This is a genomic window from Anaerosphaera multitolerans (assembly GCF_004006535.1).
Classification (GTDB): Bacteria; Bacillota; Clostridia; order Tissierellales; family Peptoniphilaceae; genus Anaerosphaera; species Anaerosphaera multitolerans.
Window position 1 is genome coordinate 56393 of sequence record NZ_RLIH01000005.1, and the last position, 57671, is coordinate 114063.

Genomic DNA, 57671 nt, shown 5'->3' on the forward strand with positions numbered 1-57671 from the left:
TGAACTGTTTTCAGTACTTGTGTCTAAGTTGTCCACGCCCAACATTAAAAAAGAAACATTTTTATCTCCGTTACTTACTTCAGAGAAAAAATCCTGTGGGTTTTCAATATGATTTTTTACTACAAAAAAACCTATTGACCCTACAAATAATAATATTATTACAAGAAAAGTTGTAAAAAAAGCTTTAAAAAATCTTCCCATCTTCCATCTCCAGTATAAAATTTCTTGCTTTAACTGTATCTAATACAATATAATCGTTAGATTTACACAAATGACTTAAAGTATTATTTAAACTAAAATATACTGCATTATCTAAATTTACCTTGGCCAATTCCCTAGCTCTCTCCACTCCGTTAAAATTTCTCATAGGTTCAATATAATCTGCAAGAAAAACAATTTTTTCTAAAAGTGTCATACTCTCTCTACCTGTAGTATGATACCTTATAGCATTTAATATCTCTTTATCTTTAACTCCATATTTCTTTTCAGCAATTATTGCACCCAAATAACTATGAATTATTTGAGGAGCAGCCTTCATTTCTTTTGTCAATTTTAAATCATATTTCCTGCATTCCTCAATAAGCTTATCATAATCTTTTATTTTAGCACAGTCATGATAATAGGCGGCAATCTTTGTTTTTTCTAAATCAGCACCATAGATTTGTGCTAATTCTTTTGCTGTATCAACTACTCTTAAAGTGTGTTTAAATCGTTTTTCGCCAATTCTATTAATAATGTCTTCTTCATATAAAAATTTCATTTTCAACCTCTATATAGATTATGCTCATTAATATAATTTATTACCTTATCAGGCAATAAATACTTAACTGATTTTTCATTTAAAATTCTATTTCTAATATAAGTTGAAGATAAATCACAAAGTGGTGGTTTTATTATATTTACCTTTGTTTCAAATTCCCTTCTTAAATAATCCATTTCCATATCAAAGACTTTATTTAAATTAAATTCAGGTCTAAGAGCACAGATAAACTCCACCTCTTTAGATAAAATACCTATTTCTTTCCAAGTTTTTAATTGAAATAAAATATCTGAACCTATAATAAAGTAAAATTTACCATCAAAGCTATCATTTAATGCACTTACTGTTTCCACACTATAACTATATCCGTCTTTTTTTGTTTCAATATCAGATAGTATAAAATTTTCATTAGCTTCAATAGCCAATTTTACCATTTCAAATCTCAGTTTTGCATCTGTATAATTTTCCTTATGAGGAGGGTTTCCAGTTGGAATAAATATAATTTTATCCAAACCAAATTCATCTATTGCATACTCTCCCACAATTAAATGAGCTATATGAATAGGATCAAAGGTACCTCCCATTATTCCATATCTCTTCATCACAATTCAATCTTCTTATTTTCTTTAGATTCTCTATATATAGTTAACTTATTTCCAATTTGTTGTACAAACTCTGAATTTGTACTATCTGTTATCTCTTCTGTTATATCCCTTGCAAACAAAGGAGAGTTTTTTAACACTGAAATTTTAACTATTTCATGAGCCTCTAACAATTCATCAATTTGTTTAATTAAACTATCTGTAATTCCATTTTTACCTACTTGTATAAGTGGTTTAGTATTATTAGCAATGGATTTCAGATAAGAACGTTGCTTTCCTGTAATCATAAATACCTCTATTCAAAAAATTCAAATTCATATTCTAGAATAAATACGGAATCTCCCTCATCTATTCCTAGTTCCTTTAACTTATCAATTACGTTATTTTTTCTTAAATTTTCTTGGAAATACCTTAATGAATCTATGTCTTCAAAATTTGTAGAATGCATTAACTTTTCAATATATGGTCCATCGACTTTGAACTTCCCATCTTCCATATATACTTGAATTCCCTCTTCTCTTTCATAGGTTTCAATATATTCTTCATCATAAGTTTCATATTCAAAATCATAATTTTGAAGTTCATTAAATACATATTTCATTAAATCTTGAAGATTTTCAGTTGTTGCAGCACTTCCTGAAAATATTTTATAATTTTCACCTAATTCATTTTTAAAAAGTTCCAAATTTTCTTCTGCTCCCGGAATATCCATTTTATTAGCAAAAATAATTTGAGGTTTTTCTGAAAGTTTTTCATTGTAATTTTTCAATTCCGCATTTATTTTATAAAAATCTTCTATGGGATTTCTTCCCTCAGAGCCGGATATATCTAGGACATGGATTAGCAACTTGGTTCTTTCAACATGTTTTAAAAATTCATCTCCAAGACCAAGTCCTTCACTTGCCCCCTCAATTAAACCCGGAATATCGGCAATTACAAAACTCATTTCCGGTCCTAAGTTTACAACACCTAAATTGGGTTTAAGTGTTGTAAAATGATAGTTGGCAACTTTAGGTTTTGCCGCTGAAACTACAGACAACAAAGTAGATTTTCCAACGTTTGGAAAACCTATTAAACCAACATCTGCAAGTAACTTCAATTCTAAAATTACTTCTCTTTCCACTCCTTTTGAACCAGCCTGTGCAAAAGAAGGCGCCTGTCTAGTTGAGGTTGTAAATCTTGCGTTTCCCTTACCACCCCTACCGCCTTTAGCAATGATAAATTCTTGATTTTTTTCTTTTAAATCTACTATTACGCCACCGGTTTTTTTATCCTTTACTAAAGTTCCAACAGGTACTTTTAAAATAATATCTTCTCCGTCTTTACCAAATTGTTTTTTACTTCTACCATTTTCTCCATTTTGAGCTTTATATTCTCTTTTATATCTAAAGTCCATTAGGGTGTGTATACCTTCATCGGTTTTAAAGATGACATTACCGCCATCTCCACCGTCTCCTCCGGCAGGGCCGCCTGCAGGTTCATACTTTTCTCTACGCCAAGCTACTGCACCGTCTCCGCCCTTGCCTGCTTTTAATTTTATTGTTGCAACATCTATAAACATAAATTCACCTTTAATTATAATTTATAATATTATATCACTTATAATTTAAAATTACTTTTACATTCTACTTAAAATATCAAGGATATATCTAAGTTTACATAAAATAAAGTCGTAGCAAGCTACGACTTTTTTCCTATGCTAATTCTTCTGTGTAAACACTGACTACTTTTTTATTGCCTCTTCCCTTAGTTTCAAACTTAACACGTCCGTCAGCAACTGCAAAAAGTGTGTCATCTCCACCACGCATTACATTTTCGCCTGGATGGATTTTAGTACCCCTTTGTCTTACAAGAATATTACCAGCTATTACAAATTGTCCGTCACCTTTTTTAACTCCCAATCTCTTAGATTGAGAATCTCTTCCGTTTTTAGAAGAACCTGCTCCCTTTTTGGAAGAAAAAAGTTGTAAATCAAATTTAATCATCATTGCACCTCCACTATCTCTAATTTTATATATTTAGAAAACTGTGCTTCCAATAATTCCAAACCTTTTATAACAAAATCAAAATTAGTTTGGACCTTTATATCATTTTCTTTATTATCTTTTAAAATTATCTTTAAATAACCTTTATCTTGTTTTGAATCTATATACTTATTTTCAACTATAGAATTATCAACTAAATTGAAATAAAATGTCTGTGTTAAAATTGATACAGCTGCACATACAATATCATATTCGCCATTCCCAAAATCCGCATGTCCCTTTGATTCAAATCCAAAATAATTATTATTTCTCTTATATAACTTAACTTCAATCATTAGTTAATATTTTCTATTTCCACTAATGTAAAAGGTTGTCTATGACCTTTTTTCTTTCTTTCATTCTTTTTAGCTTTATATTTGTAAACAATAATCTTTTTATCTTTAGCTTGAAGAAGAATTTTCGCTTCTACCTTAGCTCCTTCTACGTATGGTTTTCCAACTTTTAAGTCATCTCCACCAACTAAAAGTACTTTATCAAAAGTTACTTTTTCACCTTCTTCACCGTTTAGTTTTTCAATTTTTACTTTATCTCCAACTTTTACAGTGTATTGTTTACCGCCTGTTTCTATAACTGCGTACATTTGTAGCACCCCCTTAAATTATAAGACTCGCCATTGTAGGTAATTACTTTTAAACCATACTCTGTGCGGTTACATTTAATTATACTAACACATTCTAAGGTAATATGCAACGAAATTATTGAAATTTCTTCATATATAAAGGTGGTACTAGACCACCTTTCAACTATTCTACAATTTTTTTAGAATCAATTTCTTCTTTTAACATTTTAATAAAGTCTTCTACTCTAATATCTTTTAATTCTTCTCCGTTTCTCTTTCTGATAGAAAGATTTTTAGAGTTTACTTCCTGTTCTCCAATTACTAACATATAGTTTATCTTCTTTAATTGAGCTTCTCTAATTTTATATCCGACTTTTTCAGCTCTTGCATCTAGGTGAACTCTAATTCCAGCTTCTTTTAAAGCATTCAAAACTTCTTCAGAATACTCCCTAAATTTTTCAGAAACCGGGATAATTTCTACTTGAACTGGTGATAGCCACAATGGGAATTTCCCTGCAAAATGTTCAATTAATATACCCATAAATCTTTCTATAGAACCAAAAAGCGCTCTGTGTAACATTGCCGGTCTTGCTTTTTCGCCCTTTTCATTAATATAAGTCAAATCAAAGTTTACAGGCATTTGGAAATCTAATTGAATAGTACCGCATTGCCAAGTTCTTCCTATGGCATCTTCAAGGTGGAAATCTATTTTAGGACCGTAAAAAGCGCCATCACCCTCGTTTATTATATATTCCATATTTCTTTTTTCAAGAGCGTCCTTTAAACTTTTTTCAGCTATATTCCAAGTTTCAATATCTCCCATAAAATCCTCAGGTCTTGTTGATAACTCTACACTGTATTTAAAACCAAAAGTTGAATAAAGGTAATCTGCCAAGTCTATCATTTTAAAAACTTCATCTTCAATTTGTTCCGGAAGACAGTATACGTGAGCATCATCTTGAGTAAAAGCCCTAACTCTAAATAGCCCATGAAGTGCCCCTGATAGCTCATGGCGATGAACCTGACCGTATTCAGAAAGTCTAATCGGAAGTTCCTTATAAGAGTGAGGTGATGAAGCATAGACAATAGTTGATCCCGGACAGTTCATAGGTTTAATTGCATAATCTTCGCCATCTATTTTTGTAAAGTACATATTTTCTTTATAATGGTCCCAGTGTCCAGATCTATGCCATAAATCTTCATTTAAAATAATAGGTGTTAATATTTCACCGTATCCATTTTCAATTAATACATTCCTCCACCAATTTAAAAGTTCATTTCTAACAGTCATTCCATTTGGATGGAAGAAAGGAAATCCCGGACCTTCTTCATGAAGTGAAAATAAATCCAATTCTCTTCCAAGTTTTCTATGGTCTCTTTTTTCAGCCTCTTCAAGTCTTTCCAAATATTCATCAAGTTGTTTTTTCTTTTCAAAGGAAATTCCATAAATTCTTTGGAGCATTTTATTTTTTTCATCGCCTCTCCAATAAGCTCCAGCTATTGAGAGTAGTTTTACAGCTTTTATATTCTTTACACTTTCAAGGTGTGGTCCCTTACATAGGTCATAAAAATCACCTATTTTATATACTCCAACTTCATCATCTTCAATTTCAGAAATTAATTCCAATTTATAATCTTGATTGGATTCTTTGAAAAATTCCAAAGCTTCTTTCTTAGTCATAGAAAGTTTTTCAACCTCATAACCTTCTTTTATAATACTTTTCATTTCAGCTTCTATTTTTTCCAAATCATCAGGAGTAAATCTGTGTTCAATATCTATATCATAATAAAATCCATTTTCTATAGACGGACCTATGGCAAATTTTGCATCTTTAAACAAATTTTGAATAGCATAGGCCATTACATGGGAAGTAGTGTGCCAAAAAATTTGTTTTCCCTCTTTATCTTCAAATTTAACAACTTTAAACTCTGCGTCCTTGGTTACTAAATCTTTCATTCCCAAAATTTCTCCATTTACTACTGCTCCTAAAGCAACTCTTGCTAATCCTTGAGAAATATCCATAGTAATTTCTTTTACAGTTTTGCTTTCATCATATATTTTCTCTGAACCATCTGGTAATTTAATAATCATATTTCATCCTCCTAAATAAAAAAAGCCCATCATCCAAAGGACGATAGACCGTGGTTCCACCTTAATTATACTCAAAGGTCTTATCGCGACCTGACGCTTTGTATTACCAAAGTACTCCGGGTTAGTTTTCAAATAGTTTTACTTAAAGAATTTTCAGCCTAGATTCTTCTTTCTAAAAAGATATTATCTATTCTACTCTTCCCATCACCGTAAAAAGTAAGAACATAATAGCATATTTTTTCAAAAAACACAACTACTAATATACTTCAAATATACTTCCAAAATCTTCAATTTCATTATAACTTAAAAACGAATACTTTTCATCATTGATATCTAAAAATTTGATAATCTTCTCATAAGAACTATGACTTTTTAAACTACCTGTAAATACCAGTTCTCCATTTATAAAGCCGGAAGCTCCACCAATAAATCCATAGTTGAAGTTTTTAAGTTTTATTTGTTTATGATCTATTAAAAGTATACTTACATATTTCTTTAACTTTTCATATATTATTCTATCTGATGTAATCAATGAATTTTTACCAACTGCCACATTGCATTTAGTATATCCTTGGGTGACATCAATAAGAGTATACCCCTTATTTTTATAATAATTCAAAATATTTCCATCTGTAGCACTTAATTTATGAATAAATAAATTTTTAAAAACAAGATAATTTAAGGCAATATCCTCTGGATAGTTTCTCTTTAAATTATTTAAAGTGGGAATTAAATTATATTCTTTTAAAAAAGCTCTATAGTATGAAATATTATCCCTATCACAAATGAAGTCATTACTTGATAGTTGACGTATTAACATATCAGGATGAGAATTAAAGGGATAAAGTATATCTTTATTTGGTTTAGTATAAATTAAAGTATAACCTTTGGTTTCAAGATTATACTTAATTTCCTCATTTATTCTACAATCAACAATTAGCTTTTTCATCTCTGTTCATCTCATACATTATTATTGAACTTGCAACATTTACATTTAACGAATCAATACCATCATTCATTGGTATATAAATTTTTTCCTGAGAATAACTTAACATTTCATCACTAATACCCTTTGCCTCATTTCCCATTACAATAACAAGATTTCCATTAAACTTATATTTATAAGATGAAGCTGCATTTCCTATACTTGTACTTACTATTTTAAAATCATTATCCTTTAAAGAAGCTATATCCGCTTTTTCTTCCAATATATATATATCCACTCTGAAAATAGACGCCATAGTTGACCTAATAAGTTTAGGATTATATAAATCAACACATTCCTTTGTTAGAATAACTCCATCTATGGAAAAAGCATCAGCTGATCTTATAATTCCACCTGCATTTCCGGGATCTTTAACATCATCTAATAATATATATCTACCGGTTTTAATTTGCTTTAAATTAGTTTTGTGTAGCTGTTTATAATAACCAATAATTCCCTGACTATTTTCAGTACTGCTAAGTTTGTTAAAAATAGTTTCAGTAAAGATATAGGTACTACAAAGCGAGGAAATTTTTGTAACTAATTCCTTGTTTTTATTATCAGAATAGAAAGTTTCCGACATTGCAACATACTCAGGTCTAGTATACGTTAAAGATTCTAAAATAACTTTTTTACCCTCTACTAAAAATAAATTTTCTATATTCCTATTTTTTTTACTTAACAAAGATTTAAAAAATTTAAAAAATTTATTGCTACTGCTTTTTATCACCAAATTAAATCACTCTTTACAATGTCCTTTTTATATTTTTCATAACTTTTTCTATAAACTCAGAATTCTTTTCTGTTTTTAACATATTCTCTAATATATATTCCGTTATATCTTGAGTAGAATCACTACTCATTACTTTCCTAATTTCTCTGGCAAATTCTAATTCTCTATCATTTAACAGAAACTCTTCTTTTCTAGTACCACTTTTATAAATGTCAATGGCAGGAAAAATTCTACGTTCTGACAGTTTTCTATCTAAATGTACTTCCATATTACCGGTGCCCTTAAACTCTTCAAATATGATATCATCCATTTTTGAACCTGTTTCTATTAAGGCAGTAGCTAGAATTGTCAAACTTCCACCCTCTTCTATATTTCTTGCTGCACCAAAAAATCTTTTAGGTTTATGCAGAGATAGTGGATCCAATCCTCCGGAAAGTGTTTTTCCGCTTGCAGGAGTAACAAGGTTATAGGCTCTTGCCAATCTTGTTAGAGAATCCAAAAGTACTACAACATCCTTTTTTTGTTCCACAAGCCTCTTTGCTCTTTCTATTACCATTTCAGCTATTTTAGTATGATTCCTCGGTAATTCGTCAAATGTTGAATATACAACCTCTCCCTTTACCGATCTCTTCATATCCGTTACTTCTTCAGGTCTCTCATCTATTAATAATACTATTAGATGCACTTCAGGATAATTTTTAGATATGGACGTTGCAATTTTCTTAAGCAAAGTGGTCTTTCCGCTTTTAGGTTGTGAAACTATAAGCCCCCTTTGTCCCTTACCTATTGGAGATATTAAATCAATTATCCTATTTGCAATATCATTTTTATCATTTTCCAATATTAATTTCTGTCTTGGATAAATGGGTGTTAAGTTGTCAAAATAAGGTCTATTAATACATTGGTTCGGATCTTCCGAATTTACACTTTTAATATATATCAAAGCATTATAGTTTTCACCTGGTTTGGAAGGTCTAATTACACCCTCCACTTCATCTCCGACCTTTAACCTAAATCTCCTAATTTGAGAAGGTGATACATAAATATCTCCTTCACCGGGAAGGTAGTTATTTACTCTTAAAAAACCATATCCATCTTGATGAAGTTCCAAAATTCCGCTAACATAATTAATATCTTTCATTTCTTCAATTATTTCTGTAGCATTGTCTGAAAGATCATCAACATTTATTACTTCTTCAATCTTCTCTTCATTTTCTTCATAATCATCAAAAAACGTATCTTCATTTACACTTTGTACGTTTAAAATTTCATCTATTAATTCACTTTTTTTATAGTTTTGAGATTTTTCAATATTTAAATTGTCTGCTATTTCTCTAAGTTTTGATAAGGTCATATTATTTAACTTGTTAATGAAATGATCCTTTTGTTCTTGATTTGACTGTGCTTCTAAAATATAATCTACTAATTCTTCTTTTTTAAGTTTATATGACTGAGATACTCCCAAATCACTGGCAATTTCTCTTAACTCTGTAACTTTATAATCTTCAAGTTCATCTCTTTTATAATCTACCACTATTGGCTTCTCTCCATTTACAATATAATTATAATAATCTCCTCTATTTAAAGAACTGTGGTCTTTCAATCCCATAGATATAGCTATATTACGCAAATCATCAATGGACTTATTTAAAAGTACGTCTCCATTCTCTTCACTAGAGCTTTCTGTTGTTTTTATATCTTTCAAAATTTCCTCCATTATTAACATTAATGGTCAGACTCAAAGGAGTCTGACACCTTATTTTGCATAATCCGGTTTTTGAGAAAGTTTATGGTTTGACTTTATAAACCTTACAGTCCCACTTGGAAGTCTAAGTACTAAAGTTTCTGTTTTAGCTCCATCTTTTCCATAATACTTTACTCCGTCTAAAATCTCACCCTTTGATACTCCAGTAGCTGAAAAAATCACATCGTCACCCTTAACTAAATCATCAATATAGTATATTTTTTCTAAGTCACTGTGAAACTCGCTACATCTCTTTTTCTGAGCATCATCAGTTGGATTTAATCTGCCTTGAAAATCTCCTCCCAAGCACTTTAAAGCTGCCGCAGCTATAACGCCCTCAGGAGCTCCACCTGTTCCAATCATCATGTCAACTCCCGAATCATCAAAACAGGTCTCAATTGCAGTTAAAATATCTCCATCAGAAACTTTTTTAATCCTGGCTCCAATTGATCTAATTTCACTAATGATTTTATCATGACGCGGCCTATCTAATATTGCAACAGTTATATCTTCCACATTTTTATTAAGTGCATCTGCAACTCTTTTAATATTATTTACAGGAGAATCATCTAAACTTATCATTCCTTTAGCTTTAGGACCGCAAGCAATTTTATCCATATATACATCAGGAGCATTTAATAAACATCCTTTAGGCGCAACTGCAACTACTGCTATTGCATTATTCATACCGTTAGCTATAGATGTAGTTCCATCAAGAGGATCTACAGCAATATCAACTTTATCAAATTCATCGCCTTCTTGACCGATATGCTCGCCAATATATAGCATCGGTGCTTCATCTATTTCTCCCTCGCCTATTACTACTACTCCATCTATTTCCACAGTATCAAACATTCTTCTCATTGCATCTACTGCTGCTTTATCAGCAGCATTTTTGTCTCCCTTTCCCAAAAACTTACCTGAAGAAAGAGCTGCCGCTTCAGTAACTCTTGCAATATTTAAAGCTAAATTTCTATTCATTTAAAAATCTCCTTTTGTTTCTACCTTTTCAAAATCCTTTAAAAAATTTTCCAATCCAGTATTAGTAAGTGGATGTTTAACCATTTGTTTAAAAACACCATAAGGAACAGTTGCAATATCAGCTCCATTTAAAGCACACTCTCTAACATGGACAGTATTTCTAATACTTGCAGCTATAATTTTAGTTTGTACATTGTATAGATTAAAAATTTCTTTTAATTCAGAAATTAAAAGCATTCCATCTTGCCCAATATCATCTAATCTTCCTATAAACGGACTGACATAAGTTGCTCCTGCACTGGCAGCCAGTAGAGCTTGATTAACAGAAAAAACCAACGTAACATTTGTTTTAATATTTTCCTTAGATAATAACTTTACGGCTTTAAGTCCCTCTTCCGTCATTGGAATCTTAATAATAATATTTTTATGAATTTTCGAAAGTTCTCTGCCTTGTTTTACCATTAAATCGCTTTCTGTAGCAGTTACCTCCGCAGATATAGGACCATCTACTATTTCAGTTATTTCCTTTACCACATCTTCAAAAATTCTACCTTCTTTTGAAATTAAACTTGGATTTGTTGTAACTCCCGATAAAATTCCCCAAGAATTAATTTCCTTAATTTCATCAATATTTGCCGTATCTATAAAAAATTCCAAATTTTCAACCTCTTTTCTTTAATATTACTACTGCCTCTGCAGATATTCCCTCTTCCCTACCTACAAAGCCTAACTTTTCTGTTGTAGTAGCTTTAATAGATATGTTTTCTACATCTGTTACTAAGATATCTGAAATTATATTTTTCATACTTTCTATATAACCCTTAAACTTAGGTCTTTCTGCTGCAATAACCGAATCTAAATTTCCTATTTCATAACCTTCATCTACCATAATTTCATATATTTTCCCTAAAAGAATTTTTGAATCAATATCTTTATAAGCTTCATCAGTATCAGGAAAGAGCTTGCCAATATCGCCTAGATTTAATGCTCCTAAAATTGAATCCATTATAGCATGGATTAAAACATCAGCATCTGAGTGCCCTAAAAGTCCTTTTTCATGTTTGATTTCTACGCCCCCAACTATTAATTTTCTACCTTCTACAAGCTTATGAACATCATAGCCAATGCCTATTCTCATATATCCTCCTCTATATTGTATTCTCTACATATTGCTTCAGCAATAATTAAATCCTCAGGAGTAGTAATTTTTATATTATTATAATCATTTAAAATTAAAGTAACTTTTTTTCCTGTTTTTTCCACTAGAGAACAATCATCTGTTCCATAATACCCCTCTTCAAAAGCCTGTTCATAGGCTCTTTTAATAATTGGTTTTAAAAAAACCTGCGGAGTTTGAATTGCCCACAACCTATCTCTATTAGGTGTATAATCTACAATTTTCCCATTTGTAGAAACTTTAATAGTATCTTTAGCAGGATTAGCTAAAGTACAGGAACCTGTTTCAAAAACCTTCTCTATGGCGCTATTAATTTTATTTACACTTACAAAAGGTCTTGCTCCATCATGAGTAAGCACAATATCGGTTTCTGCAGGCATATTTAACAAACCGTTATAAATGGTGTCTTGACGCTCTTCTCCTCCATAAACTATTTTATAAGGTTTATTGATTTTATATTTATTTAAAATTTCACTTACATAGTAAATATCCGATTGTTTAATTAACAGTAAAATAAAATCCACATACTTAGAAGCTTCAATTTTTTTTATTGTATAGGATAAAACCGGTGAACCATTAATTGATAAGAACTGTTTATTAATTGGGTTTTTCATCCTTTTACCCATTCCTGCAGCAGCTATAATGGCAGTTACATAATTATCTTTATACATAGCTACCTCCTATTTATTTAACTGCTTTAAAGAATAATCTATTAGTTCTCCACCTAGAGGTGCAGCAACTTCTCCGGCCAATTTATCAACATCTTTTACTACTATCGCCACACATACTTGAGGATTATCTGCAGGTGCAAAACCAACGAACCAAGTAGTATTCATTGTACTGGAACTTTGAGAAGTTCCCGTCTTTCCTGCCACCTGAGTTCCTCTAACAGAAGCTGCTTTAGCAGATCCCTTATTTACTGCAGATATCATCATATTCTTAATTATCTCGGCATTTTCAGGACTTACCGCTTCTGACAAAACTTCAGGTTCAACTTTTATTACGCTACTTCCATCAGTAGAGATAACATCAGATACCAAGTATGGTTTCATCATATTGCCTCCATTGGCAATTGCTGATGCCATCATGCACATATGAAGCGGAGTAGTAGTTTGATTTTCTCCAATTGCAGCTTCAGCTAAAGAACGGTTCTCAGCTTCTTGATAGTTAAACTTCGACGGTTTTACATTTAAATCAAAGGAAATGTCCTTATTAAACATAAACTTCTCTGATACCTCTCCCAGCTTTTCATTACCCATTTCTACAGCCTTGTTGGCAAAATAGGTATTTACCGAATAGGTAAAAGCTGAATTTAAATTTATATAACCGTAAGCCTTTTGTTGAGCATTTCTAATAGGTAATCCCCCACCAAAACTTTCTTCTCCAGTATCGTGATAGTTTTGATCCACACCTGATTCTAAAATAGCAGCAGATGTAATTATTTTAAATATTGAACCCGGAGCAAAAGAGGATTGAGTAGCTCTATTGAAAAAACTTCCTTTGTTTTGTTCTCTTAAAGCATCAAAATCGGCATCAATATTTTGCAAATTAAAGTCCGGATAAGATACTAAAGAAATTACTTCTCCCGTTTTTGGATTCATAACTACAATAGCACCTTCCCCACCAAAGTCATCGAGAATATCCCTTGACTTTTGAGTAATATTTGTATCAGTAGTCATTTTTACACTGTCTCCGACGTTAGGATCTATATCTTTGTTGAAAAAAGCCTTAATAGCTTTAATAGTTTTATTACCTTCTCTTCCTGAAAGGTATTTATCAAATCTTGATTCAATTCCGGATTTACCATGGACTCTACTATAATATCCCAAAGAATGAGTATATATAGTTGGATAAGAATAATGTCTTTGATAATTACCTTTTTCTCCTTCAGAATATGCAATTACCTCATTATTTCTATCATAAATTGTTCCTCGTCTTATAGATTGCTCTTGTAGTATACCTCTTCTATTAGCAGAATGATCCACAATTGCAGAAGCTTTAAAAATGGTAAAATAACTTAAATAAACCACTAAAGACATAAATAAAACTATTAAAAAAACTAAAAGTATTAATATTTTTTTATTTTCTTTTAATTTCATTTCATACCTCATTCATATTTATAGGATAGATCTTCACTGGCTACTTGAAGTACAGCCAAGGCAATAAAACTTGAAATCATAGAAGAGCCCCCTGCAGAAATAAATGGAAGTGTTAAACCTGTCATTGGAATTAACTTAACAACTCCCCCTATGTTTAAAAAAGTTTGAATTGCAAATAATATTGAAACCCCAATGGCCAATATCCTATAAAACTTATACTCTTGATTCATTGCAATTTTTATGCCTCTATAAGTCAATAGCATAAATAGCATTATAATACCTATCCCGGTAAAAATACCCATTTCTTCGCAAATCACCGGAAATATAAAGTCAGATTCCGAAACCGGAATTAATTTTGGATATCCCAGTCCAATTCCGGTTCCAAAAAAACCACCTTCCGCTATTGCAAAAAGAGATTGCACCAATTGACTTCCGGTACCATAAATTCTGTCTTCAGTCCATGGATTTAGCCATATTGTAACTCTTGACCTAACATGGCCAAATAAAAAATATCCCAAAAAAGCACCGACAACCATTAAAATAATGTTTGCCAAAATCGCCTTTCTTTCTTTCTCATAGATAAATTGAATTCCTGTAAAAATAGCTAGAAAAATAACTGCAGTACCTAAATCTTTCTGCAAAAATAACAAACCTATTAAAAAATAAACAATACCCATTAACAAATAGGGTTTAAGCTTAAATTTATCATCAATTCTATATTGGAAAGTTGTATAATATGAGGCAATTAAAAAAATCAATACAAGTTTTGTAATTTCTGTGGGCTGGATTGAAACAGTTGAACCGATATAAATCCAGTTCTTTGCCCCTCCCTTTTCAGTACCGAAAACCGCAGTAATTAAAAAAAGGAATATTGAAATACCCAGATATATTAACGTTAACTTTTCCAGTTTCCTCAAAGCTCTTAAGGCAAAATACGATATATAAAAAACCGTAATTCCTATAAGGGCCCAAACTAGCTGTCTAATTCCCGAATCCGGATTTATTCTATAAATTGTTACTATTCCAATTGTCATAAGCATGGAAACAATTAAAAAGAGATAGTTATCCCCTGTGGATACCTTACCTAAAATAAAATTTGAAATATAAATTATTAATATTATTCCTAAAAATAACATTATAATGTATTTGTCAATATGTTTATTATTAAATAGAAAAAGCAAAAAGACTACTAATAATTCAAACATTAAAAGCAAATCTCTTGGGCGTCTTGTCCTTAATACTAAATCTAACATTTTACCCCCTATTATCTACAAAGATAAATTGAATTAATCCGATTCCCAACCTATCTCCATTTTTCAATTCAATTATATCTTCAACCTTTTCTCCATTTAAGAAAGTTCCATTTGCAGAATCTAAATCTTCTAGAAAAAAAGAGTTTTTGCTTTCAGTAATAACTGCATGGTTCTTACTTACAAAGTTATCTCTAATGGATATACTAGCTCTTGATGACCTTCCAATAGTAACTTTTCCCTTTAAAATGTAGTATTCTTGCATTTTAAAATCCAAAGTATCTAATCTGTTTACAACTTTTAAATAAGCTGCATCAATGGAAGAACTCTTTTTATTCATAGTTTTAATATCTAGATACATAAGCCTTAGAATACTTATAATAAAAAGATATATAATTAAAATAAATATATATTTAAAAATTTGTGAAATTAATTCAAACACAGTCACACCTCATATTATTAATCATCAATATAATAACATAAAAATCTTTTAATTAAAACATTTAGCTTGGAATATGATAAAATACTCTTGGTGATTAAGATGTATATTACTAAAATATCATATGATAGAAAAGAAAAAGTTTATATTATTAATACTGATGAAGACACTTATTTTCAGCTAATACAAGATACTTTTGTGAAATTTAATTTATATAAAGGTAAAGAAATCAACAAAACAGATATTATAGAGATGTTGGAAACAAATGAACAATATTTTGCAATTAATCTAGCTTTAAAGTATATTAGAAATCGTAAAACGGAAAAAGAAGTCTTTAACTACCTTAAAAGTAAAGAAATCAAAGAAAATATAATAAACTACTCCATTAATTATTTAAAAAGTTTTAATTTAATAGATGATGTTCAGTACGCTTCTGACTTCTGCAATGATAAGATTAAAATTAATAAGTACGGTCAAGAAAAAATTAAAAATTTATTGTTATTAAAGGGAATAGATTTAGAAATAATAGAAGATTGCCTCTGTGAAATATCAGATAATATAATTTATGACAACTTGATAAAAGCCTGTCAAAAAAAAATGGATTCATTAGGAAATGATGAGAAGTCCTATGAAAAATTAGTTAGACATTTAATATCCAAAGGATATAATTATGATCAAATAAAAAAAGCAATAAAGGAATGTACTGTAAATTGAAATACTTTGTATATATTGTCCAATGTTCCGATGGAACTCTCTACACCGGATATACTAATAATTTAGAAAAGAGAATACAAACTCACAACGAAAAAAAAGGAGCTAAGTATACAAAATCCAGGACACCTGTAAAGTTAAAATACTTTGAATCCTTTGAAGATAAATCTAAAGCAATGAAGCGGGAATATGAAATTAAAAAGTTAAAGAGAGAAGAAAAACTTACTTTAATAAAAACAGCATGTGAATAACTATACGTTATCCCATGCTGTTTTTATTCTTTACCACTTTGTATAATTCCGATTATCAATGCAAATAAAAGTGAAATAATACCTGAAGCAGATCCTATTACAAATATGGCCAAGTTGCTTAAATTATCAGGATTAAATAAATCATTGATAACTGTTAAAAAGGAAAACATACCTATACATATCAAGGCCATCCCAGGTAAATATTTAGCAAATTTTAAATTTTTAGCTACAAAGTTAACTATAAAAGTAACTACTAAAGATAAAATTATCACATAAATTGCAATTGTCATATACTGACCATGGCCAGATATTAAATCAAAAATTTTTGACATACAACACCTCAAATATAACACTTAAAATTATTACATTATATTACATTATAAACCTTAAGCGAAGTTTTTTCCACTTATGATAATTTCACAGTATAATCTAATCTTTAATATTATTTAAATAATCGTCAAACTCCTTCTCTGAAATCATATTAGAAACTCTGGTAATTTGTAAAAACACATCTTCTAATATAACGTAAGAAATTTCCTCTGATACTTTTAAAATTTTATAAAGTGATTTTTCATCTCTTAGAATTTCAATTACATATAGATAATCCGTATCTAAGTTTAACTTCTCAGGTTTAATCTCAAAGTTTTCTCTTAGATAATCAACACTTCTAACTCTCTTGGCTTTATAGCTTACATTTTCATAGTATGTTTCTCCAATTATTAGTCCTTTTGGAGCAAATACAACCTCTTCATTTATTAAATCCTTATATTTGAAACTGCTTTCTTTTGAATCATCTTTTAAAATAGATTTTGTAACTAACCATTTACCATCAAGTGGCGTCTTTTTTAATGTTGGAGATTTTACAATATCAACTTCAGAATTTATAAACGAACAGCTTGGAAGAAATAAAAGAATTAAAAAACAAATTAAAAGTAATTTTCTATTCATTTGTATCCTCCTTCTTTTCTACTTCCGGAATAGGTATTGATACCTTTACAGTAGTTCCTATATTCAGTTCGGAAAATATTTCCAGCTTCCCGTTGTGCAATTTGGTGATTTCATCTGCAATGGAGAGCCCCAAACCACTATGACTCTTTGAATGCTTGCCTTTATAAAACTTTTCCTTTACGTGAGCTAATTCCTCTTTGGAAATTCCAACTCCGTTATCCGATATTAACATTACATAATTATTTTCTTCTCTTCTGGCTTGAAACTTTACCCAGCCTTTTTCAGAGGTAAATTTTATGGCATTGTCAATTAAATTTATAAGTAGTTGTCTTATTCTATTTTCATCACCAATTATAAGTACTTTTTCATCTTCAATTTCATTTATAAATTCAACTTTATTGGACTCCACTCTCGGTTTCATTTGTTTTGCAACATCTCTACAAGTATCGGTAATATTAAATGTGTCTTTTTCCAATTGGATTCGACCAGAAATAAATCTAGAGAAGTCTAAAAGCTCCTCTACCATTTTAGACAACCTGTCACTTTCATTTTCTATTATAGTCAATCCATCCTCTAAAAGTTCTCGTTCTTCAGGTTTAGCCCCTTTTAAAACTACGGCCCATCCCTTAATTGAAGTTAAGGGAGTCCTCAATTCATGCGAAATAGAGGAAATGAAATCATTTTTTATTTGATCTCTCTTTAATATCTCCTCAGCCATCATATTTAAAGTTTTAGATAATTGTCCCAATTCATCATTGGTCTTTACACTTGATCTGACTTTATATTGTCCATCAACCATTTTTTCAGCAACTGAAGTTAGCTCCTTAATTGGTTTAACTATGGAGTTGGCAAGTAAGTAACTCATAAACATAGTTATTAAAACTACAACAAGTCCAAACATTCCAGTTGTAATTGAGGACTTTAATATTGCAAAATTAGCCTCCTGCATTGAAGAAATAAGTCTTATGTAGCCTATTATTTCTCCGTCATCATTGGTTAATGCTCCTGCTACTGACATTATAACTTCATTAGTATAATTACTGCTTCCAACGTATATATTGCTTTCTCCTCTTTTAGCACTTTTTATATCCACTGTATCTACCGGACTACTTGGTAGAACTCCAATTGTATCAAAAACCACATAACCTTCTGAATCCAATAATTGTACCTCTGAATTAATATGTGACCACATTAAATTATTATTTTCTTTTATCAGATCTTCAAGATTTTTTTCACTATAAAATTTATTATAATAATCTAAAGAAACTGAAAGCTTACTTTCAAGTTCTGTTTCAACATTTTTATAATAAAAGTCTTTAAAGCCTACAACTAAAAATATCTCAATAGTAAGTACGGCTAAAACAATGATAAGTAAAAAACTTCTAACAAGTCTTTTTCCTATGCTCCTATTCAATCACTACACCTCAATATGCCACCTATATCCAAGCCCCCATACAGTTTCAATAAACCTCGGTCTTGCAGGATTTTCCTCAATTTTTGAACGCAGTCTCCTAATATTTACATCTACAATTTTTGAATCCCCGACAAAATCTTCACCCCATACTAATTTTAAGATTTCATCTCTATTTAAAGCCTTTCCCGGATTTTCCATAAAATTTTTCATTATTTGATATTCAGTAGGAGTAAGTTCCAATTCAATATCATCTTTGTAAAACTTTCTTGCATAGGTATCTAATTTAAAAGGAGGATGAATGATTAATTCCTTCTTTACATTTTCATCAGGTTCAATCCGTCTTTCAAGAGACTTTATTCTCAAAGTTAATTCAGTAGGATTAAAGGGTTTTGATAAATAATCATCTGCCCCACTTTGTAATCCCATTATCTTGTCATAATCCTCTGCTTTTGCAGTCAACATAATAATCCCTAGATTGGGAAACTTTTCCCTTAATATTCTACAAACTTCAAAACCATCAATACCGGGAAGCATTACATCAAGAACTACTATGTCAGGATGCTCAGCATTTGCTATTTCAACTCCTTCCTCTCCTGTAGGAGCTTCATAAACCAAGTATCCTTCTCTCTCTAAATTTATCTTAACAAACTTTCTAATAGCATCTTCATCTTCTACTAAAAGTATTTTTGTGTTCATAATATAACCCCTTTTTTAATTTATATGTTAATTATAATTAACTTTAAATCAAAATACAAATAAAGTATCTTAAAACACTAAAACTATACACAAAATGCGTATAGTCTTAGTACTTTATTATACTTGTTTATTTACTTAAATAATTTGGAGATTCTCTTGTAATAGTTATATTGTGAGGATGATTTTCCTGTAGTGTAGCCGGAGTAATTTTCATATACTTAGTATTAACTTGCAACTCTTCAATAGTATGTGCACCTGCATAACCCATACCCGAACGTAAACCGCCCATAAGTTGATACACTACATCTCCTACTCTTCCTTTAAAAGGTACTCTTCCCTCTACGCCTTCCGGAACATATTTTTTAGTTTCAGTTTGAAAATATCTGTCACTTGAACCTGAATTCATAGCACCTAATGAACCCATTCCTCTATAGGATTTATATCTTCTACCTTCAACATATATATCTTCACCAGGGGATTCATCAGTTCCCGCGAAAAGTGAGCCAATCATTATAACATCTGCTCCGGCAGCAATTGCCTTAGTAATGTCACCGGAATATTTAATTCCACCGTCTGCTATTATAGGAACTCCTAATTCTTCAGCTGCTCTACGTGCTTCTAGTACAGCTGTTATTTGCGGTACTCCTATACCTGTAACTACTCTTGTAGTACAAATAGAACCAGGTCCTATACCTACCTTTACCGCATCTGCTCCCGCCTTTATCAAATCATAAGTTCCTTCATAAGTTGCAACATTTCCGGCTATTAATTCTATATCAGGAAATTTACTTTTAAGTTCTTTTATTGTCATTAAAACAGATTCTGACTGACCATGTGCAGTATCTATAACCAACACATCAACTTTAGACTTTATTAAAGCTTCAACTCTTTCCATTATGTCACTTGTAACTCCAATAGCAGCTCCAGCAAGAAGTCTTCCGCTATTATCTCTAGCTGAGTTTGGGTATTGAACTTGTTTCTCTATATCTTTAATAGTTATTAAGCCCTTTAGCTTATAATCTTCATCTACTAAGGGCAGTTTTTCAATTTTATACTTTCTTAAAACTTCCAAAGCCTCATCAAGGCTAATACCTTCATGCCCTGTAATTATATTTTCGCTGGTCATAACCTCTTCAATTTTTCTTGCTAAATTAACTTCAAATCTAATATCCCTATTTGTGATTATTCCTTCTAAAACACCATTTCCATCAATAATCGGCACGCCGCTTATCTTATATTTTGCCATCAATTCACTGGCATCTCCTATTGTATGATCCTTAGAAAGATAAAATGGATCAGTAATTACTCCATGTTCCGCTCTTTTTACTTTATCCACTTCTTGAGCTTGTCTTTCAATAGACATGTTTTTGTGTATTATTCCTATTCCGCCTTCTCTGGCCATGGCAATTGCCATACCGGACTCTGTAACAGTGTCCATTCCCGCACTCATTAAAGGTATGTTCAAAGTGATGTTATTAGTTAATTTAGTCTTTAAAACTGTTTTATTTGGTAATACATCTGATTTGCCCGGTAAAATTAAAATATCATCAAATGTTAACCCTTCTCCAACATATTGCAAAATATCTCCTCCTAAATATTCTTATTTAATCTATTATAGAACCAACAATATTATTTATCAAATACTTATTTCAAAACAATCTCTTTTTAACAACATTTACTTTTACCATCTCAGGATCAATTTTTATAACTTTGAATTTTTCAGGTAAGTTTACATTGACTTTCAACTGTTGTTCTCCCGCTTTTAAATTTGCAAAGTCCAAACTGGCTGTTACATCTTCAACATTTACAATTTCTTCTGAAATCGGATCCTTGGGAACAATAGTTATATTAATCTCTTCAACCCTATCCAATCCTTGAACATCTAACTTATCATCTAAATTTAAAATTTTTATATTATCTGAATTGATTTTTATATTTTGTTCATTTAATATTATTTGAGTGCCGCTGGCAACAAATTTAATATCACTATCAACTAAGGAAACTCCATTTGGCAAATCTATATCAATAGGTATCTGTCCACTCATTAATTCATCTACTGTTACAGGAACTGTAGTTATTTCATCTATTTTATTTATAACTGCAGTATTACCCTTAATTGACACATAATCAGGAAACACAGAGAATTCTCTACTGTCTACTCCCTCAGGTATTTCGCCAATTACATTTAACTTAACCGGCACAACTTCAGTTTTTAAAATAGGTATTTCAAAATCTACATTCTCAGGTTCAATAGTTATATTTTCTACTATATTTTCTTCCTTATCGTAAGCCACGATTGGAATAGACATTACAGAGCTTTCCTTTTTATTTGAAACATCTGCAATTGCAACTATACTATCTATTGAATCCACATAGGTCTTAGCTCCTGAAACAGTAACATATTCATTTTGCTTTATATTACCCAAAACATAATTATTTGACGGTTTACCTTTTATTTTCAAATCAACCTGCAATTCTTTAGATACATTTTCATCAACTTTAAGAGAAATATATTCCGGATTTTTTAAATCTATAAATACATTAGTTGAATCAACTTGAACTTTTATGGGAGCTTTTTGTTCTCCAATTGGAAGATCTGCTAAATCTACACTGGCTCTTACATTTTCTCTCTTTAAATTAGATATATTAGAGTGTTTTCCTCTTATAGTTACATCAACAGTCGGATTTTCAGATGATATTAAAGATAAATTTCTATCTTTTAAATTTGATAGGTTCTCAAATTTTATATCAATATCTTTATAAACTACAGTCCTCTCAATATCATCTGCTCCTCTGACATAGGACCAAAGTAAAATAGCAAATACTATTGAAATAAGTTTAAGCATCGTGTCTCTGCTATTTTTCACCTTTATTTTTTTCATTAAAAATCCCCCACTTGCTCAAAAAAGATTCCGTATGATCTATTACAGGTTTGTAAATATCATTTAATATACTTTCCAAAGTTGGAATATCTAAATATCTTGAAATAGATCCCTTTTCAGCTATGGAAATAGATCCTGTTTCCTCCGAAACCATTATACTTAAACTATCGGACCTTTCCGTTATACCTATTCCGGCTCTATGTCTAGTGCCTAACTCCTTCGATAAAAACTCACTATCAGAAAGAGGTAAAAAACAAGCAGCTGCAAGAATTCTATCGCCATCAATTATAACTGCTCCATCATGTAGAGGAGTATTGGGTATGAAAATATTAATTAACAAACCGCTTGATACTATTCCATCTATCTTAGTGCCCGTCTCCACAATCTCATTTAGTCCGGTCTGTCTTTCTATTACAATTAAAGCTCCGATTTTCTGTCTGGATAATGAAGCTACGGCCTCAGTAATTTCTTTTACAATAGTTGGAGTATCCGATTTATTTAAATTGGACCTAATGGTACTGGTCCTTCCCAAAAACTCCAAACCTCTTCGAAGCTCTGGTTGAAAAACAACCAAGACAGCAACTATTCCCCATGTCATCAGTTTATTTAACAACCAATTTAATGTGTAAAGTTTAAACCATTCACTTACCTTTGTAAAAATTAAAATAACCAAGATACCCTTTGCCAGCTGTTCTGCTCTGGTCCCCTTTAATAAAGTAAGAGCACTATAAGTAATAATAGCAATAATAGCTATATCTACAATATCTCTAAGTCCTATAAAATTATAAATATCTTGTATAATGCTCATATCTTTCTCCTTGAAATTAATACTATTGCTAAAATCAACCCAAGAGTTATTACAATATCTCCTAAACTTATTACTTTTGGAAATATGTAGGGAGGTTTTAAGGGAAGTATATCAGATAAAAAATAGGCCTTTGGCTCCATAAATATTCCATGACTTAAACTTCTTCCACTACTAATTATATCTATTAATCTAAAATTTCCAACTTCTGCTAATGCTTTAGCTGATACTGGCATTTTACCATTTAAAATAATGGGAATTAAATTTAAAAACAACCCTGCTGCAATGGTAACTATGCCTAAATTTTTATAATTAAACAAAAGTCCTGCAATTATAAACAGTAAAGAAAATATATGAAAAAATACATAATAATCTATAGCTATTTTAGTTAAATAACCTAAATCTATACTTGTAAATAAGTAGAGAAATAAACTTATAAAAACTCCTAATATTAAAAGCTTAATACCCTTTAATTTAAAGTCCAGTATATTCTCATATTTCCCACCCAGTATTTTACTTAGTATCAGTCCTATTATAATTGCTTCAATAATCACTCTATCACCTAAAGATATAATATCATATTTATATACTATTAAAAATTATTACTCAACAAGTAATAAAAAACCGCTTAAATTTTAAGCGGTAAATTATTATTCCTCAATGTTTATATTGAATAAGTCCCCTATAGTAGTATTAAATTCTTCTTTCGTATCTTCTACTTTGTCCTCTTTAATTTCCTCTACTTTTTCAACTTCAGCAGCTACTTCTTTTTGCTCTTCTTCAACTGCTGCTTCCTTAGGTTCTTCTATAAGAGCCTTTATTGAAAGAGAAACTTTTTTATTTTCTTCATCAATATCTGTAACTTTTACTGTGATTTCATCACCAATACTTAACTTGTCTGAAGGTTTTTCAACATGTTCTTTTGCAATTTGAGAAACGTGTAATAGACCATCCACTCCAGACTCCAATCTTACAAAGGCTCCAAAATCTAAAAGGTTAACTACTTTACCTTCAACTGAATCTCCAACTTTTACTGTACTTATAAATACATCCCAAGGTTTTTCAGTGGTTTGCTTTAAACCTAAGGCAATTCTATTTTTTTCTTCATCTACAGCTAAAACTTGAACCTTTACAGTTTGTCCTGAAGCAACTACATCGGAAGGGTGTTTAACTCTGTTCCATGAAAGTTCTGAAATATGAATTAAACCATCTACTCCGCCTAAGTCTACAAAGGCTCCAAAATTAGTAAGTCTTTGAACTATACCCTCAACTATATCACCTTCAGAAATTGATTCATAAACAGCTTTTTTCTTTAATTCAAGCTCTTCAGCTTCAACAGTTTTTCTTGAAAGCACAATTTTTCTCTTACTTTTATCAAAATCTATAATATCACATAATAATTCTTGACCAACATATTTGGATAAATCACTTTGGAATCTAATAGAAACATGAGATGCCGGAATAAAGGCATTTAAACCATTTAAATCAGCTGTTAAGCCACCCTTAACAACAGATTTCACTTTTACAGTTACTCTTTCTTTATTGTTGAACTTTTCTTCAATTTCATCCCATACTTTTATATTTTCCACTCTTCTATGAGAAAGAACAACGTTGCCATCTCCATCGTCCATCTTCATGATAAAAACTTGGATTTTATCTCCTGGTTTAAATAAATCTGATGGATTAACGTCAGGATTATTTGTTAACTCTTCTTTTGAAATAATTCCATCAGCTCTATAGCCAATGTTCACCATTACTTCATTTTCATTTACAAATAATACTTCTCCCTCAACTACTTCTCCTCTTCTAACTCTCTTAAAAGAGCTTTCAATAGCTTCCATCATCTCATTATTACCAAAATTTTCCATACTACTAACAGCCTCCTTGATTACTGAATCCGGCGTAGAAGCACCGGCAGTAATACCTATTTTATTAAATTTTTTTAAAATATTATAATCAAAGTCCTTAATTGACTCTATTAAATATACATTTTTACAGTTTAATTTTGAAACTTCAAAAAGTTTTTTTGTATTGGAGCTTTTCTTACCTCCTAGGACAATCATAACATCTACTTCTTTTGAAAGTTCCAAGGCACTGTTTTGCCTATTTTTAGTTGCACTACAAATAGTATTATAAACTAAAACTTCATCTTTTGAAATATCTTTTATAAGATTTATTAGTTTTTTAAAATTTTCTTCATTATTTGTAGTTTGTGAAACGACGATAAGTTTTCCCTCTGGTAAGTTTTCCAGATCTTTTGCATCTTCAACGATTAATGCACTGTCGTTACAATAAGAATTTATACCTATGACTTCAGGATGATCTTTATTACCTATAATAATAACATTATAACCCTTTTTATAGTTTTCTGCTACAATATCATATATAATTGATACTTTTTTACAAACACAATCAATTATTTCATTATTATTTTCTTTTATTTTATCTCTTATGCTTTTGTGAACTCCATGAGATCTGATAATAACCTTAGAATCTTTAATTCCTTCAATGGATTCGACTACCTTAACCCCTTTTGATTTTAATTCATTAACTACAAAATCATTATGGACTAAGTCTCCGAGACAACAAACGCCATAACCTGCATTTTCATTAGCAAGTTTAACTGCTCTTTTAACTCCTCCACAAAATCCGGCATTTTTAGCTAGTACAACTTTAATTTTTTTCAACTCCTGAATAAATAGACTTTAAAATATCTACTGCAATTTTTTCATACTGCTCCGGTGTTTGCTTGGGAAATTCTCTAATATCTATGGGTTCCTTTATAAGTAATTTCATTTTTTTAAAAGGAAAGTAATTTCCTTGAATATAAACCGGAACTATTAAAGCGGAACCTCTATGTGCTATTACAGCAGCTCCCGCCTTAGCATTTGAATAATTTACTTCCTTAACCCTGGTACCTTCCATAAAAATACCTATCGCTTTATTTTCTTTGAGCAGACGCATAGATGTTTTAATAGCTTTAATATCTACTGCATCTCTATCAACAGCAAAGGCACCAAGTGCGGATATTAAATTTCCAAGTAATGGAACTTCCCACAATTCTTTTTTTGCCATCCAATGAATTTGAAATTTAATAAGCGCTGAAACAAAAATAGGATCCCAATTACTTTTATGGTTAGGACATATAACTAAGGGAACTCCCATAGGTATTTTCTCATAGTCAACTATTTCAAATCTGTATAATATTTTAAAAATGATAAATCCTATAGTTCTGATAAATTTATATAACACTAATTTCCCCTTATTACCTTTAACATAAAATTTAAATTATCTTCTAAATTCATATTGCTATTGTCTAGAAATATGGCATCATCAGCTTTTATTAAAGGCGAATTTTCTCTATTTTCGTCATTATAATCCCTTTTAGCTATCTCTTCTTTTATGGATTTTAAATCTGTATCTATTCCATTATCTAAAAGTTGTTTATATCTTCTTTTAGCTCTTGCTTCAATTGAAGCGGTTAAGAAAAATTTATAGTCGGCATCTTTTAATACCACTGTACCTATATCTCTTCCTTCCATTACTACAGATTTCCTCAAAGCAATATTTCTTTGAATATCCACTAATTTTTTTCTTACTATGTCTATTTTTGATATATCTGAGGCTAGTTTTGAAATTTCCTCAGTTCTAATTAAATCTGAAACATCTTCATTATCTAAATAAATTTTCCCATTTATAAAATCAATAGTTGTATCACTAAGCATACTTCTAATTTCATTATAAGTTCTTTTATTTAAATTAATACTCTTTAAGGCTATAGCTCTATACATAGCACCTGTATCAATGTATTCAATATTTAATTCTTCTGCGAGAAGTTTTGCAAGTGTGCTTTTACCGCTTCCAGCAGGTCCATCTATTGCTATAGATAACATTATTCCTCCAAAAAAAATCACTGAACCCAGTGATCTTAAAACTTAATCTATATAGTAAAATTCCACCTAAGAAACACTCCCTATAATAGAATTATTATAACTTATTAACGTCTAAATAACAAGAATAATTCCAAGCTGTTCCTAATTAAACGCTGTTTCCGGCTAAATATCCTGTAGAATTGGCTATTTGAATATTAAAGCCTCCCGTCAAAGCATCAACGTCTAAAACCTCGCCGCAGAAATACAAATTCGGTACTTTTTTAGACTCTAAAGTAGAAGGATTTAATTCCCTTATTGATATTCCCCCGCTAGTTACAATAGCCGCATTGATATTTAGTAACCCCTTAAAAGTTAATGGCATATTTTTTATTGAATTTACCAATCTGTGTCTTTCTTCTTTTGTTATTTCATTTACAAATTTATTACTCTTAACTTTAGAAATATCTAATATTATGGGAATAAATTTTTTAGGCAACAAATCTATCAAAGAATTTTTTATTTCCTTATTAATATTTTTTTCGAAATCTCTTAATAACCTATTCTCTAATTTTTCAAAATTCAAAGCAGGCTTTAAATCCAAAAAAAGCTTAAAATCCTCTAGTCTATTAATATAACTTGATGTTCTAAGAACTATAGGTCCTGTAATTCCAAAGTGAGCAAACAGCAAATCTCCAAACTCTTCATGTAGAATTTTTTTATTTCTCACAGTCTTTAAAGTGACATTTTTTAAAGTAATTCCCTGTAATTCCTCTAAAAAATCATCTTTAAGCTCAATTGGTACTAATCCCGGATACAAGTCTTCCACCTTTAATCCTAAATCTCTAGCAAACTTATATCCATCTCCTGTTGAACCTGTAGCAGCATAAGATATGCCACCAGTTGCAATAATTACAGCGTCAAAATTTTTTCTAGTATTATTATAATCTAAAATAAAACCGATTTTACTATTCAATATGGAATCGACTTTTGTATTTAACTTTATTTCTACATCTACATCCTTAAGCATTTTTTCGTATGTTTTTATAACGTCTGAGGACTTATCACTGTTGGGAAAGACTCTATTTCCTCTTTCAATTTTATATTTTAGCCCGTATTTTTCAAAAAGTTCTAGCGTATCATAATTTGACATTGAATATAAAGCAGAATATAAAAACTTCCCATTTCTTACAATTTCATCAAAATATTCCGATATATCTCTATAATTAGTAAGGTTACATCTTCCCTTTCCGGTTATAAACAATTTTTTTCCTAACTTTTCATTTTTTTCAAATAAGGTTACGTCATTATTCTTAGCAGCACAATAGGCTGCCATCATTCCAGAAGGTCCTCCTCCTATAACAGCTACTTTTTTCATCTATCTTCTCCCAATTAAATATACTATTGGCGGATTATTTTTTTGATTAAAAAATTCTCTCTTCTCCACTAAAAATAATTTCTGATTTAGATTTTTTAAATATTCCTCTACTCCATTTCTTTCTTCAAGAGAATTTTCATGTCCTAAATAGGAAACTATTATTAAAACTCCGCTTTTAGATAGAAGATTAAGAGATTTCTCTATTGCCTTCACAGTACTTTCTCTCAGTGTTGTTATTTTTTTATCAGATTTAGGCAAGTAACCCAAATTAAATATTATAAGTTCCAGTTGTGAAGTTATATCTTCTTCAAGTTCACTGTGACATTTATTAAATAATTTAAAATTGTCATAACCATTGTCCAACAAGAGTTTTTTAGTATCTCGAATTGCCTCTTCTTGTATGTCATATCCATATAGAGTACCCTTTTCCCCTAACTTTGATATGATTTTTAAACTATCATGACCTCTCCCGACAGTGGCATCTAAACAACACTTATTTTTTAAATCCATATTTTCTATTACTTCATCTACAATTTCTCTATAATTAAATTTAACTATTCTCATTTTTATTTTAATTTTTTTAAATACTTAACTTCTTCCTCATTTAAATACCTATAATTCCCTACTTCCAAGTCGCCAAGTTCCAAATCTCCAATAGAAATTCGCTTTAGTTTTTTCACCGGATGATTTATTTTTTCAAACATCAACTTCACTTGGTGGTTCTTACCTTCATGGATTACAACTTCAATTATACTATCTTTTTCAAAAGCTTTAAGAATTTTAACTTTAGCCGGTGCATACTTTTCTCTTCCAACCATAACACCTTTTCTCAAAATATTAAGCTCATTTTTATTAGGTCTGCCTTCCACCGTTGCAATATACTTTTTCTCAATTATATTTTTAGGATGAGTTAATTTATTTGTAACTTCCCCATCATCTGTTAGTAAAATTAAACCTGTAGTATCAATATCCAATCTTCCTACTGGATATAATCTACTGTCATTTTCCACTAAATCTATAACTGTTCTCCTACCCTTTTCATCACTTGCAGTTGAAACCACACCTAAAGGTTTATTAAGTAGGATATAAGTATGTTTTTTAATAATTTTTAATCTTTTACCGTCAAGATAAACTCTATCTTTTTCAGGGTCTACAATATAGCCCAGTTCTTTAACTATTTCATCATTTACTTTAACTCTGCCCTCTAAAATATACTCTTCTGACTTTCTCCTAGAAGCAGCACCGCTGTGAGCCATGTATTTTTGTAATCTCATTATTCCTCCAAAAAACTCATTTTTATTTGACTTTCGTCTTCTATTGAAGGCAAATCATCTAGTGACCTTAGACCAAATTTTTTTAAAAACTCTTCAGTAGTCTCATAGATGTTTGGCTTCCCAATTCTATCAAGTTGGCCTGTAACTTCTATAAGCCCAAAATCAACTAGGGATTTAATACTTGAATCACACTTTACTCCTCTAATTTCTTCCACTTCTATCTTAGTTACAGGTTGTTTATAAGCTATAATTGAAAGGGTCTCAAGTGAAGCATTTGAAAGATTTTTTTTGTTTTTAGTACTGACAAACTCACTTATAAAATCATAGTTTTCAGGCTTTGTACTAAGTTGAAAACTATCATTTATTTGAGAAAGTCTAAGTCCTCTACTTTCATTTTCACAATCATTTTGCAAATCAAGTAATAAATCTCTCGTTTTTTGTGGAGATAATTTTAGAACCTTAGCTAAGTCCAATACTTCTACAGGTTCAGCCCACGCAAATAAAATACCTTCAATTATTGATTTAAGCTTTTCATCCTTCAACTGATTCTCTCCTTAACACTTCTATATCATCAAAATAATCTGTTTGTCTAACTATTATTTCTCCCACCCTTACAAGTTCTAAAATAGCTAAAAAATATGATATGATTTCATCTACAAAAGCATAATCTCCAATTAAATCTGAAAATAAAAATTTCCTATCTCTTTGAAGTTTTTTTACAATTATTTCATTGGCTTTTTCTAAAGGAAAATCATCACTATAAATTTCAGAAACCTGAACTTTTCTGCTACTTCTCTCTATAATTTTTTTCATAGTTTTAAATAAACTATCTACATTACAGTTTTTAAGAAAATCCAATTCATCTATTGTCGAGAAATCATCTTGAAGCTTATAGAAGGCCTTTAACTCATAAATTTCAGACTCCCTAAGTTTTTCGGAAACTTCCTTATATCTCTCATACTCTAAAATCTTCTGAACCAATTCAAATCTTGGGTCTTCCTCTTCATCCTCATCTTCTTCGATTTTTACTTTTGGCAATAACATTTTTGATTTAATTTCCAATAGCGTACTTGCCATAACAATAAAGTCGCTTGTTAAGTCCATATTAATTTTATTAGCATCGGAAATATACTCTAAAAATTGACTTGTAATGAGGTGAATTGGAATATCGTAAATATCAACTTCATTCTTTTTAATTAAATCTATTAAAAGATCCATAGGACCTTCATAGATTTTTAAATTAACCTTATATTCCATATAATTTAAATCCTAAAGAAACTATAAGCTCTATAATTTTAAATATAATAGGCGCTATAACTCTATTTACAACTCCAGAAAATAAAAGTATTATTAAAACAAAATAAAAATATTTTTCATATTTATAAAAATAAAATTCTAATTTTTCAGGCAATAAACTTGCCACTACCTTAGAACCATCTAAAGGAGGTAGTGGAACTAAATTAAACACTCCAAGCATTACATTATACCACAATATTTCACTAAACAAAGGAGTTATAGCCCAATTGTTCATATATGAAAATATAAAAGCTATCCCAAAAATTAAGGCCATTAAAAAATTCGCACAAACTCCCGCTATTGATACAAGTATTGTAGATGCTTTTCTATTTCCTTTAAATTTATAAGGATTTATAGGTACTGCCTTTGCCCATCCAATCTTTAAAACTACCATTGAAAGAAGACCTACTGGGTCTAAATGGTTTAACGGATTTAAAGATAATCTTCCTTCAGATTTTGCGGTATCATCACCCAATAGGTAAGCTGCATAACCGTGAGCTACTTCATGAGGAATAATAGCCACTAAAAGTGAAATAATCCTATAAATTAAACTTGTTAAATTCATATTAACCTCATTCTATTTCTTTTATAATAAGTTTATAAGGGTCCTTGTTTTTTTCTCCGATTTCAAAAGATTTTAAAACATCATTTGAAATTTCATTGATTATATTCTCTTTCTCAGTATATATAGTCGCCAATAAATCTCCTGATTTTACATATTCATCTATTTTTTTATTTAACAATATCCCGGCACCTAAATCTATTTGAGATTCTTTAGTTTCTCTTCCCGCTCCCAAATTTTTAGAAGCTTCTCCTATTTCCAAGGCATTAATAGATTTTATGTACCCATCTTTATTAGCAAATATATCTTTTTTAATCTTAGATATTTTAAATTTACTGGTATCTTCAATATAAGTTACGTCTCCACCTTGAGCTATTACTAATTCCTTGAATTTCTCCAAAGCAGCTCCATTTTTCAAATTTTCTTCCACTAATTTACGAGCATCAATCTCCCTTGTGACCTTTCCCGCTAAAAGTAAAAGTTTTGAACTGATACTTAGACATAATTCTGTTAAATCCTTTGGACCTTTACCAGATAAAGTATTTACAGCTTCAATCACTTCAAGTGAATTTCCAACAGCATAACCTAAAGGTTCATTCATATTTGTAATAACTGCCATTGTGTTTCTATTAAATTTCTTACCTAAACTCACCATCATATTTGAAAGTTTTTCAGCATCTTCAACAGTTTTCATAAAAGCTCCTGAGCCTACTTTTACGTCTAAAATTAATGCATCAGCGCCTACGGCAATTTTTTTACTTAGTATTGAGCTTGAAATTAAACTTAGATTATCTACTGTAGCAGTGGCATCTCTTAAAGCATATAGTTTTTTATCTGCAGGAGTAACTTCTCCAGTTTGACCACAGATTGAGATTTTTATTTTATTAGTGTTTTCAATAAATTCTTCTATTGAAAGTTCTACATTAAAACCTTTAATTGATTCCAGTTTATCTAAAGTACCACCAGTATGACCTAAGCCCCTACCGCTCATTTTAGCAAAGGGTACACCGCAACTGGCAACTAATGGACCTACCACTAATGTCGTAGTATCACCAACACCTCCTGTAGAGTGTTTGTCTACTTTAATTCCATTAATTTTACTTAAATCAATTACATCTCCGGAATTAATCATGGCTTCAGTTAAATAATAGGTTTCTTCTAAACTTAATCCGTTGAAGTAAATAGCCATTAACAATGCTGAAACTTGATAATCTTTAATTTCATCCTTTGTATAACCATTGACAAAATAATAAATCTCTTCTTTTGTCAACGGAATATCCAATTTCTTTTTTTCAATTATTTCATACATATTCATAGAGCACCTACTACGCCTAAATCGCCTTAATTATTTCAGAAATAAATTCTGTAAATACATTCTTAATTCTACTAGACACTTCAATAACCTCTTCATGATTAAGAGGTTGATCTAAAATTCCCGCAGCCATATTAGTTAAACAGGATATCCCCAAAACTTCAAGTCCTCTATGTCTTGCTATTATAACTTCCGGAACTGTACTCATTCCCACAGCATCGGCGCCTAGAATTTCAGCCATTTTTATTTCTGCAGGAGTTTCATAACAAGGTCCTGTAAACCACATATATACACCTTCTTTTACATCTAAATCAATGGATTTTGCTATCTCCTTAGCTGTATTTCTTAATTTTTCAGAATAGGTGTATGTCATATCTAAAAATCTAGGTCCTTTATCATCTTCATTTTTCCCAATTAAAGGATTTACTCCAGTAAAGTTTATATGATCCTTTATTAGCATAATATCTCCAGGTTTAAAGGACTTATTCACTGCGCCACAGGCATTAGTTACAATTAAATTTTTAATACCAAATTCACATAAAACTTTTGTCGGATAAACTACTTTTTCTATACCTAATCCTTCATAATAGTGAATTCTTCCCTTCATTGCAACTATTTTTTTACCCGATAATTCACCAAAAATCAATTCTCCACTGTGCCCTGCTACAGTTGCAGTAGGAAATCCCGGTATTTCTTCGTAAGAAATTGTAAGTTTATTCTCTAGTGTGTCGACAAAATCCCCCAGTCCGGAACCTAAAATAATTCCTATTTCAGGTTTAAATTTTGCTTTTTCTTTTATATATTCTACTGAGTTTTTCAAATTCATTTTTTTCTCCTAATTTCATTATAAGTCAGTATTGCAGAAATGGTTTTACCATCTACTATTTCGCCTAATTCAATCATTTTTAACACTTTATCAAAGGGTACTATTTCACAATCAATAAATTCATCTTCATCTAAATCTTTTTCACTTTTCTCCAGCCCTCTAGCTAAAAATACATAAATTTTTTCCGTACAAAATCCAGGCGATGGATAAAATTCTATTATATACTCAATATCTTTTGCAATAAATCCTGTTTCTTCTCTTAATTCTCGAACTGCACATTCTTTTGGACTTTCGTTTTTTTCTAAAATTCCTGCAGGGATTTCATATAATATTTTATCAACTGCTTTTCTATATTGTTTTATTAAAATCACATCATCATTTTCCATTAAAGCAACTATAGCCGAAGCTGGATCATGTTCTACTATTTCTCTTTTAGAATACATTCTATCAGGCAACTCAACAGTTTCAACTTTAAGAGACACTATCCTGCCCTCATATATTTTTTCTGACTTCATTGTTCTCTCTGTTTTTTCCATTTTATTCTCCTTATACACTACTGCTCCAACATCTCCTCAGCCACTTTCATTGCAGTTTCAGTAATATCTGCTCCGCCTATTAGTCTAGCAAGTTCAAGTATTCTATCTTCTTTATTTAACTTTACAATATTAGAAGTAGTAGTATTTTCCTTTTCTTCTTTTTTTATTAAAAAATGGGCATTGCCTAAGGATACAATTTGAGGTAAATGTGATATTGCAATAATTTGAATTTCTTTTGAAAGTTTCTTTATTTTTGCACCTACAATTTGTGCCGTTTCTCCGCTTATTCCAGTATCTATTTCATCAAATATTAAAGTTTCTATATTGTCTTTTTGAGCAATTATACTTTTAAATCCCAACATTATTCTACTCATTTCCCCTCCTGATGCAGTCTTGGAGAAACTTTTGTAGTCCTCTCCTACATTAGTGGAAATCATAAATTCAATATTGTCAAAACCATCCTTTGAAATTTCTTTTTCAGTAAAATCAATTCTAAATTTAGCATTTTTAATATTTAATTCTCGTAATTCTTTTTCTATGTTATCTTCTAAAAACAACGCTGCTTCTTTACGATTTTTTGATATTATTTTTGCCATTTCAAGAGATTGTAGTTTTAATTTATCTATTTTTTCTTTTTCCTGAGCAATTTTTATTTCAAAATGTTCTAGAAAATCCACTCTTTTTGAAATTTCATCTAAATAATTGTAAACATCCTCAATATTGTTTCCATACTTCTTTTTAATATCATTAATAGTGTTAAGTCTATCTTCTAAATAACGTAAATTTTCTTCACTATAATCAACATTATTTAAATAAGATTCAAAAAAATGTATTGAATCTTTAATTCTATACCTAATGTCCTCCAATTCATCTACTAACTCTTTCAGCTTTTCATCATATTTTAAGATATTAATTGAATTGTTAACTATTTTGTCCAATAAATCTTCAATATTTACATTATTGTAGTCACTTTTTAAAATCTCAATATTTTCCTTTATTAAATTAGAAATTTGAGAAATGTTACTTATTTTATCATATTCTCTTTCTATTTTTTTATCTTCTTCTTCAATTAAATTAGCATCTTCTATTTCCTTAATTTGAAATTTTAATAAGTCTAATTCTCTATCTTTGTTTATTTCAGAATTTAAATTTTCGTCATATTCTCTTTCCAAAATAGATATTTCTTCAATAAGCCTACTTAAGTCATTTAACATTTTTTTATGTGCATCATCGCAGAAAAAATCTATTAACTTTTTTTGATTCTGAGTGTTCATCAATGAAATATTTTCATTTTGTGCAAATATATCAATTAGTTTGGAGGTGATTTTAGAAAGCATTCTACTAGTAACTGTGTAACCGTTAACTTTAGTAATACTCGGCCTATTGAGTTTTATCTCTTTAGAAATTACTATTATTTCAGACCTTTCCATATTGTTACGTTCCAAAATATCGCTTACAATATTGTGTTCATCTGAAAAAACAGCTTCAATAAAGGCATAATCCCTACCTGTTCTAATTGTATCCTTGCTTGCTCTTTGACCTAAAACTATTGAAAGTGCATCTATAATAATGGATTTCCCTGAACCGGTTTCTCCCGTTATAACATTAAGGCCATTTTCAAATTCAATTCTTAAATCTTCAATTATCGCAAAGTTTTTTATATTTAATTCAAGTAACATAGTCCACCTATTTATCTACAGATTCTTCAATTACACTATCTATATTAACTTCCACATTACTTAAGTTTGATTTTTCAAGGAGAATTAAAAATTCCTTATTTCCAGTCATTCCTGTAATTGGTGAAATCGTTAAACCCAAAACTCTCAATTCCAACTTTTTGGAAAGTAAAAGTATTTTTTCTATAACTTCCCTATGAACTGACTTATCTCTCACAATTCCCTTTTTCCCAACTTTTTCTCTTCCTGCCTCAAATTGAGGTTTAATTAGAGCTACTATTTTTCCGCCCTTTTTTAATAGTTCCGCCGCTTTTGGAATCACTAGTTCCAAAGAAATAAAACTAACATCTATTGATATAAAATCTATTAAATCAGATATTCTTGAAGTATCAAAAGTTCTAATATTGGTTTTTTCCATTGAAACTACTCTTTCATCAATTCTAAGACTGTAGTCTAATTGGTTATAACCAACATCAATTGCATATACCTTTTTAGCTCCGTTCATAAGCATGCATTGTGTAAAACCTCCGGTTGAAGCTCCAATATCTACACATATGGCGTCTTTTAAATCAATTTCGTATAATTCTATTGCTTTTTCAAGTTTATATCCGCCTCTGCTCACATACTTTAACGAATTGCTTTTTATAGTAATATCCTCTTCAACATCAATTAGCTGTCCGGGTTTTTCAACTCTTTGGGTTCCTATAAAAACTTCTCCGCTCATAATTAATCTTTTAGCTTTTTCTCTAGAATTTGCAAGTTCTTTATTAACTAATAATACATCTGCTCGCTCCTTAGCCATTTTAAATTCCTCTATTCATTAAAAAATCAGAGAATATTTTCAATTCCTCAGCATCATGTTCCAAGGATTCTAGCTCATTATTAGCTCTTTCAGTTAATTGTTGTATTTTTTCTAATATTTCTTCTTTAGATGAAAATTGAAGTATAGTATTCTTTTCTTTCTCTTTATCAATTTCACTGTCTAAAATATCATCTTTCATTTGATAGGCAATTCCAATACAATTTGAAAATTCTTCTAAAGTTGCTATTTCCTCTTCAGTGGCACCGGCAATTATAGCTCCGCTTACTACAGACGCTCTAATTAGAGCTGCAGTTTTTAATTTATACATACTTTCGCAAATATCGTAATTCATTTCATCATTATACTCTACATCTATAACTTGACCGCCAATCATATCGTGAACTCCTGATGCAGTAAAAATATACTTCATTGCTTTAATCGCTCTTTTAATTTTTTCCAAATCTTCATAAGAGTCCATCTCTTTTGCCAATACTTCCGCAGCCATATTAAGTAAACCATCTCCTGCTAAAATAGCTATTGCTTCAGAATATACTTTATGATTTGTAGGTTTTCCTCTTCTAAAATCATCATCATCCATAGCCGGTAAATCATCATGAATTAAAGAATAGGTATGGATTAATTCAATTGCTACAGCAAAAGGTAAAACTTCCTCATATTCATCAGAGTTTTTTATTGTCTTATATGCCAAAATTGATAAAATCGGTCTTATTCTCTTTCCACCAGAAAATAAAGAATAGGTCATAGATTCATATACTTTCTTTTGATATTCATCTACAGCTGTAAAGTTCTTATAAATATAATTGTCTATTGATTCAATTAAATCACTATAATAACTCATAATATTATCCATGTAAGTCACCATTATCAAAATCTTCTTCTACGATGCCATTTTCTTTTTCCATTAAGATTTTAACCTTTCCTTCATATTCATTTAAAATTTTATTACAATATTTGTATAGTTCCAATCCCTTTTCATACTTTTCAATTGCCGACTCTAATGATATATCATCAGATTCCAAATCCTTAACTATATCTTCCAATTCAGCATACGTACTTTCATAACTTCTACTCAAGTTCATCACTCCTTAAGGAAATATTTTCAACTCTTGCCCTTGCTTTTCCATCTATAAAATAAATATCAATTATTTCATCAACATCTATATCTCTAGCACTTTTTAAAATGCCACCATCAATATTTTTTAAATAAACTCCACTTTTAATACTTGTTACTAACTTTGTTTTTTCTTCAATAAGATTATACTTTTTCCGCTTAAGTATATTTAAAATTAAAAAATCTAAATCACTTTTTTGTTTATCTAATTTCTCCATGGAATTCTTAATTATTTTTTCCAACTTAATATTATCTAATATCCTTTTGGAGTTTTCCAATTTTAATTTTAAAACATTCAAATTTTGTTTAGGAGAGTTTAAAATCAATTTTTCCCGCAGCGCACTTAATTTTAATTTTCCCATCTCCACATTCCTAAAAACATTTTTATTTATAGTCTCATAATTTTTCTTTAACGTCAGCTTTTCAGTTTCAATTTTATAATCTAATTTTCTATACATTCTATTTAAGAGAAGTTCTAATGAATTGTTTAAGTCCTCTTTACTCATTGATACCAGCTCCGCTGCTGCAGAAGGTGTGGGCGCTCTTAAATCACTGACAAAATCAGTTATTACATAATCCACCTCATGGCCTACTGCTGATATTACAGGTATCTTCATATTATATATTCTTCTTGCTAGTTCTTCATTGTTAAAAGAGAATAGCTCTTCCAAACTTCCTCCGCCTCTACCTATTATTATAACATCAACAGGGTTTTCATCAAAATAATTTAAAGCTTTTATCAATTGAGCTACTGCTAAATCTCCTTGAACATTAGCTGGATATAAAATAATATCTACAGTATTATTCCTTCTTGTCAGTACATTTATTATATCTCTAATAGCTGCTCCTGTAGGAGACGTTATAACACCTACCCTTCTTGGAAAATAGGGGATCTTTTTTTTATCTTCTTCATTAAATAAACCCTCATTAAATAGTTTATCTTTAAGCTTTAAATACTCCTCATATAAATTTCCAATACCGTTTAAGTTAATAGTTTTGGCATATAGATTTAAAGCACCTTCTCTTTCATAAACAGATACAGATCCTTTTACTATAACACTATCACCATCTTTAGGTGAGTATTCTAAGTTCATCCTATCATTGGAATACATAACAGAATTAATTTTTGCATATTCATCTTTTAGGGTAAAATAAATATTACCATTGGAATGTAGTGTAAAGTTAGATATCTCGCCCTCAACTTCTATATCTGACAAAATATAATCCATTGCTATATATTTTTTAATATATTTATTTAATTCCTTTACTTTTATTGCGCTCATAATTCCTCACAAACAAGAACCGAGAGCAGGATTAAATTTCCATAGCTCTCGTCATCTATTCAACCATATTTCTATATATACTACCTAATATTCCGTTAATAAATTTAAATGAATCTTTTCCACCATATTCCTTAGATATTTCAATAGCCTCATTTATAGAAACTTCTTTTGGAATATCTTCTCTAAATAAAAATTCATAAACAGCAACTCTCAATATTTCTTTATCTACTTTAGCCAATCTATTAATACTCCAGCCCTCTAGATGTTTACTAATTATTTCATCTATAGTTTCCATGTTAGAAATAATTTGAGGTAAGGTTTTTTTAATATATATAATTTCATCATCTGCAAAATCAAAATTCTCAAGAAAAACAGCCAAATGTTCTAAGGAATAATCTTTCGTTATATCCATTTGATACAGTATTTGCATCTGACCAATTCTCGCTTTTTTTCTACTCATTTAATTATGCCTTTGCCTTTTCTTTATCCGCCATAGCTATTCCGCTAATATGAACATTTACTTCAACAACATCTAAACCTGTCATATTTTCAACAGCCTCTTTAACGTTTTTCTGAACTTCCTTGCCTAATTCTATAATATTTTTACCATATTCTACAGTAATAAAGGCATCAATAACAGCTTCATTTTCACCTATACTAACCTTAACGCCTTTTGAAAGGTTTTTAACACCTAGCATATCAGTGACACTTGTTTTAAGTGAAGACTGCATCTCCACTACTCCTTCAATTTCCTCTATTGCAACAACGGCTATTGTAGCTATGACCTCTTCTGAAATCTTCACATCTCCATTGTTAACACCATCAATTAAATAATTGTCAGACATGTTACACCTCCAAATTTGAATACATTATATCAAATTCTTACAGAGTATTCAATTTTATAAAAATAGCCCTTACATTTCTGTAAAGGCTATAGATTTAATTTTTAATTGTTTTCTTCTTCGTTACAATGACCACAGTCACAATTTTCTTCTAATTCATCATCTAAATCTTCTTCAAAATAGAAGTCGTCATCAAAGTCAAAATCATCATAAGAATCATAATCTTCATCAAAATCATCATAAACGTACTCTTCTAAACTTGAAAGATCTTCTTCAATAATGTCCACATATTCTTCCATCTCATCTTGGTAGATTTTTACTTCTTCTGCCATTTCAGCTATTATATCAATTAATTCATAAATCAATCTACCTTCTTTTGATTCGTCATCAATTTCATAGCCTTCTGCTAATCCTTCTAAATATGCAATTCTATTGATAATATTTTCCATTTAATATCCTCCTATGCTCTAGACATATACTCGCCTGTTCTAGTATCAATTCTTATTATATCGCCCATATTTATAAATAGTGGAACGTTTAAAGTAAAACCGGTTTCTACAGTTGCCGGCTTTGTTCCTCCTGAAGAAGTATCACCCTTTACTCCAGGTTCCGTTGCTGTTACTTCCAATTCCACAAAATTTGCAGGTGAAACTTTAAATGCTTTGCCATCATAGAAATTAATAATAGCAGTATCATTTTCTCTCATAAAATCAAGAGCATCTTCTACCATGGATTTTTCCAAAGGAATTTGTTCATATGTGTCATTATCCATAAAGTAAAATAGTTCTCCATCTCCGTATAAATATTGCATTTCCTTAGTTTCTATAACCGCTTTTTCAAATCTTTCACTTGGATTAAAAGTTGTGTCCTTAGTTGCTCCAGTAAGTACAGATTTAATTTTTGCTCTAACGAAAGCAGCTCCTTTACCAGGCTTAACATGTTGAAAATCTATAACTTCATAGACTTCTCCATCCATCTCAAAATTTAAGCCTTTCCTAAAATCACCTGCTGAAATCATAATTTACCTCCTAAATATATCTCTAATGATAATTATATCAATATAGACTTTAGCTATCAAGATAAATGTTATATCTTCACTTTACTCTTCTGGATTGCTCTAACTTTTATATCAAAAAATCCAGGTATATAATTACTATGTTTTTTAAGAATATCAAAATTATAAAATGTTTCTATGTTATTTTCATTAATCCCTTTTAAATTTATTAAAATTCCACTTACTTTTAAAAGCTTTTTTACATCAATATATTCAACGTCTCCATTTATTATAACCGCACCATTAACGCTTAAATTCTCATGTAAGAATACTTTATCAAAATTAAATACACCATTTAACTCCATTTCATCTTCTATAACTATATTTCCTTCTTCTTGATTTATAAAAATCGTATTAACAATTAGAGATTCATATACAATATTTTTAATTATTTCTCCATTTCCATCAAAGCTTTCACTATATATATAAAGTTTATCATCTTGCTTTTCCATATAATATGTTTCAAAATCAAGTTCTATTACATTAATTGTATTATTATAGTAACTCTTTAAATTTTCTAACTCATCTTCCAGTTTCTCCATTTCTGTTTTATTAATAGTCTCACTATTTAAAACATTTGCTCCTCTGCTATATATTGAATTTACTATCGTTCCCTTACCATAACAACTACTTTTAACACCTTTATAATCTAAATTACATTGTAGGAGAAATCCGTCCTCCTCATAACTGTCGTCTAACTTTAAGCTAAGATCCAAGTCACTGATTTCCTCTAAATTATATAAATTTTCATTTAATGTAACAATTACATTGTTTTTATTATAAATTTTTTTACAAAAGTCATAAAGCTTCTCTCTATCTGATAAGATAATATTTATGACAGATTCCGCATATAGCTCTGACTGGATTAAGTTTGCTTCATTTCTATAAATATCTATTTCATTTTCAAGACTGGAAAAGATATAACTTATAGAAATCATTATAATAGATGTGATGATGAGAAATATAATATAAATATAGCCCTTTGCTTTCAAAAGATCATCTCCAATGAACTTAAAATGTTCTTATTGCAATTATCTTTTCAAATTCTCTTTCATAATTCCCGCTAAAAACTACTATATTTAGCTTTATAAGATTTTCTTTAATTGTACAGCTTACATTCTTTACGTTATTAATTAACGTATTAGTTCCAAATGTTCCTACTGAATCAACATTAATATCAAATTTACGATCTATATTTACTGCTTTTCTCGCTATGCGCTTACCATCAAATACATAATAAACATACCTATATCCCTTTTCATTTTTACAATTTACAATTGCAAAACCGAGACTATTACGTTTACAATCTTCCACTATATAGTCAGCACTATTAATTTCATCTGCAATATAATTAAAAGTAAAGTATGTATCATTGAATATTAAATCATTACGATTAGAAGTATTAAGAGTTTTTAAAGACATTCCAAGTAAAGAGTAGAGCAGAGGAAATATTAAAACTGAAATTCCAAGAACTATAATTAACTCAATTAACGTAAAACCCCTCAGTCGATAAAATTTTTTTAAGTATAACCTCACCCTTACCATCCTTTTCTTTAATATGTAAAGTTATTTCTCTAAGGTTTTCTCCAATTTCTTTACTTTCAACCTTTGAATAAAATTTTTCTTGGACATAACTGTCAATGTATAAATTTCCACTATATATTTCAGATGTTATATTTTCCATTTGATTTCTTGCCTCCAAGTACATTTCCTGTTTTACTTTCAAATTATTTTGATTTTGTAAAACTCCATTTATTGAAGGCAGCAAATAAGATGCTAAAATACTTAGAAGCATAACAGTAAAAATAATTTCAATAAGAGTAAATCCCTTTTTCATCTTTTAAATTCACCTTGCCTGTTACTGGTTCAATAGTAATTTCATATATCTTTTTAGGTGTTGATAATTCTATAGTTCCGGAACTTCCATAAGCACTTACACCTCTCTTGGTAAATTCTACTGTTCTTGTTGTTTCGATATTTCCATCTTTTCTCTTAAATTTTATTTTGATTTTTTCTGAATACTCTCTATTTTCACTAATGTCTCCACAAATAATAGTATAGCTATTTTCATTATTAAATTTAACTTTGGAGTTATCTTTTTTAGATATAGCTAAGTTCCTTGCATTTTTTAAATCTCTATGTATTAATTTAACATCTTCTCTTATTTTAAAATCCTCTACCATTGCACTGCTAAAAACTCCTATACTTAGTAAAATTAATAGTATAGATATTACAATAATTATTTCTATAAGAGTAAAAGCCTTCTTCATAGTTCCACCCAAAAATCACCTATGGAAAATACACCCTTCTCTTCTATGTAATCGGGTATTTTATAGTATATTCCCCTTAGATTTTTAATATTTTCAAACTCTAAAATATTTAACTCATCTTCTACTATTTTTAAGCTATATGGAATTTTTTCAGAACACATTATGCCAAACTCACCATTTAATTCTTGAGGTGAAAATAATGTAAATTTCAATTTTTTAAAGTCTTTAACCTCATTAAAATATAAATATATGTTTTTATTTTCAAATTTATCATTTAAATTATAATGTATAAAAAGCAGATCTTCATTTTCAGGTTTAAATAAAGTCACATCCTCTCCACTATCACAAAATAAATGTAAATCTTCATAATCAATATTGTATTTAATGAGTTTGTTTTCTAAAATTATATCTCTATCTGTGTAATCTAAATTTAAATTTTCGGATTTTTCTTTAAAGGAATTTAAAACTCCAATATTTTCTTGCTTTTCTATGTCCTTTTCTTTTTTATAGGCTTCCTTCTTTACTTCCTCCTTCCCTTTTAAATTATTCTTTACTTCTTTTAAGTTTTTCTCTTTGCTAGATTTTTCTATTCTATTTTTAAAATATAATTTTTCCAATTCAATATTCTCATTTAAATTTGTCTTCTCCGAACTTTCACTAGTTGAATTTTGCTCATTGGATTCTTTAAACAACTCTATAGTTCCATAATAACCTTCTTCCCCTAAATTTATATGTACTTTATCTGGAATTAGATGTTTTGAAATTTCAGTTATTTTATTAATTTTAGATTTGGGTAAATTAAACTCATATTTTGATATGGTATTGTCTTTTGTATTTGTTTCCAAGATATATGGAAATTGTAATGTGAAGTTTTTAAGATTTTCAGGATTTTGCAATTTGTTAATATGTGTAGTTTCATTATTTATTATATTATCTTTTTCAATCAAATTATTATGTTTTTTATACTCTTCATTCTGTAACTTTATAGACTTTTTTAAACTTTCATTTTCAATGTTATATGCCGATACTAAGTTAATTTTATCCTTATACACAAGTCCATATATTACAAACTCAACAATTAAAATAAATAGAATTAAGAATAATTTAATTTCTCTTTTTGAAAGTAATTTAATATCTGAGAATTTTTTTATTTTATACACAAAAATCACCTATAACTCTCATTAATTCTTTTCTCATTAAATTATGCGTCTCTTTTGTAGGATGTATGCCATCAAAAAACAAATTGTCATAATTTTCTACTTTATTTAATAAATTATAGTAGTCAATAAAATAATAATTATCCTTAAAAGCAATTCCTTTTAAAATTAAATTAAAATTCTTTAGTTTATGATTTGCAGAAATAAAAGTGCTACTATTACACCAACCTTCTGTAGCATCGCCAGAAATCCTATGCGGTGAACATAAAATTATTTTCTTACCTTTTTTCTTAACACAATCAGTAATTTTTACAATATTTTCAATTGTTTTGTTCAAACTATAGTTTAATAGAAAATCATTTATTCCCACATAAATTAATACTAAATCCCCATCAATATAGGCAAGCTGCCTTAAACACTCTTGAGAGGTTGCGCCGTTTTCTCCTAAGTTTAGTGTTTTTAAATTGTTCTTTTTAAAATATACAAAAGAGTTTTCCTCTCCAACTCCAAATCCCTTGACTATGGAATCGCCTATTGCACTTAAAAGCAAACTTTAATCACCTATTTTCTTTTTCAATTCTTTTCCCGAGTTTTTTCTGCTTATTTCAACGAGCCCTAAATTAGTAAAACCAAAAACTTTAGTTTGCGAGTAATCTTCATTAAAGTATGTCTTTAACGCACTTAAAAGTTTCCTTTTATGTTCTTCTTTCTTCATACTTATAAAATCCACCACTATAATACCTGAAATATTTCTTAATATAATTTGTTTGGCCACTTCTTTCGCTGCCCTTAAATTAACTTGAAGTATTCCATCTTCAAAATCAAGGTTTCCTTTGTAACTAGCAGAATTAACGTCAATTACACATAGAGCCTCTGTCCTCTCTATTATTATGTTAGTACCGTTTTCAAGCTCAATTTTTTTCTGAAACAAGCTTTTATACTTATTAAATAAAATCGGATTATAGGAGATTTTAAATCCTTGTTTATAAACTGTGTTGTATTTTTCGCTATAAAGAGAATATAATTTAGGACTATTTATTATAACTTTATCTCCTTCTCTATAGTTCGCATTTAAAAACTCCGATAACTTATCCTTAGTATATAGTAACTTAGGTGTAGGTCTTAAATTAATTTCCCTTAAAACAGCCTCTGCATTAGTCTTTAAATTAATATATTCCTCCACTAGATCAGAACCTAAAAAAGATTTGGCACCGCTTCTAAAAAGCACTCCCTCCATTTTATTCTCTTGGGCAATTTTTAATAGCAATTTTCTTTCAGATTCTTCTAATTTTCTAGAAAACTTCAAAAACTTCCTTTGAGGAAAAAAAACAATTTGTTGGCCTGAAAAAGAAATTTCCATAGTTAATTTTACAGCCTTGTCTCCCTCCGGAATTTTCTTTACCTGAACTAATATTTCGTCTGTCTCCTTAATATCACCTATAGAATCATTAAGTTCAAGATAACCATACTTGTCCAGACCAATATCTACAAAAGCGCAATTCATAGATTTAGATATCTTATGAACTCTTCCCCTATAAATCGAATACAGATTAGAATCATCAAAATCTATAATTCTTTTAATATCATCTTCATATTTAATTGCTACTTTTAAGAAATCGTCTATATAAAAAATTGTCATAAAAACCTCAAATTAAATTGTTTTCTAAAAAACTGTAATAAGTATTATCTCCAATGATAATGTGATCAATAACGGGAATTTGTATAATTTCTCCAGCTTTCTTAATATTGTCTGTAAGAATTAAATCATCCTTTGAAGGTGTAGGATCTCCGGAAGGATGGTTGTGTAGTAATATTATAGTATGGGCTAATTCATTAATAGCTGCGACAAAAACTTCTCTAGGGTGTACTAATGTTGAATTGATTATACCTGTAGAAATGCTCTTTATTGATTCAATTTCTTTTTTTGTATTTAATATTGCAATTTTAAAAGTTTCTTGCTTTAAAAATCTCATTTCACTCATAACGTAATCCACAATATCTTTAGGACAATTTACTTTTTTCCTGCTATGTACGCTTATTTTATTTATTCTCTTTCCTAAAGTTACTGCCGCTAATATCATAGAAGCTTTATTTATGCCTACTCCTTTTATTTTCATTAAGTCTTTAATAGTTATGTCATTTATGGCATAAATGCCTGTTTCCTCTTTAACACCTTCCCGTTGTAGTGAATTTATAATTTCCTGTGATAATTGAACAGAAGTTTTTGTCTTTGTACCCGTTCTGATAATAAGTGCAATTAACTCTGCATTAGATAAAGTATCCGCTCCATACTTAATAAGTTTTTCTTGAGGTCTATCTTCAGCGGGCAAATCTTTTAATTTATAATTCATCTCCACTTTTTTCATTTTTTAAAACCTCTTTCAATAAAGAAATTCCAAATAATTTTTTTAAATCATCTGCTATTTTAGAAATCGGAAGACCTACTATGTTTTCAAAACTACCTTGCATAGAATCTATTAGCAAACTTCCATAACCTTGAATTGCATACGATCCGGACTTCCCCCAAAATTCCTCAGTATTTAAATAATCCTCAACCTCTTCTTCAGTTAAATCCTTAAAAAACACATAAGATACTACGTAATCCGTATACTTAATATTTTTCTCTAATTTAAAAATGGAGTATCCTGTGATTACTTTATGTTTTTTTCCAGAAAGTCGCTGCAACATATTTTTTGCATCTTCTCTATTCTGAGGCTTTCCCAAAATCTCACCGTTAAAATCAATAACAGTATCAGCAGATATAACTATATTACTTGGATTTTCCAAAGCTACTGCAATACCCTTTTCAAAAGACAGTGCCATTACTAATTGAATCGGATTATCATAATAGTCATTATTCTCATCAATATCAGAGCTAACAATTGAAATATCTGTAAACCTGCTTAAAATTTCCTGTCTCCTTGGTGAATTTGATGCAAGAATTATCATTCTAAATTCTCCTTTATGGTTTTCTTTAAATTAGTAACTACCATCTCACTGGTTATTCCTACAAAATAACCTGTAAATAGGCCTAGTATTAACAATACAGGCAAGTAAGAAAAAATCATTATGTTATTTAAAATAAATGAAGCAACTAAAACCTGTCCGAAATTATGAAAAAAAGCACCTATTAAGCTTACTCCAATTAAGGATAAATACTTATTTAAATATTTGTCTGCTAAAATCATAGAAATAGAACTTAAAACAGCTCCAATAAAAGAAAAGATAAAAGCTGAAAAAGAGCCTGTTACTAAAACTAAAATTATAGATTTTAAAACAGATACTACTAGCCCCTCTCTATATCCAAAAGTAATAATAGTAACTAACACCACTATATTTGAAAGCCCCAATTTAGCTCCCGGTATAGGAACCGGAACAGGTATTATACTTTCAAATAAACCTAGGACTATACCCACTGAAGTTAAAAGTGACAAATAAATCATTTTTTTTGTCTTCATTGTAAAATCACATCCACTTCATCTTCTAAGTACTGATCTACTTCTATGGAAACCATTAATCTATTTGGAAGACATACTAAAGATTGTCCAATTTCACTGATTTTTCCCATTTTTATACAGGTTTTATCTTTACAGGTTGAATCTTTTATATAGATATGATTATTCTCAATTACTAAAATATTTTTCCCAAACTTGCTATTTACAATTATTTCTTTATCCTTTAAATTTTTGTCTAGTTTATATTTGTCCACTATTTCTCCATTTATATTTATTACAAGATATTTTTCCGAAGAAGTATTTAATCTTGATGCTGAATAGGAAAAAATAGAAAAAGCTATTAAAATAATTAATAGCGTTACAATGTAGTCACCTTTTTTCATAATATACCTCTAATGAATTATATCAACTTTCAGTCCAGCAATGCAAGTTAAAAAGCACTGAATTATCAGTGCTTTTACTTTATTTAGTAGATTCCATATCCTTTTCAGCTTTTGCTTTTAAAAGTTCTTGTTTTTTCTTTTCTGCAGCTTCTTTTTGCTTTTGTTTCATCTTTTCCACTCTTTCAGGATATTCTGAGAATATAGCTCCTGTAGGACATTTAGAAACACAGATGCCACAGTTTATACATTTTTCATAATCTATTTTTGCCAGATTGTTCTCTACATGAATAGCATCTTTAGGACAACTTTTTTCACAAATTTTACATGAAATACAACCAACAGAACAATTTACTCTGACTACTTTTCCAACATCGTTGGAATTACATTTAACCACTGTCTTACTTTTATATGGAACTAAGTCTATTAAATGTTTAGGACAAATTTCAATACATTTTTTACAGGCAACGCATTTTTCTTTGTCAACTACTGCTACGCCATCAATGATATGAATCGCATCAAATTCACAAACGCTCACACAAGTTCCGCCGCCTAAACAACCGTAGTTACAAGCTTTTGAACCCTTTTGAAAGTCTGATATCAATCTACAATCTACAAGACCATTATAGTTATATTTATCTTTTGCTTTTTCACAAGTTCCTTGACACATTACGCAAGCAACTTCTTTTTCAACATCTCCGGCATTAACTCCCATAATATCTGCGATTTTATCTGCAGCTTCTTTACCTCCAATGGAACAAGCTGTTACAGGAGCCGCTCCATCAGCTATAGCTTGAGCTAATCCATCACAACCGGGAAATCCACAAGCTCCGCAATTTGCTCCCGGAAGAGCATCTCTAATCATTTCAACTTTAACATCAGTTTCAACGGCGAATACACGTGAAGCTATTGAAAGCACAACTCCAAAAATCGCCCCTATTACTCCTAAAATTCCAATTGGAAGTACAATCATATCTACCATATTCATTACCTCCTATACCAATCCTGAAAAACCGGAAAATGCCAAAGCCATTAATCCCGCACTAATTAAAGCTATAGGAACTCCTTCAAGAGCTTTAGGAACATTTCCAAGAGCAAGTCTTTCACGCAATGTACTCATTAAAACCAATGCTAAGGTAAAACCTAAAGAAGCACCAAGTCCACTGAATATTGTTTCAATTAAATTATATCCATTTTGAACATTAAGTACTGTAACCCCTAATACAACACAGTTAGTAGTAATTAAAGGTAAATAAACTCCCATTGCCGTATAAAGAGCAGGAGATGTTTTTTTAATAACCATCTCAACAAATTGCACCAAGGAAGCAATTACTAGAATAAATACTATTGTCTGTAAATATTCAAGTCCAAATTTATTTAGAATAAATACCTGTAGACACCAAGTGATAGCCGAAGCTATTACAACAACAAAAGTTACTGCCACTCCCATACCAAGAGCTGTTTCGGTTTTTGATGACACTCCTAAAAAAGGACAAATTCCCAAAAACTGAGCAAAGATATAGTTGTTAACCAATATAGTCGATATAAGTATTGTTATTATATTACTCATCATAATTATTCACCCCTACTTGAAAGTAATCTTTTAAAACCGGCAATTAAAAAGCCAAGTAATATAAAAGCTCCTGCCGGTGCACCCATTAATCCAATGCCAGGGTAAGACTCAGGAAGAATTTGAAAATCTAAAAGTGTACCATAACCTAAAAATTCTCTTATTAAACCCATGGAAACGACAGCTAAAGTATAACCGCATCCAGTTCCCAAACCGTCAACAATGGAAGGAATAAATTTATTTTTATAGGCAAAACCTTCCGCCTCCCCTAAAATACAACAGTTTACAACTATTAGAGGTAAGAATATACCCAAAGCACTGTAGATACCAGGCGAATAAGCATGAAGTATCATTTCAACCAAAGTTACAAAAGTTGCAATTACAACTATAAAACAAGGTATTCTGATTTTATCAGGTATTACATTTCTCAGTAAAGAAACTACACCGTTACTCATTATTAAAACAAAAGTTACTGCTATTCCCATTGCAATTGAATTTTGCAGAGTATTTGTAATGGCAAGTACTGAACACAACCCTATTAACTGCATAAATATGGGGTTGTTTTTTATCATTCCGTTAATAAAAACTTTTTTTAAATTCATGTTAACCCCCTACTTATCATTTTTTAAAAAGTCATTGTAAACTTTTATTACTATATTGTCTCCGCCAAGTACAGCCTTTGAGGTAACTGTAGCTCCACTAATTAATAGAACTTCATCATCAGCTGCAGGCTCCTTACTCATTTTTAACTCACCGGAAGCACTTTTACCGGTATAAGAAGAATAATAATCTTCTTCCTCTATTAACGTACCAAAGCCTTTCGTCTCAGCATTTGAAATATTTCTAAATCCCGCTATAATATCTCCGTCAAGGGAAATACCTATGGCATTAGTCATAGCACCACCGAATCCGTTTATAGAAACGTTAATTCCGTATCCTACTTTATTGCCATTATTTAAAGCTACAAAAATACTTTTAATCTCAGGATGTGCTTCTTGAATAGTTGCAAGTTTAGCACTGTCATACTCTTCAAAACTATTAGCTTCATCTCCAAAAATTACCTCATAGGAATTAAGAGTACTTTGTAATTCGGCTTCTGCTATTTTCGGTGCAGTAAAATTATTTACAAAAGCTAAAAGACCAGCGGAGAACGCACAGAAAACTAATAAAATAATTCCAAATTTTACAGGTTCTTTCATCTATTTCGCCTCCCCATACACCTTAGTTCTTGTTAACTTATCTATCAAAGGTGTTGCAACGTTCATTAACGCTATAGAATAAGAAACACCTTCAGGCAAAGAGCCCTTAACTCTTATAATAGCTGTTATAATACCACATCCAAGAGCAAATATAATCTTTCCTCTATTATTCATAGGTGTAGTTGTATAATCTGTTGCCATAAAAAATGCACCTAAGAAAAGTCCTCCACCTAAGATTTCATAAGGAATAATATCCATTGGTATTCCTAATATTAATAAAAATACAGCTGTTGTAAGAATATAAATAACAGGTATTCTAAAGTTGATAACACCCCTAACTATTAAGTAAATGCCACCAATAGCTAGTAAAATTGCCGATGTCTCACCTATTACCCCGGAAATATTACCAATGGCCATATCTTTAAGTAAGGGTAGACTTGTATAAGAACCTTCTTTAATTAATTGTAACGGCGTTGCTGAACTTACTCCGTCAACTAAAGCCATTGTTTTTGGTCCTGTATAATCAGTCATTAATTTAGCCCATGAAGCCATTAAAACAATACGAGCAGCTATGGCCGGATTCATAAAGTTACATCCTATTCCACCAAAACATTCTTTTACAATTAATATTGCAAAAATAGAGCCAAAAGCAGCCATCCACCAAGGTGTAGTTGCAGGTAAGTTAAAAGCAATTAAAATTCCAGTTACAACTGCAGATAAGTCCCAAATTTGTATTTCCTTATGCATTAACTTTTGAAAAACATATTCCGTTCCCACACAGGAAATTATACATATTGCTATTAACATTGCTGCATTCATTCCAAAAAAATAAATACTCCCAATTAATGCAGGTGTCAAAGCAATAATAACATCTAACATTATTTTTTGTACTGAATCATTAGATCTAATATGAGGTGCGAGAGATACATAAAACTCATTACCTTTTAAAGAATTAGAATCTTTGATTCCGGTTTTATTATCCATTTCGTTCCCCCTAACTATTAATCCTAATTTTAATTTCACGTTTTGCCAGTTTTATAGATTGTGATAAGTTTCTTTTTGCAGGACACACAAAAGAGCAAATACCACATTCCATGCACTGATCAGCCCGTAATTCATTACAAATTTCAATTTCATCCTTTAAAATCGCTGCGTTAATTTCTGTAGGATTTATATTTGCTGGACAGTGGTCAATACACCTTGAACATTTTATACAAGGTGATTCTTTTTCTTGTTGTACTTCCTTATTGGAAAAAACAAGAATTCCTGAAGTTGTCTTTGTTATTGGACTATTTAAATCAAAAACAGATTTTCCAGTCATAGGTCCACCACATACAATTTCTACAAAATCATCTTTAAAACCACCACAAAAGTCTATTATATCTTTTACAGGTGTTCCAATCTTTACTAATATATTTTTAGGTTTATTTATTCCGCTACCACTAACCGTAATAACCCTTTCATATGACGCTCTTCCTTCAATAACAGCCTCATAAAATGCCAAGGTTGTTCCCACATTAGTTAAAAATACTCCCACATTATTAGTTACTCCATTTGGAGGAACAATCCTATTTACTACAGCTTCAGAAAGTCTTTTAGAATCTCCTTGCGGATACTTAGTTTTACAACCCACTACTTTTAAGTGACTCCATTCAGGATGTTCACTTATTTTCTTTTCCATAATTTCTATAGCATCAGGCTTGTTTTCTTCAATAGCCATATATGATACTTTTTCATTATAAAAAGTAGAAAAAATTTCTAAACCTTTTAATATTTCTTCAGTCTTTTCTACCATAATTCTATGGTCACAAGTAAGAAAAGGTTCACATTCAGCACCATTTATGATGCATTCGTCCAAAACAGGACTTTCATTTCTCAATTTAGCCTGTAAGGGAAATCCTGCTCCTCCCATTCCCACTATACCTTTTTCTTTTACGAAAGAAATAATTTCATCCATTGAAGCATCTTTATAATTTTTCAACGGACTCGGTTCAACGTTTTCATCCTTTCCATCATTCTCTATTGCCACACATTCACAAAACCTACCATCGGCTGTATACATATTTTCAATACCTATAACAGTTCCGGAAATAGATGAATGTACTGCAGAAGAGACAAAGGCTTCTGAATCTCCTATTTTTTGTCCTATTTTCACTGTGTCTCCCTTTTTTACAATAGGGATACATGGAGCACCAATATGTTGACTCATTGGTATGTACACAATACTCGGATCCGGCATCTTCTCTATTGGCAAATGTTCGGTTAATTCCTTGTGCTCGTCCATGTGAATTCCTCCCACAGAAAAAGTGAGATTTCTTGAACGCATTAACTTCACCCCTTATTAATTTGTATGTTAAAAATAACTCAATGAATTTATTATAACATTAAATTTTTAGAATGTATATTCTGTGAGGTGTTTTTTTTAATAAATTATCTTTCAAAACCGCTATTTCACTGGATGTAACTGTTTTCATATTATGGAATTTAAGTTTTGATTTTCTCATACCTACTTACTGTAGAAATTTAAGAACTCATATAGTATAATATAAATATTGCGGAGGTGCTGGAATGGCAGACAGGCATGTTTGAGGGGCATGTGCAATTATTTGCGTGAGGGTTCAAGTCCCTCTCTCCGCACCAAGTATAGTATATTTTTCTATGTGGCTTTATACATTGAAAAATATACTTTTTTATTTTTGAACAATATATGTTTCTCTAAGCATTTATATTTTTAACTGCTTACACAATTAAGCATTGTTTCTTAGAATCTTAAAAATTTTTCAATGATTAATTAAACTTTTCATTACCCTATAATATTAAAACTTCTAATATTCCTTAATTTACTTTATAAATAAGACTATCTAAATATAAGTGTTTCTCTTATCCTTTTGGACTTTTAAAATTTCTTCAATTTTATTAATATTTTTATTTATTATATTATCTAAACCTTAATTTTGATTATTTAATATTCTTATGTGTTATCTATATTTTTAATTTTTACACTAAACTTATTATTTAATCCTTTCGTGCTTTTAAGTGTAATTTGGTTACTTATTGCAAAAATTCTTATTTATATAGGGTATTTATAATTTATCTTAAAGCAATATATTTAACTTTGAGATACGTATGTTTAACTCCCTTAGTGAATTTTGTTTGAAAAAGTGGTCCTTTATGGACTTCTTTTTCATTTCTAACACCTTAACTTTCATATCCATTGTTACTCTTGATACATTGATTAATATATAAATTTCTACAAACTTTTATCAGATAATGTTTTAACAACAACAAATCTACAATTCATTTCTAAGTATTACATCCTATTAAACATCTCTATATAAAAAATCATAATTTAAAAACTAAGTATATGTTAAATAACTCAAAACAAATGTAAAATATTATTTTAATAACTTGGTATACGCTTATAGTTCATTGTACTAAATTAGTGTGTTTAACTTTAAATCCAAAATTCATTTTATGGTATAATCTTAATAGGTTAGGAGATGATAGAATGAAACAATTAACAACTTCTTTTAAAACTATACTGTTAAAAGCACTAAAAAGAATAGATCTAGACTTTATAATCTATATTGTAAAAGTTGTCTTTGGAACCATACTGGCTTCTTTATTTATGCGTCATGTAATGGAATTGGTAAATGTTACTGAGGTTCCCATGATACCTTTCTTCGCTTGTATTGGTGTTCTTGTGGGTATGGAACCTAATAAAACACAGGCCATTTCTAATGTTATAAATCGAAATGTAGGGACTATTGTGGCCGGATTAACCGGTGGTATAGTAGCAAGCTTTACAGAGGATATTTTTTTAATTTCTCTTGGCCTTATACCATACTTAATTTTCGTTGCACTTTTGGATTTTAAAAAAAGTATAGTTCCCGGAGGAATTTTTTATTTTGCAATTACATATTTAACGACTTTGGATAATGCTTGGATGTATGCGTTAAATCGAACCATAGGAACAGTTTTAGGTACTTTAATGGGGCTAGCTATAAACTTTCTTATCTTCCCACCTAAAGAAGAAAGTCAGTAATAATTTAAGCAATTATTTTTTATAAAAAAACACCCTTACTAAGTTTTAAACATAGTAAAGGTGTTTAAATATTTATAATAGGTTTTATTAATTTACATATGACTTTTTTCTACACATTTAAACAATATATCCGCTATAGAATCTATATCTAATTTAGAACTATTTAAAATCATATGATAATTCTTAGGATTTCTCCATTCAACGCCTGTAATGGCATTAAAATAATTTGCTCTTCTCTTATCGAATTTTCTCAATGTATAGTCCACTAAGGGTTCTTCAACATTATAAATATTTATAGCTCTTTCTCTTCTTACATCTATATCAGCTAAAATAAAAACTTTCAATACATTTTTTTCATCTAGTAGTCCGGCAGCTCCCCTGCCTACTATCACACATGGATTTAGAGATAGCTCTTTAACAACTTCCGCCTCTACTAAAGCTAATTTCTGCTCCTTTGTTAAACCTATATTTCCGCCCGATGTATAACTAGCAAATAAATTTAAACTAAATAATAAATTACCTGTTGTTGACTCCTCAATATCTTTTAACTCCCCTACAGATAAATTCATTTTCTCAGCTGCAATTTCTAATATTTCTTTGCTATAACAAGGAATATTCAGCTTTTTCGCCAATTTTTTTCCAACTTCTAATCCACCGGTGGCAAATTCTCTTTCAATAGCTATTACATTAAAACTCATATTCTCACCTTCTCTTATGAAACTTGTTCAAATTGACTGTTATACAACTCAGAATAAAATCCCTTTTCTTTTAGTAATTCATCATGAGTTCCACTTTCTATTATATCTCCATCTTTTAAAACTAAAATAACATCAGAGTTTTTAATTGTAGATAATCTATGTGCTATTACAAAGGACGTTCTATTTTCCATTAACTTATCCATTGCATTTTGAACTATACGCTCTGTCCTTGTATCTATGGAACTAGTAGCTTCATCCAGTATCAATAAAGGTGCGTTTTGAATCATTGCACGTGCAATAGTTACAAGTTGTTTTTGGCCTGCAGATAATGTGGACTTATCATCTAATACAGTATCATAACCCTTAGGAAGAGTTTTAATAAAATGGTGTAATCCAACTGCTTTACAAGCTCTAATTACATCCTCATCTTTTACTCCTTTTTTGGCATATACTATATTTTCTTTTATAGTACCTTTAAAAATCCAAGTGTCCTGCAAAACCATACAAAACTGTTCACGAACATTTTCTCTTTTTACGTCATTAATAGACACTCCATCTATTAGGATTTCACCGCCATCTAAATCATAAAATCTCATTAACAGATTTACAAGCGTTGTTTTCCCTGCTCCAGTAGGTCCCACAACGGCAATCTTTTGACCTGATTTTACCTTTGCAGAAAAATCATGGATAATTATTTTATCCTTATCATATCCGAATTTCACATGTTTAAATTCTACATCGCCTTTAACATTTTCCAGTTTTTTAGTTTTATTCTCTTCAACAGGCATCTCTTCTTCTTTTAAAAATTCAAAAACCCTTTCACTTGCTGCTGCTGTTCTTTGTAAGTTTTGCATTGCTTGAGTAATTTGAGATAAAGGCTGAGTAAAAAATCTTATATACATCATAAAGGCTACAATTACACCAAAGGAAATCTTATTTTGCATGGCTAAAATTGCCCCAACTATACACACTGCTACATAACTGAAATTACCTATAAAGTTCATTAGCGGCGTCATAAGTCCAGAGATAAATTGAGACTTCCAAGCACTATTATATAATTCTCCATTAATGGTCTCGAATTTTAAAGATGTTTCTTTTTCACCATTGTAAGCTTTTACAATATTATGTCCTGAATAAATCTCTTCAATATATCCGTTCATATTACCCAAACCCCTTTGCTGTTCAACGAAAAATCTTTGAGACCTGGACATAATTAAAAGAACTAAAGAGAATCCTAAAAATGTGATGCCAACTGCTGTTAATGTCATAGTTACATTATTGTAAAACATCATAATCAATGCGCCAAAAAACATGGTAATGGACCTAACTAAAGTATCTATACTCATATTTAAAGTCTGCCCAATAGTATCCACATCGTTTGTAACTCTACTTATTACATCACCATAACTTACTTTGTCAAAATATTTTAATGGCAACCTTTCAATTTTCAAAGAAATATCACTTCTTAAATTTTTAGAAATTTTTGCCGTAATTGTCGCCATTATAAAATTTTCCAACATACTTAAAATTAAAGCGGCGCTATATAATATTACTAAAGTTTTAACTATTTTAGATATTAATTGCATATCTATTGCACTTACTACCATCTGTCCATTAACTATTGCAGGCAATCCCTTTGCAATTTCATTAGTTATATCTTTTATTTTATTTGGTCCGACAATCTGAAAAATAGAGCCTGCAGCAGCAAGAATGAGAGTGAATATAATCGCAGGTAAATAACTTCTGCAATACCTAATTAATTCACCCCAAGTCTTTCTAAAACTATTGGGTTTTTCTATAGGAGCGTTCATTCTTTGACCTCTCATGCCAGTTCCTCCTCACTTAGTTGTGACATTGCAATTTCTCTATATACTTCACAAGT

71 protein-coding genes, 1 tRNA gene and 1 other annotated feature (2 of these 73 running past the window's edge) are annotated in these 57671 nt (G+C 30.1%); of the genes, 4 read left to right on the forward strand and 68 right to left on the reverse strand.

Annotated elements, in window-relative coordinates; genetic code table 11:
• From EF514_RS04800 to EF514_RS04890, 19 genes are all read right to left on the reverse strand, one after another.
• Nucleotides 1-201, reverse strand: partial view of an LCP family protein gene (locus EF514_RS04800; RefSeq protein ID WP_127724297.1) — the 5' portion only. 687 nt of this gene lie to the left of the window's left edge; the window shows 201 of its 888 coding nt (coding positions 1-201); it begins with the start codon at nucleotides 199-201; its stop codon lies beyond the left edge, outside the window.
• Nucleotides 185-760 carry a bis(5'-nucleosyl)-tetraphosphatase (symmetrical) YqeK gene (gene yqeK, locus EF514_RS04805; protein WP_127724298.1) on the reverse strand — a complete coding sequence of 192 codons (576 nt, stop codon included), beginning with the start codon at nucleotides 758-760 and terminating at the stop codon, nucleotides 185-187. Before yqeK ends, EF514_RS04800 begins: the two co-directional genes overlap by 17 nt.
• A 2-nt stretch (nucleotides 761-762) precedes the next feature.
• Complete coding sequence (nadD, locus tag EF514_RS04810; RefSeq protein ID WP_127724299.1) at nucleotides 763-1362, reverse strand: nicotinate-nucleotide adenylyltransferase; 600 nt, start codon at nucleotides 1360-1362, stop codon at nucleotides 763-765.
• The gene (gene yhbY / locus EF514_RS04815; protein WP_127724300.1) at nucleotides 1362-1649 is read right to left on the reverse strand and encodes a ribosome assembly RNA-binding protein YhbY; all 288 of its coding nucleotides are present in this window, start codon (nucleotides 1647-1649) and stop codon (nucleotides 1362-1364) included. The genes nadD and yhbY overlap by 1 nt, the downstream gene beginning before the upstream one ends.
• An 8-nt stretch (nucleotides 1650-1657) precedes the next feature.
• Nucleotides 1658-2923, reverse strand: coding sequence for a GTPase ObgE (gene obgE / locus EF514_RS04820; protein ID WP_127724301.1), 1266 nt, complete (start codon nucleotides 2921-2923; stop codon nucleotides 1658-1660).
• A 133-nt stretch (nucleotides 2924-3056) separates the two neighbouring features.
• Nucleotides 3057-3347, reverse strand: coding sequence for a 50S ribosomal protein L27 (gene rpmA / locus EF514_RS04825; RefSeq protein ID WP_127724386.1), 291 nt, complete (start codon nucleotides 3345-3347; stop codon nucleotides 3057-3059).
• Nucleotides 3347-3682, reverse strand: a complete 336-nt coding sequence (locus tag EF514_RS04830) for a ribosomal-processing cysteine protease Prp (RefSeq protein WP_127724302.1) — start codon at nucleotides 3680-3682, stop codon at nucleotides 3347-3349. The genes rpmA and EF514_RS04830 overlap by 1 nt, the downstream gene beginning before the upstream one ends.
• On the reverse strand, nucleotides 3682-3987 hold the full coding sequence (gene rplU / locus EF514_RS04835) for a 50S ribosomal protein L21 (RefSeq protein WP_127724303.1): 306 nt from the start codon (nucleotides 3985-3987) through the stop codon (nucleotides 3682-3684). Before rplU ends, EF514_RS04830 begins: the two co-directional genes overlap by 1 nt.
• A gap of 13 nt (nucleotides 3988-4000) precedes the next feature.
• Nucleotides 4001-4068: a sequence feature (ribosomal protein L21 leader region), on the reverse strand.
• 82 nt (nucleotides 4069-4150) lie between these two features.
• On the reverse strand, nucleotides 4151-6058 hold the full coding sequence (gene thrS, locus EF514_RS04840; RefSeq protein ID WP_127724304.1) for a threonine--tRNA ligase: 1908 nt from the start codon (nucleotides 6056-6058) through the stop codon (nucleotides 4151-4153).
• 256 nt (nucleotides 6059-6314) lie between these two features.
• The gene (locus tag EF514_RS04845) at nucleotides 6315-7007 is read right to left on the reverse strand and encodes a DUF6873 family GME fold protein (protein WP_127724305.1); all 693 of its coding nucleotides are present in this window, start codon (nucleotides 7005-7007) and stop codon (nucleotides 6315-6317) included.
• The gene (locus EF514_RS04850) at nucleotides 6988-7773 is read right to left on the reverse strand and encodes a TrmH family RNA methyltransferase (protein WP_420836570.1); all 786 of its coding nucleotides are present in this window, start codon (nucleotides 7771-7773) and stop codon (nucleotides 6988-6990) included. The genes EF514_RS04845 and EF514_RS04850 overlap by 20 nt, the downstream gene beginning before the upstream one ends.
• 16 nt (nucleotides 7774-7789) lie before the next feature.
• Nucleotides 7790-9385, reverse strand: coding sequence for a transcription termination factor Rho (gene rho, locus EF514_RS04855; RefSeq protein ID WP_240649009.1), 1596 nt, complete (start codon nucleotides 9383-9385; stop codon nucleotides 7790-7792).
• Nucleotides 9386-9532: 147 nt separating this feature from the next.
• Nucleotides 9533-10501 (reverse strand): class II fructose-bisphosphatase, encoded by a 969-nt coding sequence (gene glpX, locus EF514_RS04860; RefSeq protein WP_127724307.1) that lies wholly within the window; start codon nucleotides 10499-10501, stop codon nucleotides 9533-9535.
• Nucleotides 10502-11158, reverse strand: coding sequence for a fructose-6-phosphate aldolase (fsa, locus tag EF514_RS04865; protein ID WP_127724308.1), 657 nt, complete (start codon nucleotides 11156-11158; stop codon nucleotides 10502-10504).
• A 4-nt stretch (nucleotides 11159-11162) separates the two neighbouring features.
• Complete coding sequence (ispF, locus tag EF514_RS04870; RefSeq protein WP_127724309.1) at nucleotides 11163-11639, reverse strand: 2-C-methyl-D-erythritol 2,4-cyclodiphosphate synthase; 477 nt, start codon at nucleotides 11637-11639, stop codon at nucleotides 11163-11165.
• On the reverse strand, nucleotides 11636-12349 hold the full coding sequence (ispD, locus tag EF514_RS04875) for a 2-C-methyl-D-erythritol 4-phosphate cytidylyltransferase (protein WP_127724310.1): 714 nt from the start codon (nucleotides 12347-12349) through the stop codon (nucleotides 11636-11638). Before ispD ends, ispF begins: the two co-directional genes overlap by 4 nt.
• 9 nt (nucleotides 12350-12358) lie before the next feature.
• The gene (locus EF514_RS04880) at nucleotides 12359-13777 is read right to left on the reverse strand and encodes a peptidoglycan D,D-transpeptidase FtsI family protein (protein ID WP_127724311.1); all 1419 of its coding nucleotides are present in this window, start codon (nucleotides 13775-13777) and stop codon (nucleotides 12359-12361) included.
• 8 nt (nucleotides 13778-13785) lie between these two features.
• Nucleotides 13786-15030 carry an FtsW/RodA/SpoVE family cell cycle protein gene (locus tag EF514_RS04885; protein WP_127724312.1) on the reverse strand — a complete coding sequence of 415 codons (1245 nt, stop codon included), beginning with the start codon at nucleotides 15028-15030 and terminating at the stop codon, nucleotides 13786-13788.
• A gap of 1 nt (nucleotide 15031) precedes the next feature.
• Nucleotides 15032-15469, reverse strand: coding sequence for an FHA domain-containing protein (locus EF514_RS04890; protein ID WP_127724313.1), 438 nt, complete (start codon nucleotides 15467-15469; stop codon nucleotides 15032-15034).
• Between the two features lie 99 nt (nucleotides 15470-15568).
• Here EF514_RS04890 and EF514_RS04895 point away from each other — a divergent pair, with 99 nt between their 5' ends.
• Both EF514_RS04895 and EF514_RS04900 read left to right on the forward strand, forming a co-directional pair.
• Nucleotides 15569-16180 carry a RecX family transcriptional regulator gene (locus EF514_RS04895; RefSeq protein ID WP_127724314.1) on the forward strand — a complete coding sequence of 204 codons (612 nt, stop codon included), beginning with the start codon at nucleotides 15569-15571 and terminating at the stop codon, nucleotides 16178-16180.
• Complete coding sequence (locus EF514_RS04900) at nucleotides 16177-16428, forward strand: GIY-YIG nuclease family protein (protein ID WP_240649006.1); 252 nt, start codon at nucleotides 16177-16179, stop codon at nucleotides 16426-16428. The genes EF514_RS04895 and EF514_RS04900 overlap by 4 nt, the downstream gene beginning before the upstream one ends.
• A gap of 23 nt (nucleotides 16429-16451) precedes the next feature.
• Here EF514_RS04900 and EF514_RS04905 read toward each other — a convergent pair whose 3' ends face one another.
• From EF514_RS04905 to rsxC, 46 genes are all read right to left on the reverse strand, one after another.
• Nucleotides 16452-16760, reverse strand: a complete 309-nt coding sequence (locus EF514_RS04905; RefSeq protein WP_127724316.1) for a cytochrome C biosynthesis protein — start codon at nucleotides 16758-16760, stop codon at nucleotides 16452-16454.
• 97 nt (nucleotides 16761-16857) lie between these two features.
• Entirely contained in the window at nucleotides 16858-17376 is a 519-nt protein-coding gene (locus EF514_RS04910) for a hypothetical protein (RefSeq protein WP_127724317.1), read from the reverse strand.
• Entirely contained in the window at nucleotides 17369-18790 is a 1422-nt protein-coding gene (locus tag EF514_RS04915) for a sensor histidine kinase (RefSeq protein WP_127724318.1), read from the reverse strand. Before EF514_RS04915 ends, EF514_RS04910 begins: the two co-directional genes overlap by 8 nt.
• A 3-nt stretch (nucleotides 18791-18793) precedes the next feature.
• Nucleotides 18794-19486 (reverse strand): response regulator transcription factor, encoded by a 693-nt coding sequence (locus tag EF514_RS04920; protein WP_127724319.1) that lies wholly within the window; start codon nucleotides 19484-19486, stop codon nucleotides 18794-18796.
• 127 nt (nucleotides 19487-19613) lie between these two features.
• Nucleotides 19614-21065, reverse strand: coding sequence for an IMP dehydrogenase (gene guaB, locus EF514_RS04925; RefSeq protein WP_127724320.1), 1452 nt, complete (start codon nucleotides 21063-21065; stop codon nucleotides 19614-19616).
• 70 nt (nucleotides 21066-21135) lie between these two features.
• A complete protein-coding gene (locus EF514_RS04930; RefSeq protein ID WP_127724321.1) occupies nucleotides 21136-22368 on the reverse strand; it encodes a CdaR family protein in 1233 nt (410 codons plus the stop codon).
• Nucleotides 22343-23176 carry a diadenylate cyclase CdaA gene (gene cdaA / locus EF514_RS04935; protein ID WP_127724322.1) on the reverse strand — a complete coding sequence of 278 codons (834 nt, stop codon included), beginning with the start codon at nucleotides 23174-23176 and terminating at the stop codon, nucleotides 22343-22345. The genes EF514_RS04930 and cdaA overlap by 26 nt, the downstream gene beginning before the upstream one ends.
• Nucleotides 23173-23727: a DUF5317 domain-containing protein gene (locus tag EF514_RS04940; RefSeq protein WP_127724323.1), complete on the reverse strand. Its 555-nt coding sequence runs from the start codon at nucleotides 23725-23727 to the stop codon at nucleotides 23173-23175. Before EF514_RS04940 ends, cdaA begins: the two co-directional genes overlap by 4 nt.
• A 96-nt stretch (nucleotides 23728-23823) precedes the next feature.
• Nucleotides 23824-25851: a bifunctional 4-hydroxy-3-methylbut-2-enyl diphosphate reductase/30S ribosomal protein S1 gene (locus EF514_RS04945; RefSeq protein ID WP_127724388.1), complete on the reverse strand. Its 2028-nt coding sequence runs from the start codon at nucleotides 25849-25851 to the stop codon at nucleotides 23824-23826.
• Nucleotides 25847-26425 carry a lysophospholipid acyltransferase family protein gene (locus EF514_RS04950; RefSeq protein WP_127724324.1) on the reverse strand — a complete coding sequence of 193 codons (579 nt, stop codon included), beginning with the start codon at nucleotides 26423-26425 and terminating at the stop codon, nucleotides 25847-25849. The genes EF514_RS04945 and EF514_RS04950 overlap by 5 nt, the downstream gene beginning before the upstream one ends.
• Entirely contained in the window at nucleotides 26425-27066 is a 642-nt protein-coding gene (cmk, locus tag EF514_RS04955) for a (d)CMP kinase (protein ID WP_127724325.1), read from the reverse strand. Before cmk ends, EF514_RS04950 begins: the two co-directional genes overlap by 1 nt.
• 145 nt (nucleotides 27067-27211) lie before the next feature.
• A complete protein-coding gene (locus EF514_RS04960) occupies nucleotides 27212-28420 on the reverse strand; it encodes a BaiN/RdsA family NAD(P)/FAD-dependent oxidoreductase (RefSeq protein WP_127724326.1) in 1209 nt (402 codons plus the stop codon).
• A complete protein-coding gene (gene mnmM, locus EF514_RS04965) occupies nucleotides 28421-28984 on the reverse strand; it encodes a tRNA 5-(aminomethyl)-2-thiouridylate-methyltransferase MnmM (RefSeq protein ID WP_127724327.1) in 564 nt (187 codons plus the stop codon). It abuts the gene before it with no gap.
• Nucleotides 28985-28986: 2 nt separating this feature from the next.
• Entirely contained in the window at nucleotides 28987-29694 is a 708-nt protein-coding gene (locus tag EF514_RS04970; RefSeq protein WP_127724328.1) for a pseudouridine synthase, read from the reverse strand.
• Nucleotides 29694-30236: an SMC-Scp complex subunit ScpB gene (gene scpB, locus EF514_RS04975; RefSeq protein WP_127724329.1), complete on the reverse strand. Its 543-nt coding sequence runs from the start codon at nucleotides 30234-30236 to the stop codon at nucleotides 29694-29696. The genes EF514_RS04970 and scpB overlap by 1 nt, the downstream gene beginning before the upstream one ends.
• A complete protein-coding gene (locus EF514_RS04980; RefSeq protein ID WP_127724330.1) occupies nucleotides 30226-30951 on the reverse strand; it encodes a segregation and condensation protein A in 726 nt (241 codons plus the stop codon). The genes scpB and EF514_RS04980 overlap by 11 nt, the downstream gene beginning before the upstream one ends.
• The gene (locus EF514_RS04985) at nucleotides 30941-31555 is read right to left on the reverse strand and encodes a site-2 protease family protein (protein ID WP_127724331.1); all 615 of its coding nucleotides are present in this window, start codon (nucleotides 31553-31555) and stop codon (nucleotides 30941-30943) included. Before EF514_RS04985 ends, EF514_RS04980 begins: the two co-directional genes overlap by 11 nt.
• Before the next feature lie 7 nt (nucleotides 31556-31562).
• Nucleotides 31563-32867, reverse strand: a complete 1305-nt coding sequence (locus EF514_RS04990; RefSeq protein ID WP_127724332.1) for a pyrimidine-nucleoside phosphorylase — start codon at nucleotides 32865-32867, stop codon at nucleotides 31563-31565.
• A gap of 16 nt (nucleotides 32868-32883) precedes the next feature.
• On the reverse strand, nucleotides 32884-33690 hold the full coding sequence (locus EF514_RS04995) for a purine-nucleoside phosphorylase (RefSeq protein ID WP_127724333.1): 807 nt from the start codon (nucleotides 33688-33690) through the stop codon (nucleotides 32884-32886).
• Complete coding sequence (locus EF514_RS05000) at nucleotides 33687-34226, reverse strand: NUDIX hydrolase (RefSeq protein ID WP_127724334.1); 540 nt, start codon at nucleotides 34224-34226, stop codon at nucleotides 33687-33689. Before EF514_RS05000 ends, EF514_RS04995 begins: the two co-directional genes overlap by 4 nt.
• 17 nt (nucleotides 34227-34243) lie before the next feature.
• Nucleotides 34244-35905 (reverse strand): DNA repair protein RecN, encoded by a 1662-nt coding sequence (gene recN, locus EF514_RS05005; protein ID WP_127724335.1) that lies wholly within the window; start codon nucleotides 35903-35905, stop codon nucleotides 34244-34246.
• Between the two features lie 7 nt (nucleotides 35906-35912).
• Complete coding sequence (locus EF514_RS05010) at nucleotides 35913-36704, reverse strand: TlyA family RNA methyltransferase (protein ID WP_127724336.1); 792 nt, start codon at nucleotides 36702-36704, stop codon at nucleotides 35913-35915.
• 1 nt (nucleotide 36705) lies between these two features.
• Nucleotides 36706-37575, reverse strand: a complete 870-nt coding sequence (locus EF514_RS05015) for a polyprenyl synthetase family protein (protein WP_240649007.1) — start codon at nucleotides 37573-37575, stop codon at nucleotides 36706-36708.
• Nucleotides 37568-37798 carry an exodeoxyribonuclease VII small subunit gene (gene xseB, locus EF514_RS05020; RefSeq protein ID WP_127724337.1) on the reverse strand — a complete coding sequence of 77 codons (231 nt, stop codon included), beginning with the start codon at nucleotides 37796-37798 and terminating at the stop codon, nucleotides 37568-37570. The genes EF514_RS05015 and xseB overlap by 8 nt, the downstream gene beginning before the upstream one ends.
• Entirely contained in the window at nucleotides 37791-39119 is a 1329-nt protein-coding gene (gene xseA / locus EF514_RS05025; RefSeq protein ID WP_127724338.1) for an exodeoxyribonuclease VII large subunit, read from the reverse strand. Before xseA ends, xseB begins: the two co-directional genes overlap by 8 nt.
• 55 nt (nucleotides 39120-39174) lie before the next feature.
• Entirely contained in the window at nucleotides 39175-39579 is a 405-nt protein-coding gene (gene nusB, locus EF514_RS05030) for a transcription antitermination factor NusB (protein WP_127724339.1), read from the reverse strand.
• A gap of 4 nt (nucleotides 39580-39583) precedes the next feature.
• The gene (locus EF514_RS05035; RefSeq protein WP_127724340.1) at nucleotides 39584-39964 is read right to left on the reverse strand and encodes an Asp23/Gls24 family envelope stress response protein; all 381 of its coding nucleotides are present in this window, start codon (nucleotides 39962-39964) and stop codon (nucleotides 39584-39586) included.
• A gap of 101 nt (nucleotides 39965-40065) precedes the next feature.
• Nucleotides 40066-40410 (reverse strand): CD1247 N-terminal domain-containing protein, encoded by a 345-nt coding sequence (locus EF514_RS05040; protein WP_127724341.1) that lies wholly within the window; start codon nucleotides 40408-40410, stop codon nucleotides 40066-40068.
• An 11-nt stretch (nucleotides 40411-40421) separates the two neighbouring features.
• Nucleotides 40422-40979 carry an elongation factor P gene (efp, locus tag EF514_RS05045; protein WP_127724342.1) on the reverse strand — a complete coding sequence of 186 codons (558 nt, stop codon included), beginning with the start codon at nucleotides 40977-40979 and terminating at the stop codon, nucleotides 40422-40424.
• A 68-nt stretch (nucleotides 40980-41047) separates the two neighbouring features.
• Nucleotides 41048-42007 (reverse strand): hypothetical protein, encoded by a 960-nt coding sequence (locus tag EF514_RS05050; RefSeq protein WP_127724343.1) that lies wholly within the window; start codon nucleotides 42005-42007, stop codon nucleotides 41048-41050.
• A gap of 19 nt (nucleotides 42008-42026) precedes the next feature.
• A complete protein-coding gene (locus tag EF514_RS05055) occupies nucleotides 42027-42551 on the reverse strand; it encodes a PilW family protein (RefSeq protein WP_164845548.1) in 525 nt (174 codons plus the stop codon).
• Nucleotides 42499-42852, reverse strand: a complete 354-nt coding sequence (locus EF514_RS05060; RefSeq protein WP_127724345.1) for a type II secretion system protein — start codon at nucleotides 42850-42852, stop codon at nucleotides 42499-42501. Before EF514_RS05060 ends, EF514_RS05055 begins: the two co-directional genes overlap by 53 nt.
• Complete coding sequence (locus EF514_RS05065; RefSeq protein WP_127724346.1) at nucleotides 42827-43285, reverse strand: prepilin-type N-terminal cleavage/methylation domain-containing protein; 459 nt, start codon at nucleotides 43283-43285, stop codon at nucleotides 42827-42829. The genes EF514_RS05060 and EF514_RS05065 overlap by 26 nt, the downstream gene beginning before the upstream one ends.
• Nucleotides 43282-44445, reverse strand: a complete 1164-nt coding sequence (locus EF514_RS05070; protein ID WP_127724347.1) for a hypothetical protein — start codon at nucleotides 44443-44445, stop codon at nucleotides 43282-43284. The genes EF514_RS05065 and EF514_RS05070 overlap by 4 nt, the downstream gene beginning before the upstream one ends.
• Nucleotides 44438-44992, reverse strand: coding sequence for an SGNH/GDSL hydrolase family protein (locus EF514_RS05075; RefSeq protein ID WP_127724348.1), 555 nt, complete (start codon nucleotides 44990-44992; stop codon nucleotides 44438-44440). Before EF514_RS05075 ends, EF514_RS05070 begins: the two co-directional genes overlap by 8 nt.
• A gap of 3 nt (nucleotides 44993-44995) precedes the next feature.
• Nucleotides 44996-46081, reverse strand: a complete 1086-nt coding sequence (locus tag EF514_RS05080) for a ribonuclease E/G (RefSeq protein WP_127724349.1) — start codon at nucleotides 46079-46081, stop codon at nucleotides 44996-44998.
• Nucleotides 46082-46088: 7 nt separating this feature from the next.
• Nucleotides 46089-46808 carry a RadC family protein gene (radC, locus tag EF514_RS05085; protein ID WP_205666372.1) on the reverse strand — a complete coding sequence of 240 codons (720 nt, stop codon included), beginning with the start codon at nucleotides 46806-46808 and terminating at the stop codon, nucleotides 46089-46091.
• Nucleotides 46783-47391, reverse strand: coding sequence for a Maf family protein (locus EF514_RS05090; protein ID WP_127724350.1), 609 nt, complete (start codon nucleotides 47389-47391; stop codon nucleotides 46783-46785). The genes radC and EF514_RS05090 overlap by 26 nt, the downstream gene beginning before the upstream one ends.
• The gene (locus EF514_RS05095) at nucleotides 47388-47900 is read right to left on the reverse strand and encodes a Gx transporter family protein (protein WP_127724351.1); all 513 of its coding nucleotides are present in this window, start codon (nucleotides 47898-47900) and stop codon (nucleotides 47388-47390) included. The genes EF514_RS05090 and EF514_RS05095 overlap by 4 nt, the downstream gene beginning before the upstream one ends.
• Nucleotides 47897-48280 carry a NusG domain II-containing protein gene (locus EF514_RS05100; RefSeq protein WP_127724352.1) on the reverse strand — a complete coding sequence of 128 codons (384 nt, stop codon included), beginning with the start codon at nucleotides 48278-48280 and terminating at the stop codon, nucleotides 47897-47899. Before EF514_RS05100 ends, EF514_RS05095 begins: the two co-directional genes overlap by 4 nt.
• Before the next feature lie 79 nt (nucleotides 48281-48359).
• Nucleotides 48360-49259 (reverse strand): RnfABCDGE type electron transport complex subunit B, encoded by a 900-nt coding sequence (locus tag EF514_RS05105; protein WP_127724353.1) that lies wholly within the window; start codon nucleotides 49257-49259, stop codon nucleotides 48360-48362.
• Nucleotides 49260-49271: 12 nt separating this feature from the next.
• Nucleotides 49272-49850 carry an electron transport complex subunit RsxA gene (gene rsxA, locus EF514_RS05110; protein WP_127724354.1) on the reverse strand — a complete coding sequence of 193 codons (579 nt, stop codon included), beginning with the start codon at nucleotides 49848-49850 and terminating at the stop codon, nucleotides 49272-49274.
• 2 nt (nucleotides 49851-49852) lie between these two features.
• Nucleotides 49853-50449 carry an electron transport complex subunit RsxE gene (rsxE, locus tag EF514_RS05115; RefSeq protein ID WP_127724355.1) on the reverse strand — a complete coding sequence of 199 codons (597 nt, stop codon included), beginning with the start codon at nucleotides 50447-50449 and terminating at the stop codon, nucleotides 49853-49855.
• A gap of 9 nt (nucleotides 50450-50458) precedes the next feature.
• Nucleotides 50459-51046, reverse strand: a complete 588-nt coding sequence (locus EF514_RS05120; RefSeq protein WP_127724356.1) for an RnfABCDGE type electron transport complex subunit G — start codon at nucleotides 51044-51046, stop codon at nucleotides 50459-50461.
• Nucleotides 51047-52030, reverse strand: a complete 984-nt coding sequence (locus EF514_RS05125; RefSeq protein ID WP_127724357.1) for an RnfABCDGE type electron transport complex subunit D — start codon at nucleotides 52028-52030, stop codon at nucleotides 51047-51049. It lies immediately after the preceding gene.
• Between the two features lie 10 nt (nucleotides 52031-52040).
• Nucleotides 52041-53372 (reverse strand): electron transport complex subunit RsxC, encoded by a 1332-nt coding sequence (gene rsxC, locus EF514_RS05130; protein WP_127724358.1) that lies wholly within the window; start codon nucleotides 53370-53372, stop codon nucleotides 52041-52043.
• A 228-nt stretch (nucleotides 53373-53600) separates the two neighbouring features.
• Between rsxC and EF514_RS05135 the strand changes: the two genes are divergently transcribed.
• Both EF514_RS05135 and EF514_RS05140 read left to right on the forward strand, forming a co-directional pair.
• Nucleotides 53601-53686: transfer RNA gene (locus tag EF514_RS05135), tRNA-Leu, on the forward strand.
• Between the two features lie 868 nt (nucleotides 53687-54554).
• A complete protein-coding gene (locus tag EF514_RS05140) occupies nucleotides 54555-55091 on the forward strand; it encodes an FUSC family protein (protein WP_127724359.1) in 537 nt (178 codons plus the stop codon).
• A gap of 92 nt (nucleotides 55092-55183) precedes the next feature.
• On the opposite strand, the gene EF514_RS05145 is transcribed toward EF514_RS05140, so the two are convergent.
• The 3 genes in view from EF514_RS05145 to EF514_RS05155 are tightly spaced (at most 14 nt apart) and all read right to left on the reverse strand, a layout consistent with a single transcriptional unit that may run on beyond the window.
• Nucleotides 55184-55789: a cytidylate kinase-like family protein gene (locus EF514_RS05145; RefSeq protein ID WP_127724360.1), complete on the reverse strand. Its 606-nt coding sequence runs from the start codon at nucleotides 55787-55789 to the stop codon at nucleotides 55184-55186.
• A 14-nt stretch (nucleotides 55790-55803) separates the two neighbouring features.
• Nucleotides 55804-57615, reverse strand: coding sequence for an ABC transporter ATP-binding protein (locus EF514_RS05150; RefSeq protein WP_127724361.1), 1812 nt, complete (start codon nucleotides 57613-57615; stop codon nucleotides 55804-55806).
• Nucleotides 57612-57671 carry the end of an ABC transporter ATP-binding protein gene (locus tag EF514_RS05155; RefSeq protein ID WP_127724362.1) on the reverse strand. It continues 1701 nt past the right edge of the window, so 60 of the gene's 1761 nt are visible here — the last part of the coding sequence; its start codon lies off the right edge, out of view; the stop codon is at nucleotides 57612-57614. Before EF514_RS05155 ends, EF514_RS05150 begins: the two co-directional genes overlap by 4 nt.

Coding starts and splice junctions, on each gene's coding strand:
- yqeK (WP_127724298.1), bottom strand. CDS start 760: ATGAAATTTTTATATGAAGAAGACATTATTAATAGAATTGGCGAAAAA.
- nadD (WP_127724299.1), bottom strand. CDS start 1,362: ATGAAGAGATATGGAATAATGGGAGGTACCTTTGATCCTATTCATATA.
- yhbY (WP_127724300.1), bottom strand. CDS start 1,649: ATGATTACAGGAAAGCAACGTTCTTATCTGAAATCCATTGCTAATAAT.
- obgE (WP_127724301.1), bottom strand. CDS start 2,923: ATGTTTATAGATGTTGCAACAATAAAATTAAAAGCAGGCAAGGGCGGA.
- rpmA (WP_127724386.1), bottom strand. CDS start 3,347: ATGATTAAATTTGATTTACAACTTTTTTCTTCCAAAAAGGGAGCAGGT.
- EF514_RS04830 (WP_127724302.1), bottom strand. CDS start 3,682: ATGATTGAAGTTAAGTTATATAAGAGAAATAATAATTATTTTGGATTT.
- rplU (WP_127724303.1), bottom strand. CDS start 3,987: ATGTACGCAGTTATAGAAACAGGCGGTAAACAATACACTGTAAAAGTT.
- thrS (WP_127724304.1), bottom strand. CDS start 6,058: ATGATTATTAAATTACCAGATGGTTCAGAGAAAATATATGATGAAAGC.
- EF514_RS04845 (WP_127724305.1), bottom strand. CDS start 7,007: ATGAAAAAGCTAATTGTTGATTGTAGAATAAATGAGGAAATTAAGTAT.
- rho (WP_240649009.1), bottom strand. CDS start 9,385: ATGGGATTGAAAGACCACAGTTCTTTAAATAGAGGAGATTATTATAAT.
- glpX (WP_127724307.1), bottom strand. CDS start 10,501: ATGAATAGAAATTTAGCTTTAAATATTGCAAGAGTTACTGAAGCGGCA.
- ispF (WP_127724309.1), bottom strand. CDS start 11,639: ATGAGAATAGGCATTGGCTATGATGTTCATAAGCTTGTAGAAGGTAGA.
- ispD (WP_127724310.1), bottom strand. CDS start 12,349: ATGTATAAAGATAATTATGTAACTGCCATTATAGCTGCTGCAGGAATG.
- EF514_RS04880 (WP_127724311.1), bottom strand. CDS start 13,777: ATGAAATTAAAAGAAAATAAAAAAATATTAATACTTTTAGTTTTTTTA.
- EF514_RS04885 (WP_127724312.1), bottom strand. CDS start 15,030: ATGTTAGATTTAGTATTAAGGACAAGACGCCCAAGAGATTTGCTTTTA.
- EF514_RS04895 (WP_127724314.1), top strand. CDS start 15,569: ATGTATATTACTAAAATATCATATGATAGAAAAGAAAAAGTTTATATT.
- EF514_RS04905 (WP_127724316.1), bottom strand. CDS start 16,760: ATGTCAAAAATTTTTGATTTAATATCTGGCCATGGTCAGTATATGACA.
- EF514_RS04910 (WP_127724317.1), bottom strand. CDS start 17,376: ATGAATAGAAAATTACTTTTAATTTGTTTTTTAATTCTTTTATTTCTT.
- EF514_RS04920 (WP_127724319.1), bottom strand. CDS start 19,486: ATGAACACAAAAATACTTTTAGTAGAAGATGAAGATGCTATTAGAAAG.
- EF514_RS04930 (WP_127724321.1), bottom strand. CDS start 22,368: ATGAAAAAAATAAAGGTGAAAAATAGCAGAGACACGATGCTTAAACTT.
- cdaA (WP_127724322.1), bottom strand. CDS start 23,176: ATGAGCATTATACAAGATATTTATAATTTTATAGGACTTAGAGATATT.
- cmk (WP_127724325.1), bottom strand. CDS start 27,066: ATGTTATCTATAGCAATAGATGGACCTGCTGGAAGCGGTAAAAGCACA.
- EF514_RS04960 (WP_127724326.1), bottom strand. CDS start 28,420: ATGAAAAAAGTAGCTGTTATAGGAGGAGGACCTTCTGGAATGATGGCA.
- mnmM (WP_127724327.1), bottom strand. CDS start 28,984: ATGAGAATAGTTAAATTTAATTATAGAGAAATTGTAGATGAAGTAATA.
- EF514_RS04970 (WP_127724328.1), bottom strand. CDS start 29,694: ATGAGATTACAAAAATACATGGCTCACAGCGGTGCTGCTTCTAGGAGA.
- EF514_RS04980 (WP_127724330.1), bottom strand. CDS start 30,951: ATGGAATATAAGGTTAATTTAAAAATCTATGAAGGTCCTATGGATCTT.
- EF514_RS04985 (WP_127724331.1), bottom strand. CDS start 31,555: ATGAATTTAACAAGTTTAATTTATAGGATTATTTCACTTTTAGTGGCT.
- EF514_RS04990 (WP_127724332.1), bottom strand. CDS start 32,867: ATGAATATGTATGAAATAATTGAAAAAAAGAAATTGGATATTCCGTTG.
- EF514_RS04995 (WP_127724333.1), bottom strand. CDS start 33,690: ATGAATTTGAAAAACTCAGTAGAATATATAAAAGAAAAAGCAAAATTT.
- EF514_RS05000 (WP_127724334.1), bottom strand. CDS start 34,226: ATGGAAAAAACAGAGAGAACAATGAAGTCAGAAAAAATATATGAGGGC.
- recN (WP_127724335.1), bottom strand. CDS start 35,905: ATGTTACTTGAATTAAATATAAAAAACTTTGCGATAATTGAAGATTTA.
- EF514_RS05010 (WP_127724336.1), bottom strand. CDS start 36,704: ATGGCTAAGGAGCGAGCAGATGTATTATTAGTTAATAAAGAACTTGCA.
- EF514_RS05015 (WP_240649007.1), bottom strand. CDS start 37,575: ATGGATAATATTATGAGTTATTATAGTGATTTAATTGAATCAATAGAC.
- xseA (WP_127724338.1), bottom strand. CDS start 39,119: ATGAGCGCAATAAAAGTAAAGGAATTAAATAAATATATTAAAAAATAT.
- nusB (WP_127724339.1), bottom strand. CDS start 39,579: ATGAGTAGAAAAAAAGCGAGAATTGGTCAGATGCAAATACTGTATCAA.
- EF514_RS05035 (WP_127724340.1), bottom strand. CDS start 39,964: ATGTCTGACAATTATTTAATTGATGGTGTTAACAATGGAGATGTGAAG.
- EF514_RS05040 (WP_127724341.1), bottom strand. CDS start 40,410: ATGGAAAATATTATCAATAGAATTGCATATTTAGAAGGATTAGCAGAA.
- efp (WP_127724342.1), bottom strand. CDS start 40,979: ATGATTTCAGCAGGTGATTTTAGGAAAGGCTTAAATTTTGAGATGGAT.
- EF514_RS05060 (WP_127724345.1), bottom strand. CDS start 42,852: ATGAAAAAGGGATTTACTCTTATTGAAATTATTTTTACTGTTATGCTT.
- EF514_RS05065 (WP_127724346.1), bottom strand. CDS start 43,285: ATGAAGAAGGCTTTTACTCTTATAGAAATAATTATTGTAATATCTATA.
- EF514_RS05080 (WP_127724349.1), bottom strand. CDS start 46,081: ATGACAATTTTTTATATAGACGATTTCTTAAAAGTAGCAATTAAATAT.
- radC (WP_205666372.1), bottom strand. CDS start 46,808: ATGAAAAAAGTGGAGATGAATTATAAATTAAAAGATTTGCCCGCTGAA.
- EF514_RS05090 (WP_127724350.1), bottom strand. CDS start 47,391: ATGATAATTCTTGCATCAAATTCACCAAGGAGACAGGAAATTTTAAGC.
- EF514_RS05095 (WP_127724351.1), bottom strand. CDS start 47,900: ATGAAGACAAAAAAAATGATTTATTTGTCACTTTTAACTTCAGTGGGT.
- EF514_RS05100 (WP_127724352.1), bottom strand. CDS start 48,280: ATGAAAAAAGGTGACTACATTGTAACGCTATTAATTATTTTAATAGCT.
- EF514_RS05105 (WP_127724353.1), bottom strand. CDS start 49,259: ATGGTAGATATGATTGTACTTCCAATTGGAATTTTAGGAGTAATAGGG.
- rsxA (WP_127724354.1), bottom strand. CDS start 49,850: ATGATGAGTAATATAATAACAATACTTATATCGACTATATTGGTTAAC.
- rsxE (WP_127724355.1), bottom strand. CDS start 50,449: ATGAATTTAAAAAAAGTTTTTATTAACGGAATGATAAAAAACAACCCC.
- EF514_RS05120 (WP_127724356.1), bottom strand. CDS start 51,046: ATGAAAGAACCTGTAAAATTTGGAATTATTTTATTAGTTTTCTGTGCG.
- EF514_RS05125 (WP_127724357.1), bottom strand. CDS start 52,030: ATGGATAATAAAACCGGAATCAAAGATTCTAATTCTTTAAAAGGTAAT.
- rsxC (WP_127724358.1), bottom strand. CDS start 53,372: ATGCGTTCAAGAAATCTCACTTTTTCTGTGGGAGGAATTCACATGGAC.
- EF514_RS05140 (WP_127724359.1), top strand. CDS start 54,555: ATGAAACAATTAACAACTTCTTTTAAAACTATACTGTTAAAAGCACTA.
- EF514_RS05145 (WP_127724360.1), bottom strand. CDS start 55,789: ATGAGTTTTAATGTAATAGCTATTGAAAGAGAATTTGCCACCGGTGGA.
- EF514_RS05150 (WP_127724361.1), bottom strand. CDS start 57,615: ATGAGAGGTCAAAGAATGAACGCTCCTATAGAAAAACCCAATAGTTTT.